Source organism: Mesorhizobium sp. Root157, from assembly GCF_001427385.1.
In the GTDB taxonomy this organism is placed as follows: Bacteria; Pseudomonadota; Alphaproteobacteria; order Rhizobiales; family Rhizobiaceae; genus Mesorhizobium.
On sequence record NZ_LMGJ01000002.1, the window covers coordinates 1 to 56912 of the forward strand.

Annotated in this window: 49 protein-coding genes and 8 pseudogenes (1 of these 57 running past the window's edge); 21 read left to right on the top strand and 36 right to left on the bottom strand. The window is 60.2% G+C overall.

Features of this window, described 5'->3' with window-relative positions; translation table 11 throughout:
• Nucleotides 1-83: 83 nt before the first annotated feature.
• From ASD64_RS20330 to ASD64_RS02545, 3 genes are read right to left on the bottom strand one after another with little or no spacing between them, the layout of a single operon-like run.
• Nucleotides 84-950 (bottom strand): TniQ family protein, encoded by an 867-nt coding sequence (locus tag ASD64_RS20330; RefSeq protein ID WP_082549825.1) that lies wholly within the window; start codon nt 948-950, stop codon nt 84-86.
• Nucleotides 947-1828 carry a TniB family NTP-binding protein gene (locus tag ASD64_RS02540; RefSeq protein ID WP_056100262.1) on the bottom strand — a complete coding sequence of 294 codons (882 nt, stop codon included), beginning with the start codon at nt 1826-1828 and terminating at the stop codon, nt 947-949. Before ASD64_RS02540 ends, ASD64_RS20330 begins: the two co-directional genes overlap by 4 nt.
• Nucleotides 1829-1840: 12 nt before the next feature.
• Complete coding sequence (locus ASD64_RS02545) at nt 1841-3457, bottom strand: Mu transposase C-terminal domain-containing protein (RefSeq protein WP_056100265.1); 1617 nt, start codon at nt 3455-3457, stop codon at nt 1841-1843.
• Between the two features lie 513 nt (nt 3458-3970).
• On the opposite strand from ASD64_RS02545, the gene ASD64_RS02550 reads away from it, so the two are divergent.
• Nucleotides 3971-4417: a universal stress protein gene (locus tag ASD64_RS02550; protein WP_056100268.1), complete on the top strand. Its 447-nt coding sequence runs from the start codon at nt 3971-3973 to the stop codon at nt 4415-4417.
• A gap of 7 nt (nt 4418-4424) precedes the next feature.
• On the opposite strand, the gene ASD64_RS02555 is transcribed toward ASD64_RS02550, so the two are convergent.
• Both ASD64_RS02555 and ASD64_RS02560 read right to left on the bottom strand, forming a co-directional pair.
• Nucleotides 4425-5165, bottom strand: a complete 741-nt coding sequence (locus ASD64_RS02555) for a terminase TerL endonuclease subunit (protein ID WP_056100270.1) — start codon at nt 5163-5165, stop codon at nt 4425-4427.
• Between the two features lie 6 nt (nt 5166-5171).
• Nucleotides 5172-5357 (bottom strand): hypothetical protein, encoded by a 186-nt coding sequence (locus ASD64_RS02560; RefSeq protein ID WP_056100273.1) that lies wholly within the window; start codon nt 5355-5357, stop codon nt 5172-5174.
• Nucleotides 5358-6041: 684 nt separating this feature from the next.
• On the opposite strand from ASD64_RS02560, the gene ASD64_RS02565 reads away from it, so the two are divergent.
• Complete coding sequence (locus ASD64_RS02565) at nt 6042-7256, top strand: M24 family metallopeptidase (protein WP_056100277.1); 1215 nt, start codon at nt 6042-6044, stop codon at nt 7254-7256.
• 290 nt (nt 7257-7546) lie between these two features.
• Here ASD64_RS02565 and ASD64_RS02570 read toward each other — a convergent pair whose 3' ends face one another.
• On the bottom strand, nt 7547-8326 hold the full coding sequence (locus tag ASD64_RS02570) for a creatininase (RefSeq protein ID WP_056100620.1): 780 nt from the start codon (nt 8324-8326) through the stop codon (nt 7547-7549).
• Nucleotides 8327-8424: 98 nt separating this feature from the next.
• Here ASD64_RS02570 and ASD64_RS02575 point away from each other — a divergent pair, with 98 nt between their 5' ends.
• From ASD64_RS02575 to ASD64_RS02595, 5 genes are all read left to right on the top strand, one after another.
• Nucleotides 8425-9339: a LysR substrate-binding domain-containing protein gene (locus tag ASD64_RS02575; RefSeq protein ID WP_056100623.1), complete on the top strand. Its 915-nt coding sequence runs from the start codon at nt 8425-8427 to the stop codon at nt 9337-9339.
• A 92-nt stretch (nt 9340-9431) separates the two neighbouring features.
• Nucleotides 9432-10571, top strand: a complete 1140-nt coding sequence (locus ASD64_RS02580; protein WP_056100280.1) for an extracellular solute-binding protein — start codon at nt 9432-9434, stop codon at nt 10569-10571.
• Between the two features lie 195 nt (nt 10572-10766).
• Entirely contained in the window at nt 10767-11612 is an 846-nt protein-coding gene (locus ASD64_RS02585; RefSeq protein WP_056100284.1) for an ABC transporter permease, read from the top strand.
• Complete coding sequence (locus tag ASD64_RS02590; RefSeq protein WP_056100288.1) at nt 11609-12442, top strand: ABC transporter permease; 834 nt, start codon at nt 11609-11611, stop codon at nt 12440-12442. The genes ASD64_RS02585 and ASD64_RS02590 overlap by 4 nt, the downstream gene beginning before the upstream one ends.
• On the top strand, nt 12439-13533 hold the full coding sequence (locus tag ASD64_RS02595) for an ABC transporter ATP-binding protein (protein ID WP_056100290.1): 1095 nt from the start codon (nt 12439-12441) through the stop codon (nt 13531-13533). The genes ASD64_RS02590 and ASD64_RS02595 overlap by 4 nt, the downstream gene beginning before the upstream one ends.
• Nucleotides 13534-13679: 146 nt before the next feature.
• On the opposite strand, the gene ASD64_RS02600 is transcribed toward ASD64_RS02595, so the two are convergent.
• Nucleotides 13680-14663 (bottom strand): GlxA family transcriptional regulator, encoded by a 984-nt coding sequence (locus tag ASD64_RS02600; protein WP_056100293.1) that lies wholly within the window; start codon nt 14661-14663, stop codon nt 13680-13682.
• A gap of 130 nt (nt 14664-14793) precedes the next feature.
• Here ASD64_RS02600 and ASD64_RS02605 point away from each other — a divergent pair, with 130 nt between their 5' ends.
• The 5 genes and pseudogenes from ASD64_RS02605 to ASD64_RS02625 all read left to right on the top strand — a co-directional run.
• Nucleotides 14794-16047: a sarcosine oxidase subunit beta family protein gene (locus ASD64_RS02605; protein ID WP_056100296.1), complete on the top strand. Its 1254-nt coding sequence runs from the start codon at nt 14794-14796 to the stop codon at nt 16045-16047.
• A 115-nt stretch (nt 16048-16162) separates the two neighbouring features.
• Complete coding sequence (locus ASD64_RS02610; protein ID WP_056100300.1) at nt 16163-16465, top strand: sarcosine oxidase subunit delta; 303 nt, start codon at nt 16163-16165, stop codon at nt 16463-16465.
• The gene (locus ASD64_RS02615) at nt 16462-19461 is read left to right on the top strand and encodes a sarcosine oxidase subunit alpha (RefSeq protein WP_056100303.1); all 3000 of its coding nucleotides are present in this window, start codon (nt 16462-16464) and stop codon (nt 19459-19461) included. Before ASD64_RS02610 ends, ASD64_RS02615 begins: the two co-directional genes overlap by 4 nt.
• Before the next feature lie 11 nt (nt 19462-19472).
• Nucleotides 19473-20030 (top strand): sarcosine oxidase subunit gamma, encoded by a 558-nt coding sequence (locus ASD64_RS02620; RefSeq protein WP_056100305.1) that lies wholly within the window; start codon nt 19473-19475, stop codon nt 20028-20030.
• Nucleotides 20031-20060: 30 nt separating this feature from the next.
• Nucleotides 20061-20351: pseudogene (locus ASD64_RS02625) on the top strand (transposase); the annotation flags it as partial.
• Nucleotides 20352-20379: 28 nt separating this feature from the next.
• On the opposite strand, the pseudogene ASD64_RS21530 reads toward ASD64_RS02625, so the two are convergent.
• The 5 genes and pseudogenes from ASD64_RS21530 to ASD64_RS02645 all read right to left on the bottom strand — a co-directional run bounded on the left by ASD64_RS21530 (nt 20380) and on the right by ASD64_RS02645 (nt 25288).
• Nucleotides 20380-20878 (bottom strand): annotated as a pseudogene (locus ASD64_RS21530) (GNAT family N-acetyltransferase).
• A gap of 348 nt (nt 20879-21226) precedes the next feature.
• Nucleotides 21227-22642 (bottom strand): c-type cytochrome, encoded by a 1416-nt coding sequence (locus ASD64_RS02630; RefSeq protein WP_056100312.1) that lies wholly within the window; start codon nt 22640-22642, stop codon nt 21227-21229.
• Nucleotides 22639-24270 (bottom strand): GMC family oxidoreductase, encoded by a 1632-nt coding sequence (locus ASD64_RS02635; protein WP_056100314.1) that lies wholly within the window; start codon nt 24268-24270, stop codon nt 22639-22641. Before ASD64_RS02635 ends, ASD64_RS02630 begins: the two co-directional genes overlap by 4 nt.
• A 10-nt stretch (nt 24271-24280) precedes the next feature.
• Nucleotides 24281-24790, bottom strand: a complete 510-nt coding sequence (locus tag ASD64_RS02640) for a sugar dehydrogenase complex small subunit (protein ID WP_056100317.1) — start codon at nt 24788-24790, stop codon at nt 24281-24283.
• 84 nt (nt 24791-24874) lie between these two features.
• Nucleotides 24875-25288 carry a DoxX family protein gene (locus tag ASD64_RS02645; protein WP_056100320.1) on the bottom strand — a complete coding sequence of 138 codons (414 nt, stop codon included), beginning with the start codon at nt 25286-25288 and terminating at the stop codon, nt 24875-24877.
• 281 nt (nt 25289-25569) lie between these two features.
• Between ASD64_RS02645 and ASD64_RS02650 the strand changes: the two genes are divergently transcribed.
• On the top strand, nt 25570-25935 hold the full coding sequence (locus tag ASD64_RS02650; protein ID WP_156459978.1) for a winged helix-turn-helix transcriptional regulator: 366 nt from the start codon (nt 25570-25572) through the stop codon (nt 25933-25935).
• Nucleotides 25936-26029: 94 nt separating this feature from the next.
• On the opposite strand, the gene ASD64_RS02655 is transcribed toward ASD64_RS02650, so the two are convergent.
• From ASD64_RS02655 to ASD64_RS02690, 8 genes are all read right to left on the bottom strand, one after another.
• Nucleotides 26030-26668 (bottom strand): alpha/beta hydrolase, encoded by a 639-nt coding sequence (locus ASD64_RS02655; RefSeq protein ID WP_056100323.1) that lies wholly within the window; start codon nt 26666-26668, stop codon nt 26030-26032.
• Between the two features lie 36 nt (nt 26669-26704).
• The gene (locus ASD64_RS02660) at nt 26705-27661 is read right to left on the bottom strand and encodes a glutathione S-transferase family protein (RefSeq protein WP_056100326.1); all 957 of its coding nucleotides are present in this window, start codon (nt 27659-27661) and stop codon (nt 26705-26707) included.
• Between the two features lie 174 nt (nt 27662-27835).
• Nucleotides 27836-28681 carry an SDR family oxidoreductase gene (locus ASD64_RS02665; RefSeq protein WP_056100327.1) on the bottom strand — a complete coding sequence of 282 codons (846 nt, stop codon included), beginning with the start codon at nt 28679-28681 and terminating at the stop codon, nt 27836-27838.
• A 74-nt stretch (nt 28682-28755) separates the two neighbouring features.
• Nucleotides 28756-29157: a DoxX family protein gene (locus ASD64_RS02670; protein ID WP_056100330.1), complete on the bottom strand. Its 402-nt coding sequence runs from the start codon at nt 29155-29157 to the stop codon at nt 28756-28758.
• 32 nt (nt 29158-29189) lie between these two features.
• The gene (locus ASD64_RS02675) at nt 29190-29822 is read right to left on the bottom strand and encodes an NADPH-dependent F420 reductase (RefSeq protein WP_056100333.1); all 633 of its coding nucleotides are present in this window, start codon (nt 29820-29822) and stop codon (nt 29190-29192) included.
• A gap of 124 nt (nt 29823-29946) precedes the next feature.
• Complete coding sequence (locus ASD64_RS02680) at nt 29947-30858, bottom strand: LysR family transcriptional regulator (protein WP_056100335.1); 912 nt, start codon at nt 30856-30858, stop codon at nt 29947-29949.
• A gap of 578 nt (nt 30859-31436) precedes the next feature.
• Complete coding sequence (locus tag ASD64_RS02685) at nt 31437-32129, bottom strand: RES family NAD+ phosphorylase (RefSeq protein ID WP_056100338.1); 693 nt, start codon at nt 32127-32129, stop codon at nt 31437-31439.
• A complete protein-coding gene (locus ASD64_RS02690; RefSeq protein ID WP_056100342.1) occupies nt 32130-32558 on the bottom strand; it encodes an antitoxin Xre-like helix-turn-helix domain-containing protein in 429 nt (142 codons plus the stop codon). It lies immediately after the preceding gene.
• Nucleotides 32559-32736: 178 nt separating this feature from the next.
• On the opposite strand from ASD64_RS02690, the pseudogene ASD64_RS20345 reads away from it, so the two are divergent.
• Nucleotides 32737-32952 (top strand): annotated as a pseudogene (locus tag ASD64_RS20345) (IS5/IS1182 family transposase); the annotation flags it as partial.
• A 199-nt stretch (nt 32953-33151) separates the two neighbouring features.
• Here the strand turns inward: ASD64_RS20345 and ASD64_RS02695 are convergent.
• The 6 genes from ASD64_RS02695 to uxaC all read right to left on the bottom strand — a co-directional run bounded on the left by ASD64_RS02695 (nt 33152) and on the right by uxaC (nt 40287).
• A complete protein-coding gene (locus ASD64_RS02695; protein ID WP_056100344.1) occupies nt 33152-33997 on the bottom strand; it encodes an ABC transporter permease in 846 nt (281 codons plus the stop codon).
• Nucleotide 33998: 1 nt separating this feature from the next.
• On the bottom strand, nt 33999-34895 hold the full coding sequence (locus ASD64_RS02700; RefSeq protein WP_056100348.1) for an ABC transporter permease: 897 nt from the start codon (nt 34893-34895) through the stop codon (nt 33999-34001).
• Between the two features lie 8 nt (nt 34896-34903).
• Nucleotides 34904-35971, bottom strand: a complete 1068-nt coding sequence (locus ASD64_RS02705) for an ABC transporter ATP-binding protein (protein ID WP_056100351.1) — start codon at nt 35969-35971, stop codon at nt 34904-34906.
• 147 nt (nt 35972-36118) lie between these two features.
• The gene (locus ASD64_RS02710) at nt 36119-37294 is read right to left on the bottom strand and encodes an extracellular solute-binding protein (RefSeq protein ID WP_056100630.1); all 1176 of its coding nucleotides are present in this window, start codon (nt 37292-37294) and stop codon (nt 36119-36121) included.
• Nucleotides 37295-37405: 111 nt separating this feature from the next.
• Entirely contained in the window at nt 37406-38890 is a 1485-nt protein-coding gene (locus ASD64_RS02715) for a mannitol dehydrogenase family protein (RefSeq protein ID WP_056100352.1), read from the bottom strand.
• Nucleotides 38887-40287 carry a glucuronate isomerase gene (uxaC, locus tag ASD64_RS02720; protein ID WP_056100355.1) on the bottom strand — a complete coding sequence of 467 codons (1401 nt, stop codon included), beginning with the start codon at nt 40285-40287 and terminating at the stop codon, nt 38887-38889. Before uxaC ends, ASD64_RS02715 begins: the two co-directional genes overlap by 4 nt.
• A gap of 149 nt (nt 40288-40436) precedes the next feature.
• Here uxaC and ASD64_RS02725 point away from each other — a divergent pair, with 149 nt between their 5' ends.
• Both ASD64_RS02725 and uxuA read left to right on the top strand, forming a co-directional pair.
• Nucleotides 40437-41189, top strand: coding sequence for a GntR family transcriptional regulator (locus ASD64_RS02725; protein WP_082549826.1), 753 nt, complete (start codon nt 40437-40439; stop codon nt 41187-41189).
• A 131-nt stretch (nt 41190-41320) separates the two neighbouring features.
• Complete coding sequence (gene uxuA, locus ASD64_RS02730; RefSeq protein ID WP_056100358.1) at nt 41321-42505, top strand: mannonate dehydratase; 1185 nt, start codon at nt 41321-41323, stop codon at nt 42503-42505.
• Between the two features lie 29 nt (nt 42506-42534).
• On the opposite strand, the gene ASD64_RS02735 is transcribed toward uxuA, so the two are convergent.
• Nucleotides 42535-44064: a UxaA family hydrolase gene (locus tag ASD64_RS02735; RefSeq protein WP_056100360.1), complete on the bottom strand. Its 1530-nt coding sequence runs from the start codon at nt 44062-44064 to the stop codon at nt 42535-42537.
• Between the two features lie 250 nt (nt 44065-44314).
• Here ASD64_RS02735 and ASD64_RS02740 point away from each other — a divergent pair, with 250 nt between their 5' ends.
• A complete protein-coding gene (locus ASD64_RS02740; RefSeq protein WP_056100363.1) occupies nt 44315-45232 on the top strand; it encodes a sugar kinase in 918 nt (305 codons plus the stop codon).
• A gap of 111 nt (nt 45233-45343) precedes the next feature.
• Here ASD64_RS02740 and ASD64_RS02745 read toward each other — a convergent pair whose 3' ends face one another.
• A complete protein-coding gene (locus ASD64_RS02745) occupies nt 45344-45925 on the bottom strand; it encodes an MFS transporter (protein WP_320410170.1) in 582 nt (193 codons plus the stop codon).
• Nucleotides 45926-46225: 300 nt separating this feature from the next.
• Between ASD64_RS02745 and ASD64_RS02750 the strand changes: the two genes are divergently transcribed.
• Both ASD64_RS02750 and ASD64_RS02755 read left to right on the top strand, forming a co-directional pair.
• A complete protein-coding gene (locus ASD64_RS02750; RefSeq protein ID WP_056100369.1) occupies nt 46226-46504 on the top strand; it encodes a type II toxin-antitoxin system RelE/ParE family toxin in 279 nt (92 codons plus the stop codon).
• 17 nt (nt 46505-46521) lie between these two features.
• Nucleotides 46522-46806: a HigA family addiction module antitoxin gene (locus tag ASD64_RS02755; RefSeq protein WP_274533348.1), complete on the top strand. Its 285-nt coding sequence runs from the start codon at nt 46522-46524 to the stop codon at nt 46804-46806.
• On the opposite strand, the pseudogene ASD64_RS21925 reads toward ASD64_RS02755, so the two are convergent.
• The 6 genes and pseudogenes from ASD64_RS21925 to ASD64_RS21935 all read right to left on the bottom strand — a co-directional run.
• A pseudogene (locus ASD64_RS21925) lies at nt 46806-48630 on the bottom strand (acetate--CoA ligase family protein); the annotation flags it as partial. The gene ASD64_RS02755 and the pseudogene ASD64_RS21925 overlap by 1 nt on opposite strands.
• A gap of 9 nt (nt 48631-48639) precedes the next feature.
• Nucleotides 48640-49992, bottom strand: a pseudogene (locus ASD64_RS21930) (acetate--CoA ligase family protein); the annotation flags it as partial.
• 269 nt (nt 49993-50261) lie between these two features.
• Entirely contained in the window at nt 50262-50645 is a 384-nt protein-coding gene (locus ASD64_RS02770; RefSeq protein WP_244480694.1) for an ATP-binding protein, read from the bottom strand.
• A gap of 299 nt (nt 50646-50944) precedes the next feature.
• The gene (locus ASD64_RS02775; protein WP_056100379.1) at nt 50945-51352 is read right to left on the bottom strand and encodes a host attachment protein; all 408 of its coding nucleotides are present in this window, start codon (nt 51350-51352) and stop codon (nt 50945-50947) included.
• Nucleotides 51353-51499: 147 nt separating this feature from the next.
• Nucleotides 51500-52186 (bottom strand): LysR substrate-binding domain-containing protein, encoded by a 687-nt coding sequence (locus ASD64_RS02780; RefSeq protein WP_056100382.1) that lies wholly within the window; start codon nt 52184-52186, stop codon nt 51500-51502.
• Nucleotides 52187-52208: 22 nt separating this feature from the next.
• Nucleotides 52209-52421 (bottom strand): annotated as a pseudogene (locus tag ASD64_RS21935) (helix-turn-helix domain-containing protein); the annotation flags it as partial.
• Between the two features lie 358 nt (nt 52422-52779).
• Here ASD64_RS21935 and ASD64_RS02785 point away from each other — a divergent pair.
• Nucleotides 52780-53365 (top strand): annotated as a pseudogene (locus ASD64_RS02785) (trimethylamine methyltransferase family protein); the annotation flags it as partial.
• A gap of 181 nt (nt 53366-53546) precedes the next feature.
• On the opposite strand, the pseudogene ASD64_RS02790 reads toward ASD64_RS02785, so the two are convergent.
• A pseudogene (locus ASD64_RS02790) lies at nt 53547-53936 on the bottom strand (pseudoazurin).
• A gap of 287 nt (nt 53937-54223) precedes the next feature.
• Nucleotides 54224-55030: a ferritin-like domain-containing protein gene (locus ASD64_RS02795; protein WP_162249049.1), complete on the bottom strand. Its 807-nt coding sequence runs from the start codon at nt 55028-55030 to the stop codon at nt 54224-54226.
• A 267-nt stretch (nt 55031-55297) separates the two neighbouring features.
• Here ASD64_RS02795 and ASD64_RS02800 point away from each other — a divergent pair, with 267 nt between their 5' ends.
• On the top strand, nt 55298-56912 hold the 5' portion of the coding sequence (locus ASD64_RS02800) for a NosR/NirI family protein (RefSeq protein WP_156459984.1). It continues 632 nt past the right edge of the window; only the first 1615 of its 2247 coding nucleotides appear in the window; the start codon lies at nt 55298-55300; its stop codon lies off the right edge, out of view.

Consider the following 56912-nt stretch of genomic DNA (forward strand, 5'->3'; position numbering starts at 1 on the left):
TGTCGTTTGGCACTTAAATGTGAGAATGCGCCGATTTGGTGCAGGTTTGGCACTTAATTGTGAGAATCTTGGCGATCTGATTCTCAAATTAACTGCATTTGAGACGAGGCTCTCGACCAGCGAGCTCGGGCTATCATGTTCTCGGCGGCGTCAGTAAATCTCACCCTGTTGTCACCCATCATGTGACCACGCAGCATTCGGAGCATCTCCGGTCCGGCACGCTCGACGATGGCTACCCCGGCCAGCAGAGCCGGCCGTAAGGGAAGCGCCAGGATCGGCTTTGCTGGTGTGGGTAGATTCTCCTGTTGTTCGGCAACGACATGGTCGAGATCGGGGATGATTGCGCCGAGTACCCGGAAGCGCCAAAGGTCGTGCTCGCGGGGTATAGGTGTTGGAATGCGTCGCATCAGGAGAAGCCGAGCAATGTCGGCTGGCGATGTCCAAGTTCCGATACCACGTTCGGCTTCATCATCGAGCAGCTTTTCGCCACGAAGAGCCGCACCTCGATATGGCCGGAAAGGGGAGGGGAGTTCGCGCCCGCCGGCATCCCGGAGTTGGTTTCCACACAGAGGGCACGTGATGCGCCAGCCCAGCAACTGGCTTCGCAGGATTGGCGCCGGTTCCGCATCACCAGGGCTGCATTCGGTGCAGTACTGCGCTGGCCTCGTGGCAAGGAGCCGATGCGATGATTGCACGACATTGCCGAAGTTCATTCGGCGCATAACAGCCGGATCCGTGGATAACATGCTCGCAAGGCGGATTTCCTGATCACTGCTCAGATGGAGATCTGCTGCTCGCAATGAGGAGGCCTCCGGCAAGCAATGTCGAAGCATGACGAGTGGCGGAACAGCGTAGAAGCAGGCATGCCGACCAATCCAGGACGACAGGAGCTCATCAAGATGCGGCGGCAATATCACCGGTAGTCGCCGCGGAATTGGGTCCTCGATCATGCGAACGCTGCCTCAGCATCGAATTCCGGCTCCCAATTCTCAACCATCTCATCGGTGATGTGCTCACGCCCGCTTTCGATGGCGTCCGCCGCCAGGCTGTTGATCATTTGGAAAATGTTGGCGGTGATGCCCTCGGTAATCTGCAGGATCCGACGCAGCGATTTCGGCGTGAGCATCGAGGGCCGACGCAGCGGTGTGTTGCGCAGGATCGACGCCACAAGTGTCTCGAACTGCTCGTTGGCGGCCCATCGGCCCAAGGTCAACTGCTCGAACCGACGCGCAAGCTGAACGTCGCCGCCGATCGCTTCACGGGCCTCGTTAACACCGAAGCAGACCAGCGAGATCTGGAGACGGTTGCTAAGGAAGCGCAGCGTGTTCAGGACAATGCGCTGCTCACGGTAGGATCCAGCGAGGATGTTGTGCACCTCGTCGATCACCAGCACCTGCACGCCGATCGCTTCCATGATCCGCAATGCGGCTTGCTCCATCTGGGCGATGTCGGCGCGCGGGCGCTGCGGAGCACCGAGGAGGGTGAGCAGTTCGGCGTAGAACCGCCGCTCGCCCGGCCGGCTGGTCATCTCCATGGCAAGGACCGGTGTCTTCAGCGTACCCGTCACCGGATTGAAGCTTGGCGGATGTTCGTCCCTGAAGCGTTTCATGATCATCGTCTTGCCCATGCCACTGTCGCCGTAGATCGCGACTGACGGCATGCGCGTGCCCCGTGGATGGTCGAGGAGCCGGCGCAGCCGATCGAGGGCCTGCTTGGCGCGCGGGTAGAGCACCCAGCGGCGTGATCGTATGGCGCGGATACGGCGTTCGTCGGTTTCGGCAAGCAGCGCTGCGGCGCCGGCGGTCAAGTGGGAGATCTCATCGCTCATATTTGCTCCAGCTCAGTTCGTATCCTCGACAAAGGGTACGGGTTTGCTGGAATCCACGCCTCGAAGCGATCCCCACCCACCGTCATCCACTTTCGATTTAGAACTGCGGATCTTTCCGCGCCTCGCCGCCGCCGTCTTTCTGGCCGCCGCGTCGACGAGTTCGCGCTGCGTGATCGCGGTGCGGACGATGGCGCGGGTGTCGACTTCACGGCGACCTTTCGCGAGCAGCGTGCGTCGGGCGGTCAGCGCCTCATGGAGTGTGATCGAAGGCAAGGTGACATCGGCATAGCGGGCTTCCACGAAGTTTCCCGATGGCCGCCGGACGAAGATGCGTGCCATATCGCGCGGATCGTATTTTACGAGTAGGCGCCGATCCGAACTCCCGACATCGGCGCTCAGCGCAGGCGACCAGTAGCGCAGTTTGAACAGATGAATCCCGTCTGGCCTCAACGTCCGCTCTTGCTCTGGCAGGAAAGTCAGCCAGAAGCGTAGCCGGTCCTGAGGCAGACGGAGCGGAATCTCGCCTTCGTGTTCGCGCCACACCGCGATCGGCGGGCGGCCAAGACTGCTGTGGATCGATTGATGGTAGGCGCCGACGATGTCGAGCGCGATGTAGCGCTCGAGCTCCCTCAGGGTCAGTGCCGCATGCCTCTTCGAGTCGTAATCGCCGAGCTCCTGTTCGTTGCTGAACGTGGTTCCGGGTAGAAGATGCAGCCTCCCCATCTGTGTGCCGATCAGCCGCTCGATGTGACCGCCGAAACGCGGCTTGCCCGGCGGCCGCCAGTCAATCGCGATGCCGGCGTCATGGCATCCGCGCTGGAACGCCCGGCTGCGGAAGTCGGCGCCGTTGTCGACGTGAACCATATCTGGCAGGCCGGCGACAGGCCACGGCTCCGTGATCTCGCGCTCCCTCAACCACGCTGACTTGTCGAAGACGGAGTGCAACAGGCACAGGCTGGTCGATAGTCGGGACGGCGCATCCATCGTAAGGTAGAACCCGGTGACCATGCGGCTGCAAACATCCATCGCCAGTGTCAGCCACGGCCGTCCGATTGGCTGCCGGGTTTCCTCGTCGACGACGAAGATATCGGCCTTGGTATGGTCGATCTGCACCACTGCCAGGGGACGCGAGACTTCGAACGATCCAGGAACGGACGTCGTCGCCTTCACGATCTTCTTCTCGCCACGCCGTTTGGCTCGCCGCTGCAGGTCGATATCCTCGAGGCGAGCGATAATCGTTCGGCGATGCGGCGGCTTCAGCCCGACCGAGATGCAGTTTGTCTGCACGTCCCGGACCAACTGCGAGACGGTCGGCCGGGTCCGCTTCAAGTAGAACGTTTTGATCGTAGAGCGAACGACATCCTCCCGCCTCTCATCTAGGGTACGATGGCCCTCCGGCCGCCCGCGCTTGCGATCGACCAGAGACAGGATGGAGCCGCCGGCGCGGAGCAACTTGATCAGCCTATACGCCGTCGCTTGGCTAACACCCATCTCGGCGGCGAGTTCAGCAACCTCTGCCGTGGTCGAACTGCCGGTTCGTTCGCTCAGGAATCTACGGATCGCATCTGCCCGTCGGCACGCTTCATCCCAAAGCGCCTCGTCAATCTCGTCAGGGAAAGGAACATTCATGGCAGGCTCGCTAGGAAAAACGCCGCGAACTCAATTCTCACATTAAGTGGCAAAATCCAAGCTGGATTATCAAATTACGTGCCAGTTATCAAATTAAGTGCCGGAGCAACCCTCTGAAATGATTGGATGGGCATTCTCATTATTAAGTGCCAAGTGACANATTCATGGCAGGCTCGCTAGGAAAAACGCCGCGAACTCAATTCTCACATTAAGTGGCAATCCAAGCTGGATTATCAAATTACGTGCCAGTTATCAAATTAAGTGCCGGAGCAACCCTCTGAAATGATTGGATGGGCATTCTCATTATTAAGTGCCAAGTGACACCAGTTCGATCAGAATGCCATATTGCTTCTTTCGTCAGCTGCGAAATTTACCAACCACGTGGCCATTGAACGTGATTGGCTGCGGTTCGCAGCATCACGATGCCGTCGCTTTGTCTGATGGGTTTTCGAACGCTTGTTTTTGGATCAGTGTCGTGCACGATATCAAAGTAGTTCCTACCGGAGAGGGTAAATGTACAAACACATTCTAATCGCTACCGATGGCTCCGAACTTGCCCGCAAGGGCCTTGAACATGGTCTGGCACTTGCCAAGCCGCTCCAGGCGAATGTTACGGTTTTGGCCGTTTCGCACCCTCTGCGCCCCGAAATGGAGAATGCTGCCCGTCTGGGCGGTATCGATGATCCCGTCGCTCGCTACGACCAGCAGATAGATGCAAACATGAAGGACCGGTTTGCATATATCGAGCAACGCGGATCTGAGCATGGCGTCACCATAGATCTAGTGCACGAAATCGACGATTCTCCTGCCGAAGCAATCGTCAGGTTTGCCAAGCTCAAAGACTGTGATCTCATAGTAATGTCCTCGCATGGGCGGCGTGGCATACGGAAGGTCATTCTTGGTAGCCAGACGTCCGAGGTGCTGGCACATACAACCATCCCCGTACTGGTAGTCCGATAGTCTATCCTCACAGCATCAGGAGGCCGCGGGTCTCATAGGCCGAGCTGCCGGCGTTGACGTCTCGGGCTGATGCTCGACCGGGCGCATTGCAGATGGCGACAATGCCGTCGAGGCGCTCGCTCGAGCGCTCCTTGTCCCGCTTGATGTTGCCAGCCGGATCATGACGAACGGCAACGTTTGAGGCATTCCAACGCGGCACAGAGTGACCGCCATGCCAGAGTGAGCGCGAGACCGACAGCCGTTCCAGTTCCGCCGTGGGGTCGGCCACGCTTAGAAAAACCCTGACCGACGGGGACCAGCGTCGAGCCCTCTTTTTGTAGGTGCTGGACGATCTCGCCGGGGAAGGTGCGGTCATAGGAAGCACGCGCAGATCGTAGCGTGACGCCAACTCGATGACTTCTTTTTCGACGAAGGCGAAGTCAGTGGCGTTGCCGAGCGTCGCGGTCAAAAATCCCTGGTCGCACCAGATGTCGTAGGGCACGCGGTCGCGCCGCACTCGACGCAGGATATCGTGCTCGGGAATGAAAAAGCGGCAGAGCACAATCCATTTGCCGGCGAGCGCCCCGAGATCCTCATCCAACGTCGGCGGAAATAACAACACGAAGGCCGACAGATCGTTGACGCGGGCAAGGTCAAGCCCGCCATAGCATTCGCGACCCAGCAGTTTCTGTTCGAGTTCGTCGAGATCATGTTTGACGATGCGCCAGTCGGTGTTGGCAGGAAGGCCGCCTTCTTCCCACACCGCCATGTCGAGTCAGCGCGTGACCTGCTCAGGCCGTTCATTCAAGCGCAACCGCCGGATTGCGTTCGGCTGCGCTGGCATTTCTTTGGCCTCGTCGATCTGGCGCTTGAGATCGACGACCTTGACGGTGACGTCAAGGCTCAAACTGGCCTTCAGCCAGACTTCCTGGTCGGTCCAGTCGTCGCCCTCGTCGATCACCCCGCTATGCGCGTCATCGCGTAGCCTCCAATGGTTCCGACCGAAACGGTGAAGGAGAGTTTTTAGCGAATGCGTTACGCTCATACGCACGCCACAGTGGTATCTTAAAAAATCGGTCCCTTTTTGGAATCCAATTTAGGATTTTACTGCGCTCGATCAAAGCGTTAGAGCGCGCGTTGTGCGTCCGGAAGGACGCTCGCCGCCCGAACATGCAATTCGCCGTCTTGCTCCGCGATTGGCTCGAAACAAGGCTTCGTAACGCTTCTTTCAGCGCTCGAAACAAGACACGAGGCCCTCCCTTCAAGGCTGGCATTCGAGTTTGCGGCTGAACGCACGCATGTGCGCGCTTGCCCGCATAGGGAGGTTCATCGAAATCGATAAAAAGAGCCCAAACTGGATCCATGAGAATCTCTCTCTTCGAAACGCGAGTGCTCCTTCTTGCCATTGTACATCTTGCCTTTGCTCACAATGACGGAACCCGCCGACCGTAGGGATCTCGGAATCGGATGAGAAATAAATAATGATTATAGCGCGATTTGCAGCGCTAATTGCCGGTGAATCTTAGTCGGAGAAACCAGAAAGGTATAACTGTTTAAAATGCGACCATCAGACGAATAAATTATCCTGATGCTTTTGCCGTAGGTAACCTGTGCTCCATCCAACCCCGCAAATGGAGCAGCGTAAATGACCGACGACATGTTACATGTGATGAAATGGCACAATGGCGAGAAGGAATATTCGCCGTTCTCGGATGCCGAGATGAAACGTCGTCAGGACGACGTGCGCGGCTGGATGGCGAAGAACAGCGTCGATGCGGCATTGTTCACTTCCTACCATTGCATCAATTACTACTCGGGCTGGCTCTACTGCTATTTTGGCCGCAAATACGGCATGGTTATCGACCACGATAAGGCCACCACCCTCTCGGCCGGAATCGACGGCGGCCAGCCCTCGCGGCGTTCCGCCAGCGACAACATCACTTATACCGACTGGCGACGAGACAATTTCTATCGTGCTGTGCGTCAGCTCATGTCCGGCGCCAAGCGCGTCGGCATCGAGTTCGACCACGTGTCGCTCGACTTCCGCCGCCAGCTCGAGGAAGCCCTGCCGGGCGTCGAGTTTGTCGACATCAGCCAGCCGTCGATGTGGATGCGCACGGTCAAGTCGGTCGAGGAACAGAAACTGATCCGCGAGGGCGCTCGGGTCTGCGACGTCGGCGGCGCGGCCTGCGTGGCGGCCGTGAAGGCGGGCGTGCCCGAGCACGAAGTCGCCATCGCCACTACAAACGCCATGATCCGCGAAATTGCCAAGTCGTTTCCGTTCGTAGAACTGATGGACACCTGGACCTGGTTCCAGTCGGGTATCAACACCGATGGCGCACACAACCCGGTCACCAACCGTGTCGTGCAGTCGGGTGACATCCTGTCCCTCAACACCTTCCCGATGATTTTCGGCTACTACACCGCACTGGAGCGCACACTGTTCTGCGAACATGTCGACGACGCCAGCCTCGATATCTGGGAGAAGAACGTCGCCGTACATCGCCGCGGGCTGGAATTGATCAAGCCTGGCGCGCGCTGCAAGGACATCGCCATCGAGCTCAACGAGATGTACCGCGAGTGGGACCTTTTGAAGTATCGTTCCTTTGGCTATGGCCACTCCTTCGGCGTACTTTGCCACTATTACGGCCGCGAGGCGGGCGTGGAACTGCGCGAGGACATCGACACCGAACTGAAGCCTGGCATGGTGGTGTCCATGGAGCCGATGGTGATGCTGCCGGAAGGCACGCCTGGAGCAGGCGGCTATCGCGAGCACGATATCCTGATCGTCAAGGACGATGGTGCCGAAAACATCACCGGCTTCCCGTTCGGGCCGCAGCACAACGTCATAAGCAACTAAAGCGAGGCGATCGTGGCTCCCCATATTCCACACGACTTGCCTTACCGATGGGCCGACGCGGAATCCACATCGACCCGATCCTGCCTGGCACGGTCACGTGAACTTTCCATTCTGTTGGAAGTCGTGCGGCGTTTGATCCCAGGGATGAGGAAGCGCGGCGCCGAGCCTCCTCCTGAAAGGTACGGGCATGAGGATACCGACAATCGATTGACGCCACCTTCAAGACCCTTCTGATTGAATGCTGAAAGCCGCGATGTCATCGCGGCTTTCCTCTTTTTCATCCCGATCTTTCAACTAGTGAATTCGTTTTCCAGCGCTTGGACGATGCCGTCTACGCAGACATGGAGCAACAGTTCGCCCTTTTCGGCGGATGCGTCCTTGGGAGAGGACAACGTGCCACTCACGGGCGTCCATTCCGGCTTGGGAGGATAGACGTCATAGGGCGGAAAGCTTGCGGGCGCATGATCGACGGCCCGTTCCAGGCTGACTTGGTGGGGGTAGAGCGCCAGCATAAGCGAAGTTTCGAGTACCCCACCGTGTTCAATGTCCCAGCCGGCAAAGCCGTTCGGATAAAGACGACCGATCGTGGCCTTGTCCACGAAATCCCAATAAGAGAGGACAACGATCTTCATGTCGTCAATGCCGCCCCATTTGAGTTCACGCAGCGCAAGATCGATGGCTTCGACGATGAACCACGCATTCTCGAAATGCCCATTGACCAGGCAGATGCGGCGCACGCCATGACGGGCGAATTCCTTGATGACGTCGCGGAGCGCCGCAATCAGGGTCGCGCCGTCGAGGCTTGTGGTTCCCGGCAGATGATTACCGCCGCCCGATTTCTGGTGTGATTTGTAGCCATAGGTGAAAGGCGGGGCGACCAGAGCGCCGACGCGCTCGGCGACGCGCCGGGCAAACTCCACGGGAAGCAGGACGTCTACATTCATCGGCATGTGATGGCCGTGCTGTTCCATCGAGCCAATCGGCAACAGGATTGGAACATTTCCTTCGCGTACGCGAGCGTCATAGTCCGGCCAAGCCATCTCGGCGGCGAATACAGTTTTTTGAGACATGGTCATCTCCCATTTTGGCTCATGCGCCAATGATTTGGGGTCATCCTTGCGATTTGGGAAATTTATAATCATCATCCGTGTATGAGGAATCCAAATCCATGCGGAACATAACCAACTTCCAGACTGATCTGCTCCGAACCTTTGTGTCGGTCATCGATCTCGGTGCCTATACAAAAGCAGGCGATGCCCTGGGGCGCACTCAACCGGCTATCTCTCTGCAGATGCGGCGGCTGGAGCAACTGATCGGCGCTCCTCTCATAAAGCAGGCCGGACGTTCTCTGTTGCTGACCAAGGAAGGCGAGATGTTGCTGAGCTACGCACGCGAGATATTGAGGCTCAACGATGAAGCTGCCTCCTATTTCAATCGCGGCAAGCTCTCCGGCGTCCTTCGTGTTGGCCTGCCGAACGACTATGCTGTGGCCTTCCTGCAGGGCGTCATCACCGAATACACACGCCAGCATTCCGAGATATCCTTGGAAATTTATTGCGGCTGGAGCGCGGACGTTCTCGATCGGCTGCGGGCTGACGAGCTCGATCTGGCGATAGCCATGGTCAATGGTGAACGCGCCCAATATCTGTCGCGATCGTGGATCGAGCGTCCGGTCTGGGCAGCATCAGACCGCATGCATTTCGATCCAACGGTCGGCGTGCCGCTCGCCGCGCATCCCCAGGGCTGCGCCTACCGTGCGCGTATGATCCAGGCGCTGGACGCCGCACAATTACGCTGGCGCGTCGCCTATACGGGACCCGGTATCTCGGGCTTGCAGAATGCGGTCATCAACGGCCTTGGGGTCAGCGCGATGACCCGCTACACCATGCTTTCAGGCATGCGGGTGCTGGACGAAAATGACGGCCTTCCCGCACTTGCCGAAATTCGCGTTGGTCTTTTTTACAAGCATCCGCGCCTATCGGATGCCGGCATCCGGCTTGTCAACCACATCATTGCCCGGCTGGATGAGGCGGGCGTCTCTGGAGATCCGGTTAAACGCAACGTCGAACTCGATCGAAGATAAGCACTGCAAATGACAAGATTATGAGAATTAATTTTTCAAATGCACCCGCGCTACATACCGTCTCGGCAATAACAACCAAAAAGGGGAATGCAATGACCATCAAGGAGATGCTGCCGGGTTTGCGTACCCGTCGTGATATTCTGAAGGGTGCAAGTGTATTAGGGGGCGCGGCGCTGGCCACGCCCTTCCTTAGCCGGCTCGCCTTCGCCGAGCCTGTCGAACTTACCATGCTCGCGTGGTACGGCCATGCCGAGCCGGACATGGTGGCCGAATTTGAGGCCGAGAACAACGTCAAGTTCAAGCCGAAGTACTACACGGGCGGCGACAACATGCTTGGGCTGATCGCCCAATCGCCTCCCGGAACCTTCGATCTGATCCTTTCAGACGCGGAATATGTCCAGCAGCTCAATGCTGCCGGCTATATTGAGAAAATGGATCCAGCCGACTACCCGTTCGACGATTTCTTCCCCGAATTCCAGCACTTCCCGGGGCACTGGGTCGGCAACGACCTCTATTCGGTCATCACCCGCTTCGGCTTCCTGGGCGTTGCCTTCAACACCGAAGCGATCAACGAAAAGGAAGCCTCGACTTACAATGTCTACTGGGACCAGAAGCTGAAGGGTAAAGTTGGTCACTTCGACTGGCACCTGCCGAACCTAGGCCAGATCAGCCTGCTGAACGGCAACGCCTCGCCTTACGACACAGACGCTGCGGCTTGGCAGGCGTTGCAGGACAAGACGATGACCCTGCGCCCGCAAATCGGCGGGTTCTTCGACTACGGCGGCACCTTCTCTTCCCTTCAGAATGGGCAGATGCTGGCCATGGCCGGCATCGGCGACTGGATCACCGGCACGCTGGAACGCAACGGCGCCAAGGTGCGCAGCGTCATTCCCGAGGAGGGCGGCCTGCAGTTCACGGAATCGTTCTCCATCGGCAAAGGCACCACGAAGGGCGACTTGGCCAAGAAGTGGATCCAGTACATCACCTCGCCCAAGGGCCAGGTGAAATCGGCCAACATGGTGGCCTATCCGTGCCTCATCCCGAATGAGAAGGGTTGGAAACTGTTGGCCGAGGAAACACCGGCTGAAGCCAAGCGGCAAGGCATGCTGCTCGACCAAAGCAACAACGCCATGGAACTGATCCGTAAGGGACGCATCAAGTATCGCCAACTACCGGTTCAGCAGAGCTTAGAGGACTGGAACGACTTCTGGTCCGAATACAAGGCAGCCTAGCATCTGGAACTAACGGCGCGCTCATGGTCGAGTGCGCCGTCGCCTCCCGGCAGACTGTATTCCAGGTATTTATTTCGCGCATGATTGGTGCATCATGCGATAAATGTCGGAACTTTGGACGGGCTATGCGCCTGTCATTCATTCGGGGTCTCCGCGCCGCGGCACCCGGACAAGCCCATCAGCCGGGACTGTGTAATGCGGAAATCGATCACTTTCTACGGTCTGACGCTCTCGCTGCCAATGTTGGTCTGGCAGGTGCTATTCTTTCTTGCGCCATTGATCTTTCTGGTCGCGCTTTCCTTCTGGACGGTCCAGAACTTCCGCATGGTGCCGGACCTCAACCCGGATAACTGGACAAGGATGCTGGGTCGCGGTGTCTTCTGGCAAGCCTATTTCCGCACCTTCCTGCTGTCCACTTCGGCCGCGATCGTCATAAGTGTGCTGGCGTTTCCCTGCGCCTACGCCGTTGCGTTCAAGCTGTCGGAGACAGCACGGCGATGGGCGATCTTTCTGATGGTCATCCCATTCTTCACTTCCTATCTGGTCCGCGTCTATTCCTGGCAGATATTCCTTTCCGACAACGGCATCATCAACGCGCTTCTGGCAAAAGTCGGGCTGGGGCCGTTTGGCATGCTGAACTCGGTCTTCGGCGTGATGGTTGGCTATGCGACGTTGAGCCTGCCCCTGGTGGTCCTGCTGCAATTGTTCAGCCTGATCTTCGTCGACAGGACGTTGATCGAGGCGGCGCATAATCTGCGCTGCGGTCGCTTGCGCACTGTCTTCGAGGTGGTCATTCCGGCTGCAAAGGTAGGTCTCGTCATTGCGGCGCTATTCTGCTTCATCCTTACCTTTGGCGACTTCGTCAGCCCGCTCTATCTCGGTGGCGGCGACCCACCGACCTTGTCGATCCTCATCACAGACACTACCAAGTCTGGCCAGCAATGGCCGCGCGCGGCGGTCATTGCATTGACCATGATCGCAACCCTGCTTGCGGTGGCTTTCGCTACCGTCAGCTTCGCCTATCGGGAGCGCGGACGATGAACGACTTCAATCGAAACAGGGCAGTAGATTGGGCACTGAAGCTCTACGTTCTGTTGTCTTTCGGCTTCATCTTTGCACCGATTGTGGCAAGCTTCGCCTTTTCGTTTAACGTCGATCGATTCCCATCGCTCCCGCTCGGCGGCTTTTCAACCATCTGGTACGAGGCCGTGTGGGCCGACCCGCTGGTATGGGAGGGACTTCGCAATACGCTGGTCGCCGGAGCAGTTGTTTCGGCAATTGCCACGGTCATCGGCTTCGGCGCCGCCTACACGGACTTCCGCTACAACTTTTTCGGCAAAACGGTCTATGTCGCGCTCGCCCTGCTGCCGCCGACGATCCCGGTTGTCATCCTGGGACTTGCCATGCTTGCCTTCCTGTCCAGCATCGACCTTTCCGGCGCCATTTATTCGGTCATCATCGCCCATGTGGTCATGTGCGCGCCCTTCGCCATGGCGATCTGCCGGTTGCGCCTGTCGCAGATGGATCCTTCGCTGGAGGCGGCGGCCTGGAATCTCGGTGCGACCGAGTGGATGGCGATGCGGCACGTCATCCTGCCTTTCTGCCGGCCTGCGATACTGGCCTCGCTGTTCATCACCATGGCGGTTTCCTTCGACGAATTCGCCGTCGCCTGGTTCGTTTCGGGCCTGAACGAGACCCTTCCCGTCAAGGTACTTGGCTTCCTTCAGGGGCAGGTCAGCCCGCGTATCAACGTCATCGGCACATTCGTCTTCCTCGCCTCGATGACACTGATCATCCTCGCCCAAATCCTTCTCATTAAGCGCAGCGCCTCTCCCGCCGCCGCAACAAACACCGGAGCAGTCCCGCAATGATCGACCAGGCCCTCGTCGTCTTTGACGGCGTCGTGAAACGCTTCGGCGGTTTCGTGGCCGTCGAGAAACTTAACCTCGACATCCGCCAGGGCGAATTCCTTGCCATCATGGGATCCAGCGGCTGCGGCAAGACGACGACGCTGCGCATGCTGGCAGGGCTCGAGGCGCCGACTGAAGGCGAAATCCGCCTTCGCGGCAAGCGTATAAACGACCTGCCGACCTGGCAGCGCGATACGCCGATGGTCTGGCAAAGCCTGGCGCTCTTCCCCTTTCTGACGGTGCGTGAGAATATCGAGTTCAGCCTGCGCATGCGCGGTGTCGAGCGGTCCGAGCGCCGCAAGCGCGTCGACAAGTGGCTGGAGCGCATGCAGATCGGCGAATTCGCCGAGCGCAACGTGGCGCATCTATCCGGTGGCCAGCGCCAGCGCGTGGCGCTAGCCCGCTCGCTAGTCACGGAGCCGCAGATCCTGTTGCTGGACGAACCGCTGTCGGCGCTCGATGCACATCTGAAAATCCGCATGCAGACGGTGCTGTCGAACTTGCAGCGCGAACTGGGTATCACCTTCGTCTATGTGACGCACAGCCAGTCGGAAGCGTTCTCCATGGCCGACCGGGTCGTCATCATGAGCCGAGGTCGCATCGAGCAGATCGGCAACCCACAAGATATCTACCGCGCGCCACGCACGAGATTCGTCGCCGAATTCCTTGGGTCTTCCAACATCTTCGCCGGCAAAGTCTCCAACGTGAGCGAAGCCATTGTCAGGATATCAACCCCCGCCGGCGAGTTCGAGGTCGCGTCCAACGCGACTCGTCACCTTTCTAAGGGCGACAAGGCGACCTTTGTGGTTTCTGGCGACAGGGTGCTACTCTCCAACCAGCCACCCGCGGACGGCCTGAATCGGCTCCAAGCCTCGGTCGTCGGCGAGGAATTCGTCGGTGCCACCGCCGTCATCCATCTGGAAGGCGCGGAACACATCGAGATTAAAGCGCAGAAGAGCCATGACGAGCTTGAACGGCTCAATCTCGAACCCGGTGCCAAGGTCTGGGTCTCGTGGCGGCCGGACGCTTCTCACGTCTTGCCGGGAGAATGAAGCTCCCAGACCATGGGTAGGTGGGGGTGCGCCTAAGATATTGGTCAACGGCCACACAAGCGCGAGTGGCCAAATTTGACGCCGAGCGCGAGGTTAGGTCTTTGCCAGGCCCAGGCCATCCACATCGTGCACGCGCTTCAAAACGTCTATCCGCGATAGGCAACCGGCGTCACCCCATGCCGCTCCCGGAATGCGCGAATGAAATGGGATGAGTCGCAGAAGCCCGCTTCGACGGCTATCGCTGCGATTGAACGGTTCGAATGCGCCAGCAAATATTGGGCATGTTCCAGCCTAATCATCTTGAAGGCCGAGGTCGGTGACGTGCCTATCTGCGCCCGGAACCGACGCTCGACCTGACGCCTGTTGGCACCAAGCCGCCTGGCGATCTCGTCTATCGAAACCGGCGTATCGATGTTCTGCTGCATCAAGATAAGCGCCCTTTTCACCAGCGGATCATTGCTGCGGAGATCAAGCGGGATGCCCGGTTGCGGCGTTTCAGCCCCCTCAGCCTCGTCGATAATCATGATGTGCAGGCTCTTGGTCGCTTCGGCGGGGCCGACATGCCGATCCACCAGGAAGGCGGCGAGATGAGCCGAGCTCACGCCGCCTGAACAGGTCAGCCTTGCGCGGTCAACCACGAAGATCTGGTCGGAAACCGGCTTCAATCCATCGAACTGTTCAAGGAAATCGTGATGGTGGAACCAGCTGACGCAGCAGCGGTAACCATCCATCAGCCCGATCCGGTGCAAAATGAAAGCGCCCGTACAGACGCCGATCAATGGCACGCCCGCCTGTGCCGCGTGACGGAGAAAACTTACATAATCGGGATGCAGGTTGGCGACTTCGTCGATCAGCCCTCCCACCACCACGATATAATCGAAGCGCGACGGATCGCCCAGGCGCTCCTCCGGCTGGACCGATATGCCCGAACTGGAGATGATCGGCTCCATCGTCGTGGACAATACCCGCCAGCCGCAACGGATCGGCCGGCTTCTGTCGCCTTCGTCGGCGGCAAGTCGCAACACATCGACGAAATTGGCGAAGGCCGACAGGGTGAAGCGGCGCGCCAGAATGAGGCCAACCGAGAGCCGCGGCTTGTCGGCTGGTTTTTGTCTCAGCGATCGCGACATTATTCTCTACTCCCGCGACGAGGCGGCAGAATCCGTTTGTCGTAAGGATAACATTAGGCTGACGCATCTGTTCTGTTCAAGCCTGTTCGATACGTGCTCAATGGCTCGAGATGACATTCAGGTTCCAGCCATGACCCATTTTTCCTTCTCCTCCCTGCTGCGCAATGCCGCTTCGGGTAACAAGAACTGGCAGCCGCAATGGCCGGATGCCGAGCCGAAGGCCGAATACGACGTCATCATTATCGGCGCCGGCGGTCACGGCCTTGGCGCCGCCTATTATCTGGCCAAGGAACACGGTATCACCAACGTCGCGGTCATCGAGAAGGGCTGGCTTGGCGGCGGCAATACCGGCCGCAACACCACCATCATCCGCTCCAATTATCTCTATGACGAAAGCGCCAGGCTCTACGACCACGCGCTCGACCTTTGGGAGGGGTTGAGCCAGGAACTGAACTACAACGTGATGTTCTCGCAGCGCGGCGTGATGATGCTGGCGCATTCCGTGCACGACGTACAGAGCTTCAAGCGCCACCTTCACTCAAACCGGTTGAACGGCGTCGACAATGAATGGTTGACGCCTGAGCAGGCGAAGGAATATTGCCCGCCGCTCAATATCGGCAAGGATGCCCGTTTCCCGGTCATGGGTGCAACGCTGCAACGGCGGGGCGGCGTGGCTCGCCATGATGCGGTCGCCTGGGGCTATGCCCGCGGCGCGGCGGCCCGCGGCGTCGATATCATCCAGAACTGCCCGGTAACGGCAATACGCCGCGATGCATCCGGCCGGGTTACCGGTGTCGATACGCCGCGCGGTTTCATCAAGGCCAGGAAAATCGGCGTGTCTGCGTCTGGCAGCACCTCTGTGGTGATGGATACGGCCGGCGTGCGCCTGCCGCTGGAAAGCTATCCGTTGCAGGCGCTGGTGTCGGAACCGGTCAAGCCGATTTTCCCATGTGTCGTCATGTCGAACACCGTCCACGCCTATATTAGCCAGTCCGACAAGGGCGAACTGGTCATTGGGTCGGGCACCGACCAATATGTGTCCTACAGCCAGCGCGGCGGCATGCACCTGATCGAGCACACCGTGTCGGCGATCTGCGAGGTGTTCCCGATCTTCACCCGGATGCGCATGTTGCGCAAATGGGCAGGCATCGTCGATGTCACGCCCGACCGTTCGCCGATCATCGGCAAGACGCCGGTCGAAGGTCTCTACGTCAATTGCGGCTGGGGTACCGGCGGCTTCAAGGCCACACCGGGGGCAGCGCATGTCTTTGCTCACACGATTGCGAAGGGCGAGCCGCATCGCATCAACGCGCCCTATACGCTGGAGCGCTTCACCACGGGGCGGTTGATCGACGAAGCAGCGGCCGCTGCCGTTGCGCACTAGAGCATCGGACCGAAAAGTGATTACCGGTTTTCGGATTATTCGGATGCTCAATCAAAATGTAGAGCGTCCTTTGTGCGTCCGATTGGACGCACGGCGCTCCCAGGGAGTCTGACGAATGCTTTTGATCCGTTGCCCCCATTGTGCCGCCGAACGGCCCGAGGTGGAATTCGTCTATGCCGGCGAGGCACATATTTCCCGCCCGCGGGATCCGGCGGTGCTGACAGACGAGCAGTGGAAGAACCATCTATTCATCCGCTCCAACCCACGCGGCACCCATTTCGAACGCTGGCGCCACATCCATGGTTGCGGCCGTTTCTTCAATGCGGTGCGCGACACCGTCACCGACAAATTCGCCATGACCTACAAGGCCGGCTTGCCGCGCCCGAGCGAAGCCGAGATCAGGGAAGCACGCTCATGAGCACCTACCGTGTTGCCGCAAAGGGCCGCATCGATCAAAGCCGGCCGGTTCACTTTACCTTCAATGGCGAGCGCTTCGAAGGCCGCAAAGGGGACACGCTTGCATCAGCACTGCTGGCCAACGGCGTCCATCTTGTCGGCCGCTCGTTTAAGTATCATCGGCCGCGCGGCATCCTGTCGGCGGGCTCGGAGGAACCAAACGCGCTGGTCGGCGTCAGCCGCGGTGTCGGCCGCTCGGAGCCCAATACCCGCGCCACGGTGCTGGAAGTCTTCGAAGGCCTAAACACGGTTAGCCAGAACCACTGGCCGTCCCTGAAGCGGGATGTAGGCACAATCAACGACGCGTTCTACATGCTGTTTTCGGCAGGCTTCTACTACAAGACCTTCATGTGGCCGAAGAGTTTCTGGAACAAGGTTTACGAGCCTTTCATCCGCGGTGCTGCGGGCCTCGGCAAGTCGCCCTCGGTGCCGGACCCCGACACCTATGCCAGCCGCTACGCCCATTGCGACGTGCTGGTTGTAGGTTCCGGCCCGGCCGGACTTGCGGCGGCGCTTGAAGCCGGCCGCAGCGGCGCCAAGATCATTCTTGTCGACGAGCAGGCCGAGCTTGGCGGCTCGCTGTTGTCGGAGCCTGCAGCCGGCATCAACGGGCAACCTGCCTGGCAATGGCTGGAGACTGCGGCCGATGAACTTGCCGCTTCGAAGAATGTCACCGTGCTCACCCGCACCACTGCAATCGGCTATTATCACGAGAATTTCCTCGGCCTGTGTCAGCGCGTCACCGACCACCTCGAAACACTGCCGGAAGGCGCGCCGCGCGAGCGCATGTGGCGAGTGCGCGCCAGACAGGTGGTGCTGGCGCAAGGCTCCATCGAAAAGCCGCTGGTCTTCGACGGCAATGACCGTCCGGGCGTCATGCTGGCCGGCTCAGCGCGGACTTTCCTCAACCGCTACGGCGTGAAGGTAGGGAACCGGGCGGTGGTCGTCACCTCGCACGACTCCGCCTGGCTTGCTGCGATCAACCTTGCTGAGGCAGGCGTCAAGGTTTCGGCAATCATCGACATCCGCGCATCCGTTCCCTACCATCTCGTGGACCTGGCCAAGGCGCATGGCATCGAGGTGCTGACCGGCTGGACCGTAACCGGCACCAGCGGCCGGCTGCGGGTTTCGTCGGTTCGGGTCAATCCCGTGACTGCCGGCGGAAAGGTCGGCCGCGCGCGCAACATTGCCTGCGATACGCTGTTGATGTGCGGCGGCTGGACGCCGAGCGTGCATCTGTTCTCGCATACCAAGGGCAAGCTCGACTGGAACGAAGAGCGCCAGATGTTCCTGCCCGGAGCGCCGACCGAGGAAACGCGCTGCGCTGGTGCCGGCAATGGCGTCTTCGGGCTGTTGGATGCGCTGAAGGAGGGCGCCTTCGCCGGAGCGTCGGCCGCAACGGACGCCGGCTTCAAAGCGAAAGCGGGTGACTATCAGATCGAAGGCGAAATCGCTTGCACCGGCATCAGCGTCAAGGAATTGCCGACGGACCGAAATTCCTCAAGCGCCAAGGCCTTTGTCGACTTCCAGAACGATGTGACCGCCAAGGATATTCGCCTTGCGGTACGCGAGGGCTTTCAGTCCATCGAGCATATCAAACGCTACACCACGACGGGCATGGCGACTGATCAGGGCAAGACGTCCAATATCAACGGGCTCGCCATCGCATCCGATGCCGTGCGCCGGCCAACACCTGCGGTCGGGCTGACCACCTTCCGACCGCCCTATACGCCGACCACCTTCGGTGCCTTCGCCGGTTACACTCGCGGCTCGCTGTTCGAGGTGACGCGCAAGACGGCCATCGACGGCTGGGCAGAGCAGAATGGCGCGGTATTCGAGCCGGTGTCGCTGTGGCGGCGTGCATGGTATTTCCCGGAGCGCGGCGAGGACATGCACCAGTCCGTGGCGCGCGAATGCAAGGCGACACGTCAGTCGCTCGGCATCTTCGACGCCTCGACGCTGGGAAAGATCGAGATCGTTGGGCCGGACGCGGCCGAATTCATAAACCGCATGTACACCAATGCCTGGTCGAAGCTGGCGCCAGGGCGGCTGCGCTACGGCCTGCTGCTGGGTGAGGACGGCTTCATTCGCGACGACGGCGTCATCGGCCGGCTGAGCACGGATCGCTTTCATGTAACGACGACGACCGGCGGTGCTGCCCGCGTACTGGCTACGATGGAAGACTATCTTCAGACTGAGTGGCCGGATTTGAAAGTCTGGCTGACCTCAACCACCGAACAATGGGCGGTCATCGCGCTCAACGGGCCGAACGCGCGCCAGCTTATTGAACCGCTGGTGGAAGGCATCGACCTGTCGAATCAAGCCTTCCCGCATATGTCCGTTGCAGAAGGCAATATCTGCGGTGTTCCAACGCGACTGTTCCGGGTCTCCTTTACCGGCGAACTCGGCTTTGAGATCAATGTGCCGTCGCGCTATGGCCGCGCGGTGTGGGAAGCGCTTTACGAGGCGGGACGGCAATACGACATCACCCCCTACGGAACCGAGGCCATGCACGTGATGCGGGCCGAGAAGGGTTACATCATCGTTGGCCAGGACACTGACGGCACACTGACCCCGGACGATGCCGGGCTCGGTTGGGCCATCGGCAAGGCCAAGCCCGATTTCGTCGGCAAGCGCTCATTGACCCGGTCCGACATGCTGAAGGCCGACCGCAAGCAACTGGTCGGTCTGATGACGCGCGACCCGAAGACAGTCCTGGAGGAAGGCGCCCACATCGTCGCCGACCCCAACCAACCGGTTCCGATGAAGATGATCGGCCACGTCACCTCATCCTACTGGAGCGAGGCGCTGGGACGCTCGATTGCGCTGGCCGTCATCGAAGGCGGGCGAGCGCGGGAGGGCCAGACCGTCCACGTGCCGATGCCGGGCAAGACCCATCAGGCCGAGATCACGGGAATGGTGTTCTTCGACCCCGAAAACGAGCGGCTCAACGCCTAAGGAGCACCGTCATGCTGCAGCAATATCGCCCCCTCGACGGCAGCCGGATCGCGGTGCCCGACAGTGTTCTCGGCATTGAAATGGCCGATGACTGTACCCGCTTCAACCTGCGCATCGCCGGGACTGGCATCGCCCCGGCTGGTAAGGTTTTTGGGGTGACCTTGCCAAAAGTGATCGGTCAAACCGCAGCTTCGGGCGACAAGCTGGCGCTTTGCCTCGGGCCGGACGAATGGCAACTTATGGCGCCGCTCGATGAACGTGACCGGATCGAAGCGGCTTTCGCCGCGCTCTATGCCAAGGTGCCGCATAGCTTGGTCGATATCAGCCATCGCGAGGTCGGCATTGTCGTGGAGGGGAGTGCGGCGGCCGTGGCACTGTGTTCGGCCTGTCCTCTGGATCTAGACGAAATGCCCGTCGGTGCCGCCACCCGCACCATTTTCGACAAAGCCCAGATCGTCCTGATCCGGCAAGGCAGGGACAGCTTCCGCATCGAGGTCTGGCAGTCCTTTGCCGACCACGTCTGGGGCATACTGCAGGCGGCAGGCCGCGAGATCACGCTTGAAATCTGAATTAGAGGTAATGATGAGCGCAATCAGGACATGCTGGAGGCTTGGCGCAGCATGCGCATCCATGCCGCCGAGCTCGGGCGTCAGCTTGTTGCTGCTGCGCGCCAAAGCCAGGCTTGGCGCAATCTCATGTCGACCCCCGGTGTCGGCACGGTCACCGCGACCTTTTTCGTCACCGCCATTGAGGAGCCTCCAACTTCAAGAAATCCCGCTCTGTTGACGCCTGGCTTGGTTTAACGACCCGCCGCTACCAATGCGGAGAAGTCTATTATGACGGCCATATATCCCGACGCGGCGGCCACCTTTTGCGAGGGCTTCTCACCGGATTGCTTCTTATTTGTTCCGATCGGTTTCAACGCCGGAGAGATGCCGCGATAGCCTCGATCGAACGGAACAGCACAAGCGGATCATCACGCGATGAAAGGAACCCACGTCGCTGCCAGAACGCGGCTGCTTCTGTATCCACGGCGTTGACCATGAGCGCGCGGCTGCCCAATAAGCGTGGCCGCCTGCACGCAGCGCTCTAGCGCGTGTTTCAGCAAGCCTGTTCCGATACCAAGGCCGGCCCAGGCGCTATCGGTGGCGAGTTGTCCGAGGAGAAGGCATGGCATGGGATCGGGGGGCTGGCCCGTGCGGATTGATGGGGACAATATGTTCGGCACTACAGCCGTCGGTGCGAGGCCGTAGTAGCCGACGACGCGGCCTGCCTCATGTGCGACGGGGACAGCAGTGAAGCCCTTCTCCTGATTGGAGAGCGCCCGCGTCTTCAGCCAATGATCGAGTGTCGGTTTACCGCAGGAGAACTGCGACAGGTGATGCGCCGCGGTCAGCAGTTCAGGAGACGAGACGATCTCGTGGCTCCAGTCGAATTGATAGGCCTCGCCCGGCGCGAAGAACAGAAGATGCCGATCAGTGTCCGCCGTTCGCGCTCCGGCTTCACCCGGTTGCCACTCAGGAATCCATCGATTTGCTCACGCCAGGGATCAATCCGCGCCTTCGGTTGCCGTACCCGCTCATAGCCAAAGGCCGTCTCATCCGAGCGAAGGATGTTGCGTACCGTGTTACGCGACACATGCAACTCGCGGCTGATCCGCTTTACGACCATCTGAACATGAGAGGCGCGCCTTACTTTGGCTATCGTATCCACTGATTTCATCCTCTGGCTTCCGTTCAAAAGCTTTCCGATGGACTGATTTCAATTAAGGCGCTCTCGCAGCCTCATTTTGTCCGGCCCTGCGACGGGTCCGCGCAAACAGAAACAGCAGGATTACAACGACGACCAGCGCGCCAACGGCAAGACCGATTCTCGCAGCCCAGATCAGCCAGGTCGAAGAGGCGCCTCCGGCCCGCAATGTTGTCACCTGAGCCGCAGTGACTTTGCCAGCCGGATTGCCGAAATGCAGGACCAAATAGGTGCTCAGCGTCGCCACCTGCGCATCTGAAAGCTCGCTGGCAAAACCCGGCATCAACACTTCCGGTTGCCGATGCAGCCCGCCAAGGATCACCATCACCAGATTGTTGGTGTTTTCGCGGCCAAGCGCGGTGTTGTGCATGAGCGATGGCAGACCGCCTTCGAAACTGCCCTGACCCTGCGCCTGGTGGCAGGTCGCGCAATAGGCGTCATAAAGCTGCGGCCCACTCATGGTGTCCAGATCCTGTGGCAATGCCGTGCCGCGTATGATCGCCAGTTCGTCCGAAGGCTCACCCCAGGCAAAGACCGGCTGCGTGTCCGCCGCGTCGCGAACTGGCGGAACGGTTTTAAGGTAGACCGCCATGGCTTTCAGGTCTTCTTCCGTCAGAAAACGAAGACTGTGATCGATTGCCTCCGCCATCGGGCCAGCCGCCTGACTTTTCGCGATCTGACCGTCACGCATATAGGCGATCAACTCCTCGACGCTCCAGCCGCCGATGCCGCTATTAGCATCGGATGTGATGTTGGGCGCGTGCCAGAAGCCGATATCGCCGCCAGCCATTTCGCTGGATGTCTTTTCCGCCATTAACAGATTGCGCGGCGTGTGGCAGGTGCCGCAATGCGCTGCCCCACGCGCCAGATAGGCACCACGGTTCCACTCGGCGTCATGCGCCGGGTCGGGCTTATAGGGGCCGTTTTCAAGAAACAGCAGGTTCCACGCGGCCATCGACAGGCGGATGTCGAACGGGAACGGCAGTTTCGTTTCGGGTGGCCTTGTTTCGACCGGCTCCACACCATTCATGAAATAGGCATAGAGCGCGGCGACGTCGCCGTCCGTAAGCAGCGCATAGGCCGTGTAAGGCATCGCCGGATAGAGGTGCTTGCCGTCGGCGCGTACGCCCTTGCGCACGGCAGCATCAAACTGTTCCAGCGTATAATTGCCGATGCCGTTTTGTTTCGACGGCGTGACGTTTGTCGACATGATCGCGCCGATGGGCGTGGCGAGGGGAAGGCCGCCGGCCATAGCCGCGCCGCCAGGCGCAGTGTGGCAAGCCACGCAATCCGACGCCGTCGCCATGTATTTTCCACGGGCGATCAGATCCGCATCCGCGCTAGCGGCAGGGCTTGCGACCGCGAAGAAGGCGACCGACAGCGTGAGTGTGGCGGCGGCGTGGCGGAGCAGCCAAGACAAGGCACGGCTCATGACTTTGCTTCCCCCGTCACTCCGGTCGAGGCGCCCTGTTGCTCCAGAATGTGCGCGGCCGAACGCAGCGCCACCGCCAAGCCGTTTTCCGTCGAATTGCAGGTCGAGGAGGTCGGCAGTACTGCCGTGCCGGCGAGGAACAGGTTCTCGTGGTCGTACGTGCGTCCCCATTGATCGCAGACCGAGGCCTTGGGATTGTCGCCCATGCTGAGCGTGCCGCAGATATGCTGGTTGTTGGCGAACTCGCCCTCCTTGCTGAAGCGCAAATTGGTGCCGCCCATCAATTCGGCGATGCGTCGGAAATCCTGCTGGGACCGTTCATGCCCCTTTCGCGTATAGTCATCGATCGAGTAATGCGCCTCAGGCTTGGGAATGCCCATGGCATCCTTTTCGGAGCTCAGTGTGATCCGGCGCTCGGGATCGGGCAACACTTCCAGCACGTTTTTCACGTTCATTTCGTGCGCGGCGCTGTAACGCAGCCGCTTTACCAGTTCGCTGCCATAGACGCCGGCCGCAATCAGGCTGCGCGTGGCGCCATCGACGCGCGAGATGTTGGTGAAGTCAAGCCGGTAAGGCGAATGCTCGGACCGGAACGGCCCGTCGCGCATGAAGTTGATGGAACTCGGGCTTTGCGGCCCGCGCCCCAGCCACACCTCTTCGTCGGCGTCGAAGGTCAGCGAGGTGCTGGGGTGGTCCATCAAGTTGCGGCCGACCATGTCGGAACTGTTGGCAAGCCCGTTGGGAAACTTGCCGCTGGTCGACAGCAGAAGCAGCCGCGGGCTCTCGATGCCGTTGGCGGCGACGATGAAGGTCTTGCCGGTGACCCGGTGCGAAACCTTGTCGGGATCGTAGTAGAGCGCCGCCGTGATGTTGCCCTTCTCGTCATGTTCAAGCTTGTAGACATTGGCGTTGGCGATCAGCTTGGCCCCGGCCGCTTGGGCAGCGTCGGCGGACAACCCACCATGATACTGGGCGTCGATGGGGCAGATCGGCTGGCAGGAATTGTTGCCGCAGCAGGCCGGCCGGCCGTCATAGGAGCGGCTGTTGCGTGCGGTGGTGTTAGTGACGACCTCGTAGTCGGGCGCGAGCCGCTCGCGCAGGCGGCGCATCGCATGGGGCTCGGCTACCGGCTCCATCGGGAAGGGCTTGGTTCGCGGCGAGCCGGTATTGTCCGCACCGGAAACGCCCATGATCTCCTCTGCTTCCTGATAGAAGGGTTCGAGGTCGGCATAGGTCATCGGCCAGTCGACGCCGACGTCGTAGAGGCTCTTGATCCTGAAGTCGTTGGGCACGTTACGCCATGCATGCGCCGCCCAGTGCCATGTCGTGCCGCCGACCTGCCTTATATATTCGGCAGCGTAGGGGTATGGTCCAGCCTGCATGAGATAGTTGTTCGACTCAGGCTGGTAGACGGGGTGTGGCGCCCAAGGGGCGGGCGGATAGGGCGACATCCAGTCACTGCGGCGTGTGGAGTTGCGAAAGCGCGCCACCAGTTCTGCGCGCGTGACGCGCGGTCCGGCCTCGAGGATGATCACCGAAGCGCCAGCCAGCGCGAGTTTGCGCGCCGCCAGCGAGCCGATGATGCCCGAGCCGACCACGACGAAATCCGCTGACAAGGTGTCGGCCATGATTTTCCCCTCAGACTGGTTTTCGGGTCCAACTGCCGTAAGCGCCATAGGCATAGGTTGGCGGCTTCAGCACATCGGCAACCGCCTCGGCATTGAGCGCCGTTTCGAAGGCGAGGCAACGCGCCTTGGCGCCGTCGCCGACGATGCCCATGTACCACGCCGTCACAATGCGCCGGGGCAGGGCACTGAGGGGAGATTTTTCGGTGTCCAGAATTTTTTGCAGCTGCATGGGATCGATCTTGCGCTGTTCGATCGTGTCGAGAAGCGCCTTGGCCGAAGCAGGAAATCCGGGATCTTCAGCCACAAGCGCTGCGTAGAGACGTGCCGCCTGCGCCGCGTCGAGCGACTGGCGACCGGCCAGGATCGCCGAAAGCGCCAGGAAAGCGCCTTGGTCGGCGTCGGCGGCTTCTTGGGCGAGCGCCCAGGGTATCAGCGAGGCGGTGTATGCGCAGACAAAACCGGCCAGCAGGCCGCGCCTTACAAGATTTGGAGCGTCAACCTGTTCGGAGAGGGGTGTCATGGTGGTCTCCCGATGCCGAAGATGGCTGCTGTGTGCGCTGTGCTATCACCAGTAGGGCGATCAAGGCCGCCAAGGCTTGCCTGCTCAACGACCGAAGGGCATGGGCGAGGCAATGAGCACGGCCACACCGTCCCCAAGCAGGAACACGGCAAGCAAAGAAGCCGCCCAGAACGCCGGAAATTCCCAGCCCCCATCTGGGTTGCTGAACAGCCAGCCCTTCTTGCCGTGGACGGTGACGATAGTGCCGAGTATCAACGGAATAAGCAAAAGTGCTGCCCAACGCGGATAAATGCCCAGAATGAGGCAGGTCGCGCCGATCAGCTCAGCCGCAATCGTAGCATATGCCGCCCAGCCCGGAAGACCGAGGGACTGGAAGAAGGCAATTGTGCCCGGAATGGTGAAAACGCGGATCTTGAGCAGCGCATGGGCAATGAACAGCGCTCCCAAGCACAGCCGCAGCAACAGCACTGCATATGGTGCGGCAACCAGATCAATCATGGGTTCGCTCCGTTTCAGATAAAATCAGCCGCGTGCGTCGATCGTGCGTGTTCGCCCGGCAATTGGATTGTTAAGGCGGGAGGGTTCGCGGCGACGGAACTGCTGGGCACATCGGGAGAGCCGCTGCTGGAAGAGTTCTGGCCATCATCGTTGCCCCTGGGTTGCAACAGCTCTATGGTCTTCTTGATGGTAGATGAGACCGGAGTAGGCTTGCTTGTAAAGAGCTTACTTTGATGCCAGTTAGTTACCAGAATATACCGAAGGTTTATGGAAAGCTGGGGATGGCCGTGAAGTCTGGTGGACCATACCTGGCAAACAGTCCCTTTCGATGCATCCTCGATCGCATCGGAGACAAATGGACCGTGCTGATCATGCGGTTGCTGACCAATGGACCGATCCGCTTTAATGTATTGAACAAGTTGATCGAGGGCTTGTCAGCTAAAGTCCTGTCACGAGCGCTCAAAGATCTTGAGCGCGATGGATTGGTCACCCGAACGGCATACCCCACAGTCCCCGTTACTGTGGAATACGATCTGACGTCGCTCGGCAGGACGCTTATTGGAACCCTGGACGCCTTGTCGGATTGGGCGCAGATGAACATCGAGGCCGTCCATGCCTCACAACGGCGGTATGACGCCGACGCTTAGTCAGGCCTCGGCCCGCTACTGTTTGGTGGGGCGAGATGCCAATCGAGGGGAGGGGCCCGCCCAGGCACGCGCATAACTCGGTCTGGCACAGAGGCTAGTCGGTCGTTTCCTGCTCCCGGCCAAATACCGATACCAGGAACTCACCTCCCAGCCAGGCGCCTTCCGCGGTGATGGTGTGCCCCACGCCAGGGAGAATGCGGCTGTTGACATCGAGCCCCAGCTCGCGCAGCGCCACCGTTGCTTGGATTGAGGCCTCAGCGGGTATGACTGGGTCCGCTGCGCCATGCACGGCAAGAACTCGGGGCGATCCGGCCGGTGTGTAGGGATGCGGCGACGCAAGCCGGCCGGAATACGCGACGAGTGCACCAATTGGCCAGCGCCCTGAAGCAACGGCATCAAGTGCCATGATGGAGCCTTGCGAAAACCCGACCAAAGCGACGCGGTCGAGGTTGGCCATGAGACCATGCTGTTCGATGGCGCCGCGCAAGACGTCGTCGAGCGCGGGCCGTGCCGCTGCGATGCGCTGCGGCCGACTCGCCTCCGTCACATCGGATACGCTGAACCACTGCCGTCCGGAACCGCCGCCGTCGAAAGCGAACGGGCCGTCCGGCGCCGCGAACGCGGTGGTCGGCAATGATTGGCGCCAACCCTTTGCAAGGGGGAGGAGATCGGCCCCACGACTGCCGACTCCATGCAGGAAGATGATGAGGCTCTTGGTGGGAGGTGTGCCCATGGGAGGTAACCTTTTTCTGTTGCGATCGGGCTATGGTTAAAGACCGACCTCGCTAAGGTCGGGGCCATCCGGCACAATGCCATTGGGATTGAGCGATTTGATGGAATAGTAGCCCTTCTTGATGTGGTCGATGCTGACCGTGTCGCGAACGCCGGGAATGTCGAGCACCCGCTTCAGATAGGCCGTCAGCTTGGGATACTCGGACAAGCGCCGCAGATTGCATTTGAACAGGCCGTGATAGGCTGCATCGAAGCGTACCAGCGTTACAAACAGACGGATGTCGGCTTCGGTGAGCTCTGCGCCGAGCAGAAACGGACGGTCGGCAAGACGCGCCTCCAGTTCGTCCAGCATTGTGAATACACCACGATAGGCCTCGTCATAAGCAACTTGGGTGGTGGCAAAGCCCGCCCGGTAGACGCCGTTGTTCAGCGCCGGATAAATGCGCTCGTTGAGCGCGTCGATGTCGGCGCGCAGGGCTTGCGGATAAAGATCGACACTCTCGTCGGCAAGCGATCCGAACCCTGAATTGAACATGCGCACGATTTCGGCCGACTCGTTGTTGACAATGGTCTTACGCTTCTTGTCCCACAGAACCGGAACTGTAGCGCGGCCGGTGAAATCGTCGTCGGCCAGACTGTAGAGTTCATGCAGATAGGTAGCGCCATTGAGTTCGTCCCGGTTGGCGCCAGGATAATCACCGAAGCGCCAGCCATGGTCGGTCAATGCCGGCTCCACCACCGATACTGAAACGATTTCTTCTAGTTTCTTCAGCTTGCGGGCGATCAAGGTGCGCGAGGCCCAGGGGCAGATCAGAGCAACATAGAGGTGATAGCGCCCGGCCTCCGCGGTGAAGCCGGCTTCACCGGTCGGACCGGCGCTGCCATCAGGGGTGATCCAGTTGCGGAAACTGGAAATCTGGCGAACGAAGCCGCCCTTTTCGTCCTTGGCCTGGACCGGTTGCCAGTCTTCGGTCCACTTTCCGTTCACAAGCATGTTAAAGCTCCTTTGAACATTGGACCGAGATGTGAAGTCGGTTTCGATCCGATGCTCCATCAAAGTGAAGAGGCAAAGTATTAGAGCGCCCTATGTGCGTCCCACTGGGTGCACGGCGTTCTAATCGCGGATTTGGAGGGCGCGACATCCGCGTCGCGCCGCCATCACGAGAAATTAGCTCAGCGCCGCCGTAACGACGGATGAAAGCGGTGTGGTTGGGCGGTCGATCAGCTTCGAGAGTTGGCGCCCATCATCGAAGAGTGCGCCTTTCGAGGCATCGACATCATAGCGGGCGAATGCCTTTGCCATGGGCTCGGGCAAGCCAAAGCCTGCCAGCGCCGCAGCATAATCGCCTTCGGGTAGATTCTTGTACGGTATCGCCTTGCCCGACTGGTGCGAGATCTCGGCTGCGAGGTCGGCAAGCGTATAAGCGTCGTCGCCGGCGAGTTCATATGTCTTGCCGTCATGACCTTCGCTGGCGAGAACGGCGACCGCCGCTTCCGCGTAATCGGCGCGCGCGGCCGATGAGATCTGGCCGTCACCTGCACTGCCGATGAACGCACCGCCGGCGAGCGCGCCAGCGACCGATGCCGTGTAGTTCTCGGTGTACCAGCCATTACGCAGTATCGTGGACGGAATTCCCGAAGCCCTCAATTCGGCTTCGGTCTGCCGATGCTCTTCTGCAAGATCGAGCGGCGAGGTGTCGGCATGCAGCAGGCTGGTGTAGACGATCCGTCTCACGCCCGCTTTCCGGGCCGCTTCGATGACGTTGTGATGTTGTGAGCCACGTTGACCCACCTCACTCGACGAGATGAGGAGCAGCGTCTCCATTCCTTCAAGGGCTCGTTCGAGCGTGCCGGGCCTGGCATAATCTGCTTCGCGGACATTGACGCCCAGATCGGCGGCTTTGGCGGGGTTGCGCGCCAGTGCCACGATGTCAGCAGATGACGTCCTGGTCCTTAGTTTGTCTATTACAAAACGTCCAAGCTGCCCGGTGGCTCCTGTTATGGCGATCGTCATGATTGTATTCCTTTGGGGATGATAGGCAGGTGGCGGATGGAGCGGTCACCATCCGCGATAGATGTCGTTCAATTTTAGCCACGCGCCTTTTGCAGGGCGTAAGCGCCGTTGCCGAGCAGCGCCAGCGAGGCAAGCGCGATTGCCCAGAATGCCGGGAACTCCCAGCCGCCATTGGGATTGCTGAAAAAGAAGCCGGCAGCGCCATGCGGAGCGTAGATCGAACCAAGCAGGACCGGGATCAGCCCGATGGAAACCCAGCGGGTCCACACCCCGGCAAGCAAGGCAAGGCCCCCAAGAAGTTCAGCGGCGATAACCAGATAGGCAAGAGGGCCGGGAAAACCGAGACTTTCGAAGAACCCGACGGTACCTGCCGGCGTGAAGATGAAGATCTTCAAGCCCGCATGGGCGAGGAACAGGATGCCCATGCTGACGCGTAGGAGAAGGGCGGCGAGGTTGGCGTTGTCGGTGTTGTTCATGTTCGTAGCTCCTAATGGTTGGGCTTCAAGCTTTAGGCTGCGGTCTGCCAGGTGGGGGCGATATCGGTGCCGAAACCGCGCATGTAACCCAGTTGGATGTTGAGGCCGGCGACCGGCTCCAGATAGCGCGAGACGCTCAGTGCGCCGACCTGGACAGGAACGAAACCGGACTTGGAAGCTACAGCCTCGACCGTATCGATTGCAGTCTGGTCGTCGCCGGCAATGAAGACGGTGGTAGGCCTGTCGCCAACCTTGCCGCCGGCCTGCAGCACCGAGGCGAAGATCGTGTTGAATGCCTTGACCACCTTGGCCCTGGGAGCAAGTTTCTGGATTTCCTCGCCGGCGCTGGTCGAATGACCGATGGTCAGCCCCGAATAATCGGCGGTCAGCGGGTTGGTGATGTCAATGACGATCTTGCCTTCAAGACCACTTGCCGCAGCGATAGCATCGCCGGCTGCCTCGAACGGAACGGCGAGAACGACGATGTCAGAATTGCCGGCTGCCGACGTGATATCAGCGCCAGAAACAGTGCCACCCAGTTCGCGAGCCGCTTCGTGGGCTTTGGCCGCATCGCGCGAACCGAATGTGACGGAATAGCCGGCCTTGGAAAATACGCCGGCAAGGCCCTTGGCCATGTTGCCGGTTCCGATGATCGCAATGGTCATGATGGTCTCTCCTTTTGAGCAACGCGCTTGGTCAGCGCCGATGGCAAGGAGATAGAGGATTTCCGCCAGAGATATTATCCCGCCAAAGAGTAGTTATTTATTTCCATAATGGAATGAATTGCCTTTACCAGCCTTTGTCCCATTCCGGCCCATTGCGAAAATAGGCAACGAGGAAGTCGACGAAGACCCTGACCTTGATGGCGAGATGCCGGCCGGGCGGATAGAGGGCATAGACGGAAAGCGGCTTTGGTTCGAATTCGCGCAGCAGCGGCACGAGCCGTCCGGCACGGAACCGGGGTCCGGCGGTGAAACTTGGCGCGCGCGCTACACCGAGGCCCGCTTCGGCGGCCGTCAAGGCGACCTCGGCATTGGAAAAGCGCAACCGGCCAGTGACTTCGACAAGCGTGTCCATGCCGTCCGTTTCGCGAAACGCCCACACACCTGGTTCGCGGAAATTGGTGTCGATGATGCAGTCGTGGGATTTTAGGTCTTTCGGTACACTTGGCACGTCATGTTCGCGCAGATACGCCTCGGACGCACAGACCACAATGCGCGCCTCACATAGTTGGCGAGCAATGAGGCCGGAATCGGCAGGACTACCAATGCGGATCGCGACGTCGAATCCTTCGTCCACCAGACTGACGACCCGATCCGAGAAACTGACATCGAGTTCGATCTGCGGGAACTGCCGGGCGAACTCGACCAGGACCGGTGCCAGTTGCGTCGCACCGAAGGACACGGGCGCGGTGAGCCGCAGGCGGCCTCTCGGTGTGCCTGACGTGTTGCGCACCGAGTCCTCGACTGCGTCGAAATCAGCGAGCAGAACCCTCATGCGCTCGAAATAGGCTTGACCCGCTTCAGTTGCCGCGAGTGCGCGGGTGGTGCGATTGAGCAGCCGAACGCCGAGTTCTGATTCCAGCCGCGACACCAGCTTCGACGCCTGGCCGGGGCTGGTCCGCAAACGTTCTGCGGCGCGGGCAAAGCTGCCCGCTTCCATCACCGTAACTAACATCCTGACGCAGTCGAGCCGATCCATGCCGGACTAGTAGCCGCAGACGCCCCTCGATCCAAGTGCCGACAGACATGTGGCGCTGCGGTTCGACTTCCGTTGCTGCGGAGAAAGTGAGGGTAAGAGGGCACAGGTGCGGTGCTTCGACCAGGTCGCCGAACCAAAGAACACTCTGTCCTGACTCGCCAAACGACCCGAAGTGGATCCGGAGCGCATTGGCATCACAGGCCTCAGTTTTGGCGCGGCGGTCTCAATCTACTCAACTGGCGTCGATGATCGCGTAGCCTCCTGCTTGTCTTCGTGCGGCGGGGGCAATGGCGAGCGTAAGTTCCGAGGCCAGCATCCGACGGAGAAATCCTGGTATAAATCCATCGGCATTCTGGAGAACGGACGTAGACGCAAGCAGGAAACCGGTAAGGAGGAAAACCTTGCTCGCAGACCGGGCAGACCGCTGACGCCCAGTCGCGCCGTTCGCTCTTCGCAGGGCTAAAGAGCCCCGCTTGGCTAGCCGAGCAAGGATGCTCGGCCGCAGTTGCACCGGCCCGTCTGCTCCACGTGCCGGAGGATGTCTTCGGGAAGAAGACGGACAAGGACGCAGCAAGTGGTCACAACGGTCCTTCGATCTTTGGCGTGGGGTCGTCCTTCCATATCATACGGTAGACGGCTCCCTGCCTGACAGACTGCACCGCCGCAGGCCGCAGCGCGACAATGCAGGTGCCGTCTCGATGTCGCACCGATGGATAGATAATGCCGTTAAGACCCTCAGCACGGGCGCTGCCGGCCAGCGCTTTGCCGATCGGGTAAGCCGTGGCCTTGTCCGGACCAAGTGATGGGTGATCCGGCACTTGGCGAAGATCAAGGAACTCGCCGGCGAAGCTGCAGAACATTTCCGCATATTCGACGATGGCTTTGTAGTCGCCGGCGTCTGCCAGTGCGCTGGACAGATGATATCCGACCTCATCAAGGCAGGTCTCGACATCGAGCGCGGCATACCAGGCGCCGCGATCCGATCCGTTGAAACGGTTCGGCTGCTGCGGTTTGGCATAGGCGAACGACGCGTTGATGAAATGCGCATGCGGCACGTCGTAGACGAGTTCGTTGGCTGCCAGCCCGGAAATCCCTTTCTCCTGCGCGATCAGCCGAGTGCTTGTCGCGCCTTCAATCTCGGCGAGGAGTTCGAGTTCATCTTCGTTGTCCACCAATCGGACCAGCACCGCCGCACGAAGTCGTGCGGTCGTCACCAGCCGGACGGTTTTGGGAAACGCCTCAGTTACGACAGGGACGCCATCAATCGACAATCACAGTCCCCCACGGACTGCGTCGACATATCTGCGTACCTCGAGCATCTGGGGGATGCCGCTCTTCATCATTGAAGCAATCGGGCTCGACCGAGCGAATAGGGGGGCCTTGTTTTCGAGTTTCGGCCAGCGGTCTGCCATGTCGTCGGCAAACAACAGATGCAGCCCTTTATAGATGCCGACCATTGCCGAGATCCGAGTCAGTTGGTCCTGGCTGAGGTGTTTTTCCTTCCCGTCCCGCTTCAGCCGCTCCCAGGTGCTTGTTGAGACGTCGAGGAGTGCTGCAGCCTGCTGGCCCGTCAGGCCCCACTGTTCGACGAGACGCTTGTAGGCTTTGAACGCCACTTTCGACAGTCGCGCCCTATCGGCTTCGGCCGAGAAGTCCTGTCGTTCCGGGAGTTTCGGAAATAGGTGCGCGGTGGCAAGCATTTTTTCTCCATCATATGGTGATGAAAACTTACATCATATGATGGGTGTTTGTCCAGAATGCAATATCAGAATGTGACCGCTGCACGTTGCAAGCGACGGGGTAGAAAACAAGAAAGGGAAAGAGGTGGGATCCCCAGAGCGTGCAAATCAGATTCAAGGCTGTCTTTTGGAGGCAGCCATGGGTGTTCTGGACCGTCTGATCCTTCGGGACGATCAATGGGAGCGGATATCGCAACACATTATCGGCGACGACGCGGGGTTCTTCGGGTCGCGACAACCGAATGCTTGTTGAAGCGGTTCTGTGGATCGTACGGACCGGCTCCAAGGCATCTGGTGGCGCATCTTCGCGGCGATGTCGGACGATCCGAACTTTGAATACCTGATCGTCGATTCCTGGCCGACACGACGATCCAGTCGGCGATCCAAGTGTCGCTTGACCTGCCAGGCATCACAGCTACCTGCATGAGGATGTCAGCACTCAGGTCGAGCTAGCCAGTGCGGGATTGCTCCGCCATAGCCGGCCGATTCCAATCACGTTTGACAGGTCGTCCGTCGCAGCAAAACCCGCCAGAAACTTCCACCAGTCCGTGAGCTTATACCGTTGCCGGTTGCTGTTTGGCTCGGGCGACGATCTGCGTTGGATTGACGAAGCGTAGCGCAATCAGAAGCCAGATCAAGGTCGTGATCATATAAATCACTGCCATAGCGTCGATCGACTGGACGGCGCGTACACCGGAGGCGAATACCGAATAATAGAGCGCTACCACGAGCGTCTGGCTGGTCGGACCGGCGGTCAGGAAGGTCAGTTCGAACATGCCGATGGTCCGCACCAGTACGAGCAGCAGCGCCGCGAGGATACCCGGCACCAGCATCGGCAGCAAGACATAGCGGAAAAGCTGAAACGTGTTGGCACCGAAAACGCGCGCCGCCGCCTCGACCTTGGGGTCGATCTGCTCGATGAAGGGGATCATCACCAGGATGACGAAGGGGACGGTCGGCACGAGATTTGCCAGCACCACGCCCCAGAATGTTCCGCCGACGCCCGATTGATAAAGCACCGTCGCCAAGGGAATGCCGTAGGTGATCGGCGGCACCAGAAGCGGCAGCAGGAACAAAAGCATCACCAGCTTCTTGCCGGGAAATTCACGCCGAGCCAGCGCATAGGCGGCTGTCACCCCAAGCAGGCCGGATAGCACCACCACGGTGAAGGCGATCTGAAACGTCACGATCAAGATGTCGTAGAGCTGGAACTCTGCCCATGCTGTAAAATACCAGCGCGTGGTGTATCCAGCCGGCAACCAGGTGCCGAGCCAGCGCGTGCCGAAGGATGACAGGATCACAGTCGCAATCATCGCGATCAGATTGACGACGAAAAAGGCCACTACCACCCATATCGCGGTAATCCAGAGCTTGGCGCCGATTGTGGTATCGCGGATCATCTCAGCCTTTCCCGCCTGCGGTCGAACCGCGATAGAACAGGTTGCGCAACATCAGGACGGCGACGACGATGACCAGTTGCACAGCGGCCATGATCATGGCGATCGCCGATGCCATCGAATAATCATACTGCTCAAAGGCTGCCTGATAAGCCGCAATCGAAATCACGCGCGTGGGGCCGGCGGGCGCACCGAGCAGGATCGCCGACGGGAAGACCGCGAACGCCTGCACGAAGGAGAGGAGGAAGGCGATTGCCAGCCCCGGCACCAGAAGCGGCAGGAAGACATGGCGGAAGCGTTGCCAGGCGCGCGCGCCATGCGTCGCCGCCGCTTGTTCCAATGCCGGGTCGATGCCGGTGACGTAAGACAGCGTCAGAAGGAAGGTGAAGGGAAAGCCGGTGATGATCAGCGAAGCAAACACGCCCCAGTAATTGTTGGTGAGCTTGACCGGACTGTCGATGATCCCGAACAGCATCAGCGTGCGGCTGAACCAGCCTTGCGGCCCCAGAAAGTTGAGCAGACCTTCTGCTACCAGAACCGTGCCCAGCGTGACCGGCAGAACGAGGATCGTGGTCAGCAGGCGCTGGCGCGTCATCAGGCGAACGCGGAAGGCGACCGGCAGCGCAAGGGCAAGACTGATGATGGTCACGGGCACGGCAAGCCACAAGGTCGTGGCGATGGTGTTGTAGAGAAACGGGTCGGAGAAGAAGCGGGTGTAGTTGGCGAACATCCCGCCTTCCTTCGGCTCGAAGGACAGAAGCAGGCCATAGACAAATGGATAGACGAAGATAGCGAGTACGAACAGGACAGCCGGCAGTACCAGCAATGTGACACCGTCCATCCCTCGCAGGGCCAGGCGCTGGCGAAGGGAAGGGGGCGGCGTGTGGTCTGTCTTCTGCATCGGCGCGCTCACGCCGCATAAGCCAGGGCGTGGGCCGGGTCGACCGCCAGCGAAATGGTGCTCCCTATCGCTGCGGCCTGCGGCGCATGGAAAATCAGTTCGAGACCTCCCTCGGTGCGCGCGGTGCCGACAAATTCACGGCCGCGATATTCGATGGTCTCGACTGTGGCGGTAAGCGCGTTGTCGCCGGCGTCAATGGCGGTGACATCGTCCGGGCGCGCGGCAATAACAGCCTGCGCGCCGATGGGGATTTCGCCGCGCATATTGCCGGCGAGTTTGACGGTGCCAACCTCGACCGTCACCCGGTCACCGTCGCGGGCCGTCACCTTACCGGTGAGGCGGTTGCGGTAACCCATGAATTCGGCGACGTCGAGGTGGTCGGGGCTTTCATAAAGAATACGCGGTGAACCCACTTGCCGGATCTGGCCGTCGCGCAGCACCACGATGCGGTCGGCGAGCGAGAGCGCCTCGTCCTGATCGTGGGTGACATAGATGGTGGTGGCGCCCAACTGGTTGTGAATGCGCCTGATCTCGGCGCGCATTTCCAGGCGCAGCTTTGCATCGAGATTGGACAACGGCTCGTCCATCAGGACCAGGGGCGGTTCGATGACGATGGCGCGGGCAATGGCGACACGCTGCTGCTGGCCGCCGGACAACTGCCCGGGCAATTTGTGGCCATGCGTCTCGAGGCGCACGAGCATCAGCGCCTCGTCCACCCGCCTTGATATCTCGGCCTTGGCCGTGCCGCGCATCTTGAGGCCGAAGCCGATATTGGCGTGCACGGTCATGTGCGGAAACAGCGCATAGCTCTGGAACACCATGCCGAAACCACGGTCCTCCGGCTTCAACTGGTCGATGCGCTTGTCGTCGAGATAGATGCTGCCGCCGGTGGCTGCAAGCAGGCCGGCGATACAGTTGAGCGCCGTCGATTTTCCGCAGCCCGAAGGGCCGAGAAGCGCAATGAATTCGCCCTTTCCGATCGACAGGGAGACGTCCTGAAGCGCGTTCACCGATCCGAATGACCGCGTCAAATGGTCAAGGCGGAGCTGATTGAATTTCGACGATGCTAACAGCATCCATAAATCCCGTTGCTGTGCAGGAACCGGACAGCAGCCCGAGTCCTGACGTGAAGTGAGTATCCGACACGTCGCCGGATTTCAGGCCCGGATATGGCCGGCAGCAAGCACCCGCCGTTGCCGCGCCTGTCCGACAGGCCGATCGACCTATTTTGCTACCGCGGCGACCTGTTCGTCCCAGATGCGGAACGCTGTGACCATCGCTGCCGGCTCGAGCGGCAGTTCGATCGGGTTGTTGGCGATCAGATCGGCATATTCCTCGCGGCCGAATTCGGCGATTGAGTCCTGGCTTTCCTGCGGAGCCATGTCGAGGGTCACGCCCTTTACCGCGGGGCCGGGATAGAAATAGCCTTGGTCATAGGTGAACGCCTGTTGTTCGGGCGTCAGCAGGAAGGCCATCAGATCCTTCAGCACGGCCAGCTTTTCGTCGGAAACGCCTTTCGGCACGCACATATAGTGGGCGTCGGCGACCCAGTGGAAGCCCTTCAGCGCAGCCACCTTGGCTTCCTTCGGCACGACGCCGAGGACGCGGGGGTTGATGTCCCAACCGGTCGTGGTCACAGTCAGGTCGCGCGTGCCCTCACCGAGTTCCTTCATCAGCGCGCCGGTTCCGGTCGGGTAGTATTCGATATATTTGTGCAGTTCTTTCAGATAGGCCCAGGTCTTGTCCCAGCCCTTGACCGGGTCCTTTGGGTCGGCATCGCCGAGCAGATAGGGCAGGCCCATAAGGAAGGTGCGGCCGGGGCCGGAATTTGCCGGGCGTGCATAGAGGAAGCGGTTCGAGTTTTCTTTCGCCCAGCCAAGCAGTTCTTCCGCCGTGGTCGGAACCGTCTGGACCTTGTCTGGCATATATTCGAGCAACGGACCGGAAGGATAGTAGGTCACAACGACGCCGTGATCCTTGCCAAGCGCCAGCATGCGCGCCGCCGGCTCTTGATAGATGTCTTCCAGTTTCGGCAGGGCGCCGGATTCATCCGGCAGAAGCTTGACCCACAAATCCATCTCCAGACCCGCCGAAAGCGCGTCCGTGCCAGTCAGCACCAGGTCGATATCGACGCGGCCCGCCCCTTGCTGGGCCTTGATCTTGCCTGGCAGTTCAGGTGCGGGAGCCTTGGTGAAGGTGATGCTCGACACAAGCTCCGGCTTTGCCGCACGATAATTTTCGATCGCTTTTTGCGTGAGCGCGAGATTGCCGGCGACGTCAACCACGTTGATAGCGACCGGCGAAGTCGGCAGGGTCGCCGTTTGCGCAAAGCCACGTGTTGCCGGCAGCGTGGCCACGCTGGCCAGTGCGCCGAGTGCCTGTCTGCGAGTGATGCTGATCATTTCGTCTCCTCCCTGAATACCACGAATGTCGTCTGTCTTTATCCTATCTTTGATATATTAATCTATCAGTCTTCAAACACAACAGCTTTCTGTCGGCTTGCTCTCTGCCTATGAACTGCGAAAATGTTGCACTGTCGCGGCCGCGCCGCTGCGCAACAGCCTGCCCAATGCCATCTCGACCGATGCGCGGAATTCCGGATTGGCGGGAAGGTCGATGCCGAAAACCTGCTCAAGCTGGAGCAATGCTCCACTCAACTCGCTTGCAGTATCCATCCCTTGCGTCCGGCTTCGCATGGCCGCGGCAAGCGGGTCGCGAACGTCGATTTGCCTGCCCTTCTCATCTGTACCGCAGGCATAGCGCATCCAGGCAGCGACACCGAGCGCCAGCCGCGAAAAAGGCGCGCCGGCCCCAAGACGATCGCGGATCGTGTTGAGCAGTCGCTGGGGCAGCTTTTGCGAACCGTCCATGGCGATCTGCCAGGTGCGGTGACGCAGCGCCGAGTTGCGGAACCGGGAGAGGAGATCGGCCTTGTATGCAGTAAGGTCGATGCCCGGCAGTGGCGGAAGGGTCGGGGAAACCTCTTCGTCCATAAGTTTCTTGATCAACTCGGAGAAGCCTGGCGCGGCCATCGTTTCGGCGACGGTTTCATGGCCAGCCAGGTAGCCGAGATAGGCAAGCGTCGAATGGCTGCCGTTGAGTAGTCGAAGCTTCATCAACTCATAGGCGTCGACATCTTTCACGAATATCGCGCCGGCCTCTTCCCATTCCGGTCGCCCGGCGGAAAAATCATCCTCGATCACCCATTGCGAAAATGGCTCGGTCATCACCGGCCAGGTATCGGCAAGCCCGAGCCTTTCGGCAATCGCCGCGCGATCGGGATCCGTGGTTGCCGGCACGATACGGTCGACCATGGTCGAGGGGCAGGAGATCTCGTCGGCGACATAGCGGCTGAGATCCGGGTCACGGAGTTCCGCAAAGCGGATTGCGACGTTTTTCAGCGTCCGGCCGTTGGCCGGAAGATTGTCACAGGAGAGCAAGGTGAAGGGCGCAAGGCCGGCGGCGCGGCGGCGGGCAATAGCCTCGACGACGAAACCGATGGCGCTATGCGGCGAGCCCGGAGCGGCAAGGTCATGGCGGATGTCAGGATGCGTTTCATCAAGGGTTCCGCTTGCCGGGGCATGACAATAGCCCTTTTCGGTCACCGTCAATGAAACGAGCTTCACCTCCGGACGAGTCATCGCCGTCAGCAGGGCTTGCGGGTCTTCCGGCGCCACCACCAGGCCGGAACTGCTCCCCACCACACGCAACTGCTCGCCTTCGCCATTGCGGGCGGCAACAGTGTAAAGGCCATCCTGCGGCGCCAGCGCGTCGCGTGTTTCGGCGCTGCGCAACGAGGCGCCGACAATGCCCCAGCGCAAATCCCCGCTGCCGAGAACGGTGTCGGTATAGACTGCCTGATGCGCGCGATGGAAGGCACCGATGCCGAGATGCACGATGCCGGGGGCAATCAAGCTGCGATCATAGGCGGGACGGGTGATGGCTGGCGGCAATTCGCCAAGCGTCTTGTTGGACAGGCGCTTTGCCGTCGTCACAGCCGATAGGCCTGCTTGGCCAGCCGATAGGCGAGGTCGTGCGCCAGTTCATGCGCCTCGTCTTCTTCCAGCCGATGGTCGGCGACCAGCCCGGCCAGATAGGCGCAGTCGACTCGCCGCGCCATATCATGCCGTGCCGGGATCGAACAAAATGCACGGGTATCGTCGTTGAAGCCGACCGTATTGTAGAATCCGGCCGTCTCGGTGGTGAGTTCGCGAAAGCGGTGCATCCCCTCCGGGCTGTCGAAGAACCACCAAGGCGGCCCCAGCCGTAGTGCCGGGTAGTGGCCGGCGAGCGGCGCCAATTCGCGACCGTAAGCCGTTTCGTCCAGCGTGAACAGGATCAGCGTCAGCCGGGTGTCATTGCCGAGAGCATCGAGCAGCGGCTTGAGATTGCTCACATAATCGGTGCGGGTCGGGATGTCGGCTCCCTTGTCCAGGCCGAACTCGGCAAAAAGCTGCGGATTGTGATTGCGAAACGAGCCCGGATGGAGTTGCATCACCAACCCATCCTCAACGCTCATGCGCGCCATCTCGGTCAGCATCTGTGCACGGAAAATATCGGCATCTTCGGCCGAGACGTCAGGCTTCAGCACCCGTTCGAATAGCGCTTCCGCTTCATTTCGCGACAGGTCCACCGTGCGGGCGCTCGGATGCCCGTGGTCCGTCGAGGTGGCGCCGCGTTGCTTGAAATAGGCACGCTGCGAGCGATGCGCGTCCAGATAGCCGGCATAGGTCGCCGGTGCGCCGGCAAGCGCCAGGAAACGCTCGACCTCGCTGCGGAAATCCTTGCGGGAGGCGTCGATGACGGCGTCCGGCCGGTAGGTCGGGACGACACGGCCTTTCCAGCCCGAAGCCTTGATCCCGTCATGTGCGGCAAGCGGATCGGTGGCGGCGTCAGTGGTCGCGATCACCTCGATGTTGAAGCGTTCATAAAGTGCACGTGGCCGCATGTCCGCTTCACCGAGCCGCTCGGCAATCCGGTCATAGAGGAGGTCGGCATTGGCCGAATTCAACCGATCCTCGATGCCGAATACTTCCTGCAGCGAATGCTCGAACCACAGCCGCGACGGCGTGCCGCGAAACAGGTGATAGTTGTCGGCAAAGATGCGCCAGATCTTGCGGCCGTCGGTTTCCACCGGCATGCCGTCCAGCCGTGGCACGCCCAGCGCTTCCAGCTTCACACCCTGTGAATAAAGCATGCGGAAAATATAATGATCGGGTTTGACGAACAGTGTTGCCGGGTCGGGAAAAGCAGCGTTTTCGGCATACCAGCTCGGATCGGTATGACCATGCGGCGAGATGATCGGCAGCGCTCGCACACTCTGATACAAGCGCTTTGCAATCGCCCCGGTGGTGGATTCGGACGGCAACAGCCTATCGGGATGGAGCGGCATTTCTGGTCCTTGTGATAGCTGTGACGGAAAGACAGCCTCGCCGAAAATCTCGGCGCTCATAGTTGTGACGAACCGGCGTTCCTAGCTTGGCGAAGACTACGGAATAATATATTAATATGTCAACTAACCACGCGGTGGAGAATTGGTGAATGAGTTCAGCGAAATCCAAGAAGGAGATTTCACGCTTCGAGGCAGCCGCTCGGCCGACGCCCATGCGGGCTGCAAAGCCGCGCCAAGCGGGCATCGTGCGGACCACAGCTGCGACCGCGGTTTACCGTGAGCTCCATACGGCGATCGTCTCCATGCAACTCAAGCCCGGCAATGCGTTGAACGAAAAGGCGCTGGCCGAAAAGTTCGGCATCAGCCGCACGCCGGTGCGTGAAGCCCTGATCCGGCTGGTCGAAGATGGCCTGGTCAACATCTATCCGCAATCCGGCACCTTCGTAGCGCCGATCCCGACTTCACTCATTCCTGAGGCCGTGGTTATCCGCCAGGCGCTGGAGGGGGCGACGGTAGAGACGGCGGCGCGCTGTGCCACGGCCGAAGATGTGGCCAAGCTTGATGACATCCTGGCACGGCAGCGCTTCCTTGCCGACCGGCAGGATCTGAACGGTTTCCACGAGGCTGACGAGGCGTTCCACGAGGCCATTGCCAATATTGCCGGCTATCCTGGCATCTGGAGCTATCTGAGGCCAGTTAAAGTGCAGATCGATCGTGCGCGCCGCATGACCTTGCCGGCTCTTGGCCGTATGGAGCATGTCATTAGCGAGCACATCATCATCCGCGACGCGATTGCGGCGCACAAGGTGAAGGCGGCTTGCGATGCCATGAAGATCCATCTCAGCGCGGTCATTCCAGACGTGGAGCAGCTTCGCGACAGCTATCCGGACTGCTTCGTCTAAGAGCTTCTCCGGCAAAGCAGGGGGCCGGATAGGCTCAGAGCCATACGGCCATGAGATCGGCGCGGTTCTCCGGTTCAGCCAAAATCGGAGCCGCCTCGCAGACAAACGACTATTTTTCGGAGACGTGATTTATGCGACAGGCGTGGAGATGGTTTGGGCCCGAATCCGGTGTTCCGCTTGACGCGGTCCGCCAGGCCGGCGCTACCGATGTCGTAACGGCGTTGCATGAAGTGCCGATCGGGCGGGCTTGGACCGAAAGCGAGGTTGCGGCGCGCAAGAGCCTGATCGAGGATACGCCGCAAGGGCGCTCGCCACTTGTCTGGTCTGTCGTCGAGAGCATTCCCGTTCCCGATGCGGTCAAGCGCAAAGGTGTTGCCGCCAAGGCAGAGATCGAGGCCTGGATCGCCAGCCTCGAGGCCGTTGCCGCCAACGAAATTGGCGTCATCTGTTTCAACTTCATGCCGGTGGTGGATTGGACGCGCACCGACCTCGACTATGAACTGCCGAGCGGTGCGACCGCCATGCGATTCGACCAGGACCGATTTGCAGCTTTTGACCTTCACATCTTGCAGCGCAAGGGCGCGGCAGCAGAATATTCCACCGAAGATCGTGCGCGCGCCAAGGCGGTGTTCGAGGCGATGAGTGACGAGGATGTCGCCGATCTCACCACCAATATCGCCAGCGCTCTTCCGGGCTCGACCACCGAGCCCCTGACTATCCCGGCTTTTCGCGATCGTTTGGAAAGCTATGCCGGCATCGATGCTGCGCGCTTGCGACATCATTTGATCGAGTTCCTCGCCGCCGTTGCTCCCGCTGCCGAAAGCTGTGGTGTGCGGCTCACCCTGCATCCGGATGACCCGCCGCGGTCGCTTTTCGGCCTGCCGCGGATTGCCTCGACAGCCGACGACTATGCCGCAGTTTTCGATGCGGTCCCGTCCCCTGGGGTGGGTATGTGTTACTGTACGGGCAGTCTTGGCGTGCGCGCGGACAATGATCTTCCCGCAATGGCGCACCGCTTTGCCGCCCGCATCCACTTCGCCCATCTCCGGGCTACCAAACGTGAGGGAGACGGCCGCAGCTTCCATGAATCCGCCCATCTTGAGGGCGATGTCGACATGGTGGCGATCTTGCGCGAACTTCTGGCCGAAGACCGCAGGCGTACACTGGATCAGACGATCATCTTCCGCCCCGATCATGGCCACCGTATTCTTGACGACCTGACCAAGAAGGTCACTCCGGGATATCCGGCAATCGGCCGCCTGCGCGGCCTGGCTGAATTGCGCGGCATCGTTCACGCGCTGGAAACGGGAGCTTAGTCGGGCAAGCCGCATTCTTGGCAGGTCGGCTACATCACCGCGCCGATCTGCCAAGGAACGAACTCATTGTCGCCGTAGCCAAGCTCTTCGGACTTGGTGCGCTTGCCGGACGCGACCGCAAGAATCTCCTCGAAGATTTCGTGTCCTTTTTCTTCGATCGTGACGCCATCGAGGATTTCGCCGCAATTGATATCCATATCCTCCGACAAGCGCTGGTACATCGCTGTATTCGTTGCAAGCTTGATGGATGGCGTCGGCTTGCAGCCATAGGCCGAGCCGCGACCGGTGGTAAAGCAGATGACATTGGCGCCGCCCGCCACCTGGCCGGTGGCCGAGACGGGATCGTAACCTGGCGTGTCCATGAACACGAGACCCTTTTCGGTTACCCGTTCGGCATATTCATAGACGGCGTTGAGCGGCGTGGAGCCACCCTTTGCCGCAGCCCCGAGAGATTTTTCCAATATGGTCGTCAGCCCGCCCAGCTTGTTGCCGGGCGAGGGGTTGTTGTTCATCTCCCCACCATTGCGGGCGGTGTAATCCTCCCACCATTTGATGCGTTCGATCAGCTTTTCCCCGACCTCGCGGTTGCGCGCCCTGCGCGTCAGCAGATGTTCGGCGCCATAAATTTCGGGCGTTTCCGAAAGGATTGCGGTGCCGCCGTTGCGCACGAGAATGTCAGCGGCGGACCCCAGCGCCGGATTGGCGGTGATCCCCGAATAGCCGTCGGAGCCGCCGCATTGCAGCGCCAGGGTCAGTTCGCTGGCGGGTGCTGGTTCGCGCCGTGCGGCATTGACCAGCGGCAGCATGTCCTTGATCCGCTCCAGGCCCTGTTCGATCGTCCGGCGCGTGCCGCCGCTGTCCTGGATGGTCATCGTGCGGAAAGTTTCGCTTTCTTCGACGTTTTGGACGGATTTCATCCGACCGATCTGGAAAACTTCGCACCCTAACCCGACCAGCAACACGGCGCCGAGATTGGGGTGGCCAGCATAGCCCCATTGCGTGCGCTGCAGCAGATCATAACCCTCGCCGGACGCCGCCATCCCGCAACCCGTCCCGTGGGTGAAGGAGACAACGCCGTCGATGTTCGGATAGGCATCGAGCATGCCCGAGCGAGTGGCAGCCTCGGCGATGAAACGGGCTACCGATGCCGAGCAGTTCACACTTGTGAGGATGCCGATATAGTTGCGGGTGCCGACACGTCCGTTGTTGCGGCGGAAGCCTTGGAAAGTGGCCTGCTCATCGGTGGGAAGGATGGTTTCCGGACGATAATCTTCTCCGATCCGATGTTCGCGCTCGAAGCCATGCAGGAAGACGTTGTGCTCGTGCACCCAGTCGCCGGTCTCGATCGGCTGGCTGGCGAAGCCGATGATCTGCCCGAACTTGCGGATTGGTTCCTCCGCAGCGATGGGCTTTACAGCCACCTTGTGACCGAACGGGATGGGTTGACGGGCCATGACCGCGTTGCCAAGGTCCGCGCCCCTTTCAATGCGCGCTGCCGCCACCAGAACGTTGTCCTCGATACTGAGGCGGAGCACCTTTACCTTGGGTGGGGTCAACATGGTCGCGCTTTTTCTTCTGGAGGTTCGTAGCTGGATGAACGTACCTAGCCTGTGCATAATTAATATATTAGAATGGCAGTGGCTTGTCACTGTAGCTTTTTGAGCCGACTGACATGTATGGCGGAGTTGCTCCTTCCGCGGACCCCTGTCGTTCGCCTCATCAAGGATGTCACTCCTGTCGGAGCCGTATCACGGGAAGCGGCGATGGTTTAATTCTCTTTTTGGATTCACCCTGGATTGGCGGCACGGCATGGTGGGACGAATTCTCTCTATCGGCGAATGTATGGTTGAGTTGAGGCAGGCCGAAGGCGGCCTGATGCGGAAAGGTTTTGCCGGCGATACTTTCAATACCGCTTACTATCTACGCGCTTTCCTGCCGGCGGCGTACGCGGTCGACTATTTCACTGCAATTGGCACCGATCCGGTTTCCGACGAGATGCTGGCGTTCATGCAAAGCGCCGGGATAGGCACCAGTCTCATTCGCCGCGTGCCCCATCGAACGCCCGGCCTCTACATGATTCACCTCAAGGGCGGCGAACGCAGCTTTACCTACTGGCGCTCGAATTCTGCGGCGCGGCTTCTTGCCGACGACAGCGATGCTTTGCGCGCAGCGATCGATGCGTCCGAAATGATCTTCTTTTCCGGCATAACACTGGCAATCCTGGCGCCGGCGGCGGTCGAAACACTTCTGGCCGAACTCGGACGGGCCAGGGCTGTGGGCAAGCTGATAGCTTTCGACCCCAATATTCGCCCCGGGCTTTGGGACAACCCCGACACCATGCGCAGGATGATCGCCGCTGGCGCGCGCCTGGCGACTATTGTCATGCCGGGTTTCGAGGATGAGGCGACCCATTTCGGCGATGCCTCGGTCTCCGCCACCATTGACCGCTATCGCTCGCTCGGCGTCGAAAAGCTGGTTGTCAAGAACGGTGCGAGTGGCATCACATTGAGCTTTGGTGAGGAGCGGACTTTCCTCGCAGCAGTGCCGGCTGCAAAGGTGGTCGATACGACAGGTGCCGGCGATAGTTTCAACGGCGCTTTTCTTGCGTCTTGGATGCAGGGTGACGACCCGCCCCACGCAGCCGAATTTGCCGCTAGCGTCGCCGCACAAGTGGTCGGTCAACATGGGGCCTTGGTGAAGACAGGCATCTCGTCCAAGCTCAAGTGAGTTCCAGCCACGGGCCCAGGCCAATCGGCAGTCCTGTCGCAACCACCGGTACAAAACAAACAACAAAAAAGGGCCGCAGCAATGCGGCCCTTTTCAAAACAGTACCCGGATTCAGTGTGATGCCGTCTCCCATTTATCCTTGAAGGTTTCTCGCGCAAGGAGCGTGCATCCGGTGCTGACGATGCCAAGGATTAAAAAATAGATGATGATGCCGGTCGGCTCACCGCCATAGGCTGCCAGCAGCGCTGTCGCGATCAACGGCGCCAGTCCGCCCGAAAGCACGGCACCGATCTGGTAGCCGATGGAAGCATCGCTCAATCGGACCTTAGTGTCGTACAACTCGGAAAAATAGACCGCCTGCGGGCCATAGAGTGAATCGTGCAGTACGTTCAGGCCGATGACAATGGCTATCGTGAGCACGACGATCGATCCGCTTTGTACCATGGAGAAAAACGGGATGATAAACAACGTCGAGGCGATGCTGCCGAAGAGATAGACCGGCTTACGGCCGATCTTGTCAGACAGCCAAGACCAAAGCGGCAGCATGATGAAGCCGACGAGCGACGAGATGACAACCGCGTTCAGACCCACCTGACGATCAAGACCCAGTGATTTGACGATATAGGAGAGCATGAAGACAATGTAGAGATAGAAGACTAAAACCTCACTAACATTTCTTCCATACTCGATTATTGCTTGCGCAAATCACAAATAGTCTTCGGCGTTCAGCACAAACGCGCAACCGCTTTCTAAAATCTGCAATTTCCTTGAGTCTTCTGTATGCCACCCGCTCACGCACCGCCTCGATCTGATCGAATCACCCAGCGTGACAGCCTGACACGCCCATACCGGCATCCATTTTACGACTACCGACTTTCCTGTGTACGCGTTTCGATCCATCATCGGGCCGCCCCCACTGGATCAGGCCGGCCAGAGGGCCGGGCCGCCTGGTCGTATTTGACAACGCGTTACGTGTTACGTTACAATACTCATATGATCGCCAGTTTTCGCCACAAAGGCCTCAAAAAACTTTACGAGCAGGGCGACCGCAGCAAGATCGCCGCCGACTATGCCGACAAGATCGAACGCATCCTGGCCCGGCTCGACCAGGCCGCCGATCCCGCCGACATGGATTTGCCCGGCTACCGGCTGCACGGCCTCAAAGGCGACCTGAAAGGCTTCTGGTCCGTCACCGTTTCGGGAAACTGGCGTATCATTTTCCGTTTCGATGACGGCCACGCCGACGACGTGGATTTGATCGACTACCATTAGGAGGTACGACGATGACGATGAAAAGCCCGCCCCATCCGGGCCTGTCCATAAAGTTCGATTGCCTTGAGCCTTTGGACTTGAGCATCACCGATGCGGCCGACGCGCTCGGCATTTCCCGCAAGGTTCTGTCGCAGATCATCAACGGCCATGCCGGTATCAGCGCCGAAATGGCCATCCGGCTCGCCAAGGCCTTCGGCGGCTCGCCGGACGTGTGGGTCAGGATGCAGGCCGCCTATGAGCTGGCGCAGGCGCAGCAGTACGCCGACCAGATCCAGGTCAAACGCTTCGCACCCGCCGCCTGACCGGCACCGGAGCCGGGACGGCACCCGTGCGCCAGGCGCTTCAGGTTGAAGTCAAGCATCAGATGCGCTTCGGTAAGCCAAGCCACGCCATCACCCTGAACGCCCAGTCCAAGGCGGTTCTCATCCTTCATGGTGGTGAATGTTGACCGCGGCATTAGATGCTCATCGGTCGGCCGGAAGGATCGGCTGCCATCGACCCAAATGTCTGCAGATCGCAGCCGGTCTCGCAAGGCCGCGAGCGTCGCAATCTCGTAGAGACGGCGATCAGGCCCTCCTTGTTCGAAGATGAGCCGACGATCAGCTTGGCTGAGGTGGGTGATCGGGACGCGATCCGGGAGTGTCCGCCGCTTCTCGGCATAAAGCCGTTTCAGCAGCGAAATTGCTGCGAGAAGCAGATCGTGTCGCCGCGCGGATTGGAACGAGAACGCCTGTAGGAACGCACCGGCATATTTGTTGACGGTCGCATATTGCTCGGCCGCCAGGGCCAAAGGCGACGCCTCGTTGTCCTCGACCATCGACTCAAGCTCAGGCTTCAATCCGCAGCAACCGGTGCCATCCGACTTCCTGATCGAGAACCTCCAATGCATTCCGGCCATAGTCGTTCGCAGACTGCAGAGCGGTAATCGTGTCGAGGAACATGCGCAGCGCCTTGGCGGTATCCGGTCTGCAGTCCATGTGTCGCTGTTTCTTGCGGCTATTGGCTTGCGAGAATTGTCGACCCATCAGTTTGATGAACATCGCGACAGCATTGTCGGTTAGCTTCTGGCCGAGCTTGATGACCTGCGCCACGATCAGAGCGTGCCGGCGCTCGCATTGAAATCGTTGGCCAACCATGCCGGCGTAGCGTTCCCCTCTCGGATCATCTGGTCCCACCGTCCGGACGATATGCGCATCTGCAGTTTCGGATCGATTTCCAGCGTGCGCAGGAAGGCAATTCGTTCGGTCAGACCAACCAGGACGCACCCGGCGCTTCTGGTGCCGAGCGCAGCCAATGAAAGCGCGTTTGGCCGATCGACAGATCAACCTCCAACAGTCTGTCCAATGATTGGAGTATATCGAGCGGTATGTCTTCGATCAGCGTCTTTCCGCCCGACGGCGGGCTATAGCACGGCCGGCAAGGCCGATGCGTTCGATGTCGGCGGCGGCGATGCACGGGAAATCGACGATTAATTGCGACAGCGCTTTAAGGGCATGGATGAGCGAAGCGCGATCCGCCGGCTTGCGATCCCGGAATCCAGCAAGCAGACGGCCGATCCGCGTTCGGTCGATCAGGCCGCCGGCCAGGACGTCGTCCAGCGGCGGCAGCGCAATTGCTGTGTCATCGATAACCTCCACGGCGACGCCGCCCGTCCCGAACAGGATGATCGGGCCGAATGTGGCATCGTGGCCGATCCCCAGGATGAGTTCCTCCGCCTGTTTGCGCTCGATCATCGGCTGGACGGCAAATCCGTCGATGGAAGCATCCGGCGCGTGCTGGCGCAGGTTTCCTTCGATGCGGCGTGCGGCATCGCACGCGCTCTTGGCGGTTTCGATGTTCAGGACCACGCCACCGACGTCGGATTTGTGCGAAACTGATTTTGAGAGCAGCTTGATGACGATCTTCCGCGAACCCCGCAGAAGACGTTCCGCCGCTTTCCCGACGTCGGCTACAGACCTGGCGATGACGGTCTCCGGCACGGGAATGCCATAGGCTTTCACTACGGCCTTGGCCTCTGGCTCGGTCAGCACGCGGCGCTTTTCCGACGCCGCCTGCCGGAAGACGGCAAGAGCGGCGGCACGGTCGGTCGACGCCTCCGCGGCAGCCGCCGGAACGCGTTGCAGCACTTTCTGGGTACGTGACCATCTGGTCAGGTAGTCGACCGCAGCGGCTGCCGCGGCGGGCGTTTCGTAGCTTGGAATACCTGATGACTGGAGCAGTTGGCGACCTTCGCGCGCGGTGATTCCGCCCAGCCAGCAGGACAGGACGGGCTTGCCGCCGATGGTACCGTCTTTCGCCAGCGAGGCGACGGCGGCGGCAGCGTCTGCCGAGGACGCGATGCCGGTGGGGCAGTTCATGACTAGGATCACGTCGACCGAAGGATCAGCGGCGACAACAGCGATGGCCGTTCGATAGCGATCGGGCGTGGCGTCTCCGATGATGTCGACCGGATTTGCATGCGACCAGTTCGCCGGCAGCGTCCCGTCGAGCGTCGCCAATGTATTGGCCGAAAGCTCGGCCAGCCTGGCGCCGAAATCTGCCAATTGATCGACGGCCAACACGCCTGCTCCACCGCCATTGGTGACGATGCCGACCTGCGCCCGCTCCAGCGGGGCAAAACGAGCGATCGTCTCGGTGGCGTCGAAGAATTCGGAAAGCTCGTTGATCCGCAGGATTCCGGCGCGCCGCAGCGCGGCGTCCACCACGCGGTCGGTGCCTGAGAGCGCTCCCGTATGCGTGGCTACCGCCTTCGCCGCCTCGACGTGACGTCCCGGCTTGATGGTGATGACGGGTTTGGCCTGTGCGGCGGCGCGCGCCGCCGACATGAACTTCCGAGGGCTGGGAATGGATTCGAGGTACAGGACGATGGCGCGGGTCTTGGCGTCGCCGGCCAGCAAGTCCAGGCAGTCGGCAACGTCGACGTCGGCCATGTCGCCGAGCGAGACGATCTGCGAGAAGCCCACTCCATTGTCGGCGGCCCAGTCGATCAGAGCGGCCGCGATCGCACCCGACTGGGACAGAAGCGCGATGTCGCCGGGGACCGCTGCCATGTGGAAGAAGCCGGCGTTGAGCCTGGCGTGCGGCAGCATGAGGCCGATGCCGTTCGGCCCGATGATGCGCAGCAGATGCGGCCGGGCTGCATCGAGCATCTTCTGCCTCAAGCCGTTCCGTTCGGTCAGGCCGGCGGAGAGGACCACCGCGGCGCGAGTACCCTTGGCTCCAAGGTCGCCGATGAGGTCTGGCACCGTATTGGCTGGTGTCATGATCACGGCTAGGTCTGGTACCGCGGGAAGGTCCTTTACGGCCGCGTAGCAGGGGCGGCCATTCAATTCGGTGTATTTCGGATTTACGGCCCAGATGTCGCCCACGAACCCACCCTGGAGGATGTTGTCGAGCACGACCGATCCGACCGGTCCCGGCCGGCAGGATGCCCCGATGACGGCTATCGATCCCGGGGCGAAAGCGTGGTGCAGGTTTCGAATCGTCACCTTCGTTTCTCCGGAAGACAAATTCCCATCAATCGGTTCGATCTGAGCACAACTAATTCCTAGCGCATACTACCGCTAGTGTCTGCTTGCCGTGATGCGACAGGTTATGACGGCAGAAATGTTGTGTCGTGTTGTCACCTGTGCGCCGACCACCGGGCAAGTGATCACCACGACCATGATGAAAAGATCGATGGCGACGACATTCTCCCTCAGCGCGTTCAACGCCCCAATGCGGTCGGCAGCCCTCCGTCTCGAGGTAGATCGCACCTTTATGTCCCGATGGACAACCGGGCTTCGAAGCCGTCCCACCGACCGTCAGGCGGCGACAGCAGCTCGATCCGACCGTCGGAGCGGGCGGCGATGGCCGGTCCATGACCCGCGCCGTCCGCCTGTGCCTGTCCGCGCTCGAACAGTTCGGATAGGCGGGCCAGCGAATCCGGCGCTACAATCGGACCGGCCTTGGCAACGCTCAGAATGCCATCCGAAGACAGTGTCACGCGCACCGGTTCCTGCGGCGAGCCGTGTTTCAGTGCGTTCTCGATCAGGTTGCGCGCTAGGATTGCGAAGGCATCGGGATCGATCCGCGACAGCGCCGGGGCATCGGGCAGCGCTAGCCTGATGCGGTCTGATCGCGGACGGGAATTGGGCGGCATCACAGCCATCTACGCCGGAGCTTCGTCAGCATTCCTTATTCTTCGGTCGGACTTGAGCCAACTTGTCGTTGCCCGCGCCGGCGCCGTGTCATTATATGAAGGCATTGATTGTCGACAATGCAGGCCAGCCCGAACTCATCCGTTGCGCACTTTAATTGTTGCGCGGGCGGCCATACTTGTCGGCAGCGCTTCTTCTCGAAGTGCTATGGTTCGGGATGGTTCTGGCTTCGGCAAACAGCCGGCCAAGTGGTTAACCGGCCCAGCGCGATGGCTCTCCTTTCACCCACACCATTGCGAGGTCACGCTCTGGTAAGCGCAGCTTCGATCGACCCGACACTGCTGCTCGTAAAGTCTCTGCCCAACAGCTCACCGATCAGGGTTTCTCTGGTCGCATCGTGGAACTGACGTTGCAATTCTCCTAGTGTCCATGGATCGGTGACGACAAATAGTGAGATAATCTTTCGGTCCAATATCAGCCTATCCAGATAGGCTGCCGCCCTGGCTACGAAGTCGTCCTCCTTCCGCCGCAAGCCGTTCGCTTTGACCGGATCGTTGCGGCTGCGTGGGCCCGAATGTCGGTTGGCAGGCGGTATCGCGACTATTGTTTCCTCGACCAGTTGGATGCGGGATTCTGTGCCGTCATTGCGGAACAGCCGCAGCTTTTTGCCATCGACGACGGCGACGGTAGTGCCATTCGGCAACATCATTGTCTCGCCCTGCGACTTCGCGGTTCTTAAACTGTTCTCCTTACGGCTCGCCGGGAAATGTGTCGTTGATCCTGGTCAAGGAACAGGCCGAGAGGAGAGCTGCAGGATGCATCTGGTCGCAGAGTGAGCGCCTCTTCTGTGTGGAACTCATGCCTCCGGCGTAGTCGCGCTTTGCGCAAGCCAATGGGCCAACCGGGAAACTACGCTGTCTTGGGCAGTGCCTGTCGGAAACGTGGCGAAATAGCCGCGATCGGAAGTGACGGCCTCGTTCGAAACCCGAACCAGGGCGCCCGTCTTGAGGTGCTGGTCGAGTAGCCCTGACCAGCATAAAGCGATGCCTTCGCCGGCCAGCGCCGCGCTGACTAGCAGGCTGTAATCGTCGAAGACGATGGCGTTCAGTTTCCGGGGTATATCGATACCCACTGCCCGGAACCAGTGCTGCCAATCGTAGTTCCGGTCGAGACGGTCCGACAGTTGTAATAGGCGTAATGTGGTCAACCGGGAAAGGTCCGGCTTCGTACCTTGCCGCGCCAGAAACAGCGGGCTGCAAACCGCGAACACCTCTTCCCCCAGTATCTTGACGGCCGTCACCCCGGGCCAGTCTCCGTCACCGAAGCGGACATGAATGTCGGCTTCCGGCAGGTCCTGCCGCTGATCGCCGGTGAGCAACCGCAATTCCTGGTCCGGGAAGCCCGCCGTCAGTGCGGACAGTCGCGGCAAAAGCCAATAGGTCAGGAAACCGGGCGCCGCCGCGATCGTCAGTTTCCGTTCCTCCTGAACCCTGCGGATCTCTGCGATTTGTCTCCAGCCGGCTAGGGCTCGAGCGCAGGACATCGAACAGGGTATGGCCGGTGGGGGTCAGGTGGAGAGGTTTCGTCTCCCGCCCGAACAGCGTGACGCCAAGATCGACCTCGAGAGCAGCCACGCGACGGCTGATGGCAGGTTGCGAGACATTCAGGTCGCGAGCGGCACGCGTGAATGATCCATGTCGCGCCGCCGCGTCGAAGGCAAGCAGGTCACCGAACGATGGCAGGACGGTCTGCATCATAACACTCACGCATGGTTCCATTCGCTTTTCCGACGTGTCGGATCAAGCCTGTTATCTGCTAACCATATAGAAAACTAGCATGATTTTACGAGAGCACGAACAGTGCTTATGCCGGCGGACATGAACAGGCTCATGCGCTGGCAGCGCCATCCTCCCGCAGAATCCAGGAGCCCTTTGACCACGGGTGACAAACATGAACGCTGTCGATGAACTATGCGCTCCCGAGATAGCTCGGCGCTCAGCCCGCTCCGGGGGCCGCGCGGCACGGGTGGCAGCACGCGCCGCACCGTTGGCGGATAATTTGCGGCCGGTGCGGGCAGGCCTTCCCGGGGGCCAGTACAAACCTCTGACTCAAGCGGGTGTGGAAAAGATTCATGCTTCGGCGTTGCGCACGGGCGCCATGTGGGGTGGCAGTGCCGAACAGGCGCTGCTGTCAGCGGGATGTGCGCAGATGCACCGCATTTACGACCTGCCGGGCGGAGCGGCGTCGGGAATATCGGATTCGAAGCTTCCCGACATGCAGGCGGGTTGGGAGCAGGGCATCACGAATACGCTCGCAAGCCTGTCCGGCCTCAACCTCTGCTATGAATCGGTCGGCATGCACGCCTCGCTGCTCGGCTTTTGTATGGAGAGCATGGTTCTTGGCGACGACATTCTCGGCCAGGTGATGCGCCTCGTTCGTGGCATCGACGTAACGGAGGATACGACCAGCATCGAGGTAATGAAGGAAATATGTCTGGGAGGAGCCGGCCACTATCTCGGCTCGAACCAGACCCTCCAGTTGATGCAAACGGAATATGTCTACCCTGTCGTCGGCAATCGCATGAGCCCCAAGGAGTGGGTCGAGGCCGGCAAGCCCATGCTGATCGACTCGGAAAAATGAAATTCTTTCACGGGCAGGCTCGGTCATCGAGCCGGAAATCGATGCTGCGTTGCGTGCGAGATTCAATATCTATTTCAGGTAAAAATCACCGGAGCCCCTGGTTCGGAAGGATCAGAAGTCCGACAGGGTAAGTACCGGCTACGCTTCGCGCGCTGCTAGGTCGCGCTCCCTTCGCGCCATTCCTTAAGGACGAGTTACCCGTACAAAAAAGTCGCCCCCGGACGAACCGGAGACGGCGAGGAAATCGGGCTTCAATCCCTTGTTCAGTTGCCAGCGGGCACCTTGGCGAATAGCTCTTCGAAAACTTTCTTCGCCTTGCCCGGTTGCTTGACCTTCCTGGCCTGGTCCAGATTCGTCGGCTTGCCGGCGACGATCAGCGCCACCATACCCATGCCATAGTGAGGCACGCATTTGACGCCGTAGACGCCTTTCTTGTCGGTGGTGACGGTGATCGGTTTGCTGATTTCGCCCTTGAAGGGCTGAAGCATGCTGTCGATGCTTGCCGCGTCATGGCCCTAGTCGGTCGGCACGAAGGTCACCGTATCGCCAGGGGCGGCCTCGATGTAGTTGGGCTCGAAGACCATGACGCCCTGAGTGCCCTTATTGAGCATCTGCACCTGATGGTCTGCCGCATAGGCGGCGCCTGCCATCATTATGGCAGCGAAAGCCGCGTAGCGAAGCTTATGTATTTCATTTTCTTTCCTTTCTGCCGTTTCTGCGTTGCAGCAAAACAATGTTGCAGGGCCGTTACTGCGAACATTGGAAACCGACGTTGATGCAGCACAAACTGGCGAACGCGAGTTGCCCCGATACGGGTGCGCCGGTCAGCAAACCGGTTGGCTTCGGACTCGCGTTGTATCGGCAGGGCGGTAGCTGCAACCCCAATACCACAGGAGTGATCCGATGAGGGCGGCAGCCTGTCAAAGTCGCCGGTATCCGTCTACGTTCTTCCCAGGTTTCTGATGAGGGCCAGGCGCTTGACGGCGATAGTGGCGAGAGCCTGGGCCCGATCCCGGGCGGCCTGCGAAAGCAGGTGTTCGCCAGCGTCGATATAATAGTCTGCCAGCCACTCACAAAGTGCCTCGAGAGATCGTGGTGGAGCTGGACCGACTGGAGCGGGCTCTTGCAGGGCATCCGATGCAAGATTAAGAGAGAGCGTGCGCGCCTCGTGAGCGAGATCGCGATATTCCTTTTTGTTTCCGCTCATCTCGGCATATTCTTCGAGACGTGTGCAGACTTCCATTTCCAGAGCGGACAAATCGTAGGTTTCCTGGACTGACGGTCTCAGGTGCCGGTTCTTGAAAAAGGCCTTCCGGCGTTCACGGCGCAGCGTTTTGGCATGCTCCAGTTCCTCACTGGCCATCCGCTCGGCGGCCTTGCGGATTTCCGCCGTTGCGCCATAGGCGGCGACATAGGACCAGAAGGCGAAGGCGCGCTCCTCGTTCCGCACCGCTACTGCCAACGAACGGTAGGCGTCCACCAGTTCTGGTGAAACGAGGTGAATGCCCTCATCATCGAAAACGCCTCGGGGAACCGCTTCAGGCGGCCGCACCTCCGGTGCGCGATCCTGAATCTGCCGTGACCAGTTGGCGACGAGGTCGATATGGCCGTTCTCTTCGCGGACCAGGCGATCGAATACTTCAGCCAGATCTTGGTGGCCGACCGTGCGCATATGTTCTGCGAGACCGGCGTACCGCTCTGCCGTCTCCTTTTCCATCGCCATGGCGACAGCCAGCAACTCGTCCATCGAACGGATCGACGCAGTCGGCTCGGAGGTAAGGCGAGTCATAGGAAGGCCCTCTGGTTTGCGAGGCAGCATAGGCGCGCAATCTGCCGTTGCTTTGCTTTGAATCAAAGAAACATTCCGCGAAACCGCCGAGATGTGCGCTCCGAAGTCGGCTTCGCCCAAGCAGCCGCAAGAAGGGGACGCATGTCAGGACCAATGGCTACGACCAGGCCCAAAACGGCACCGCGGCTCGTCACAGCCCTCGTCTCTCGTGCGGTGGTTGTGACCATGCTGATGCTGCTGGCCCTGTTGGTCAGTCCGGGACGGGCCGACGAAAGCTTGCAGCACTTTCTGTCCGGTACCGCGCCCGGCGAACTGATCCAGGGTGCCGATGCCTATGGCAATGCAGAAGGTAATCCATCAATAGTGCCTGTCTTGTCCGGCGGAAAGGCGGTCGGCTACGCGTATCTCAACACCGATTTCACCAGCGCGGTCGGCTATTCGGGCAAACCGATCCGTTTCCTTGTGGGAATTGGCCTGAAAGGCGTCATCCGCGGCATCAAACTGGTCGAGCACAAGGAGCCGATCGTCCTCATCGGTATCCCGCAGGAAAAGGTCGTTGCCGCGCTGAACGCGCTGATCGGCAAGGACCTTGGCCGGGTTGCTGCGGGGCAGGAGCAGATACCGCAGGTGGATATCGTCAGCGGGGCCACCGTCACTGTGCTGGTGATGAGCGACAGCGTCGTGCGCTCGGCGGTGAAGCTGATCCGAAGCGGGCGCTTGGGTCAGAGGGGGGCAGGCGCTCCTGGAGCCTCCGCCGCGCCGGCCATGGTCGTGGACCCCGCTGTATCGGGAATAAGCGACTGGAGCACGCTCGTCGGCGATGGCTCGGTGCGCAGCGTGAGGCTGACGGTAGGCGAGGTGACTAAGGCCTTCGCTGATGCCGGCCAGCAACAGGCTGCGCAGCGGCCCGAAACCGACAACCCGGATGACCGCTTCATCGATCTCTACGTCGCGCCGGTCAGCGTGCCCGTTATCGGCCGCAGCCTGCTGGGTGACGCCGGCTATGACAGGTTGAGGAAGAAACTGAAGCACGGCCAGCAAGCGATCATCGTTGCTGGCGAGGGTGCCTATTCCTTCAAGGGGTCGGGCTATGTGCGCGGCGGTATCTTCGACCGCATCGAACTAATGCAGGACGGGCAAGGCGTGCGCTTTCGCGACCGCAACCACACACGGCTTGGCGATCTTGCCGCGGAAGGGGCACCGCACCTGCGTGAAATTGCGCTGTTCACGGTGCCGGAGGAGTTTTCGCTTGACCTTTCCGAGCCGTGGGAATTGCAGTTGCTCGTACAGCGCAGCTTTGGTGCCCGGGACAAGGCGACCTTGCCTTTCAACCTCGGCTATACCTTGCCCGCGCGCTATCTGAAGGCTGCTCCGGTCGAGGCGGTGCAGCCCGCGTTGCCCACGGTCACGCTTGCGCAAGAGCCGGCCCAGCCGGCAACGCCCGGACTGTCGGAGCAGGGCTCTCCAGACCAGGAACCCCTCTGGGTGAAGATCTGGAAGATGAACACCCTCAAGATCGGCGTCACGGTCATCGCTCTCCTGGTGCTGACCGCTATCTTCTTCTTTCAAAGCTGGCTGGTCAGCCGCCCTCGGCTGTTCGCCTGGATCAGGCGTGGTTATCTGCTGTTCACGCTGGTCTGGCTCGGCTGGTATGCAAACGCCCAGCTTTCCGTGGTCAATGTTCTGACCTTCGTCAATTCTCTGGTCACCGGCTTCAACTGGGAGTTCTTCCTTGCGGCGCCGCTAATTTTCATCCTGTGGGCGGCGGTGGCGGCGGGGCTGCTGTTCTGGGGCAGGGGTCCCTTCTGTGGTTGGCTGTGCCCGTTCGGTGCCTTGCAGG

What these genes read in the sequence shown, in the direction of transcription:
- ASD64_RS20330 (WP_082549825.1), bottom strand. Translation starts at nt 950, where the DNA reads ATGATCGAGGACCCAATTCCGCGGCGACTACCGGTGATATTGCCGCCG.
- ASD64_RS02540 (WP_056100262.1), bottom strand. Translation starts at nt 1,828, where the DNA reads ATGAGCGATGAGATCTCCCACTTGACCGCCGGCGCCGCAGCGCTGCTT.
- ASD64_RS02545 (WP_056100265.1), bottom strand. Translation starts at nt 3,457, where the DNA reads ATGAATGTTCCTTTCCCTGACGAGATTGACGAGGCGCTTTGGGATGAA.
- ASD64_RS02550 (WP_056100268.1), top strand. Translation starts at nt 3,971, where the DNA reads ATGTACAAACACATTCTAATCGCTACCGATGGCTCCGAACTTGCCCGC.
- ASD64_RS02555 (WP_056100270.1), bottom strand. Translation starts at nt 5,165, where the DNA reads ATGGCGGTGTGGGAAGAAGGCGGCCTTCCTGCCAACACCGACTGGCGC.
- ASD64_RS02565 (WP_056100277.1), top strand. Translation starts at nt 6,042, where the DNA reads ATGACCGACGACATGTTACATGTGATGAAATGGCACAATGGCGAGAAG.
- ASD64_RS02570 (WP_056100620.1), bottom strand. Translation starts at nt 8,326, where the DNA reads ATGTCTCAAAAAACTGTATTCGCCGCCGAGATGGCTTGGCCGGACTAT.
- ASD64_RS02575 (WP_056100623.1), top strand. Translation starts at nt 8,425, where the DNA reads ATGCGGAACATAACCAACTTCCAGACTGATCTGCTCCGAACCTTTGTG.
- ASD64_RS02580 (WP_056100280.1), top strand. Translation starts at nt 9,432, where the DNA reads ATGACCATCAAGGAGATGCTGCCGGGTTTGCGTACCCGTCGTGATATT.
- ASD64_RS02585 (WP_056100284.1), top strand. Translation starts at nt 10,767, where the DNA reads ATGCGGAAATCGATCACTTTCTACGGTCTGACGCTCTCGCTGCCAATG.
- ASD64_RS02590 (WP_056100288.1), top strand. Translation starts at nt 11,609, where the DNA reads ATGAACGACTTCAATCGAAACAGGGCAGTAGATTGGGCACTGAAGCTC.
- ASD64_RS02595 (WP_056100290.1), top strand. Translation starts at nt 12,439, where the DNA reads ATGATCGACCAGGCCCTCGTCGTCTTTGACGGCGTCGTGAAACGCTTC.
- ASD64_RS02600 (WP_056100293.1), bottom strand. Translation starts at nt 14,663, where the DNA reads ATGTCGCGATCGCTGAGACAAAAACCAGCCGACAAGCCGCGGCTCTCG.
- ASD64_RS02605 (WP_056100296.1), top strand. Translation starts at nt 14,794, where the DNA reads ATGACCCATTTTTCCTTCTCCTCCCTGCTGCGCAATGCCGCTTCGGGT.
- ASD64_RS02610 (WP_056100300.1), top strand. Translation starts at nt 16,163, where the DNA reads ATGCTTTTGATCCGTTGCCCCCATTGTGCCGCCGAACGGCCCGAGGTG.
- ASD64_RS02615 (WP_056100303.1), top strand. Translation starts at nt 16,462, where the DNA reads ATGAGCACCTACCGTGTTGCCGCAAAGGGCCGCATCGATCAAAGCCGG.
- ASD64_RS02620 (WP_056100305.1), top strand. Translation starts at nt 19,473, where the DNA reads ATGCTGCAGCAATATCGCCCCCTCGACGGCAGCCGGATCGCGGTGCCC.
- ASD64_RS02630 (WP_056100312.1), bottom strand. Translation starts at nt 22,642, where the DNA reads ATGAGCCGTGCCTTGTCTTGGCTGCTCCGCCACGCCGCCGCCACACTC.
- ASD64_RS02635 (WP_056100314.1), bottom strand. Translation starts at nt 24,270, where the DNA reads ATGGCCGACACCTTGTCAGCGGATTTCGTCGTGGTCGGCTCGGGCATC.
- ASD64_RS02640 (WP_056100317.1), bottom strand. Translation starts at nt 24,790, where the DNA reads ATGACACCCCTCTCCGAACAGGTTGACGCTCCAAATCTTGTAAGGCGC.
- ASD64_RS02645 (WP_056100320.1), bottom strand. Translation starts at nt 25,288, where the DNA reads ATGATTGATCTGGTTGCCGCACCATATGCAGTGCTGTTGCTGCGGCTG.
- ASD64_RS02650 (WP_156459978.1), top strand. Translation starts at nt 25,570, where the DNA reads ATGGCCGTGAAGTCTGGTGGACCATACCTGGCAAACAGTCCCTTTCGA.
- ASD64_RS02655 (WP_056100323.1), bottom strand. Translation starts at nt 26,668, where the DNA reads ATGGGCACACCTCCCACCAAGAGCCTCATCATCTTCCTGCATGGAGTC.
- ASD64_RS02660 (WP_056100326.1), bottom strand. Translation starts at nt 27,661, where the DNA reads ATGCTTGTGAACGGAAAGTGGACCGAAGACTGGCAACCGGTCCAGGCC.
- ASD64_RS02665 (WP_056100327.1), bottom strand. Translation starts at nt 28,681, where the DNA reads ATGACGATCGCCATAACAGGAGCCACCGGGCAGCTTGGACGTTTTGTA.
- ASD64_RS02670 (WP_056100330.1), bottom strand. Translation starts at nt 29,157, where the DNA reads ATGAACAACACCGACAACGCCAACCTCGCCGCCCTTCTCCTACGCGTC.
- ASD64_RS02675 (WP_056100333.1), bottom strand. Translation starts at nt 29,822, where the DNA reads ATGACCATTGCGATCATCGGAACCGGCAACATGGCCAAGGGCCTTGCC.
- ASD64_RS02680 (WP_056100335.1), bottom strand. Translation starts at nt 30,858, where the DNA reads ATGGATCGGCTCGACTGCGTCAGGATGTTAGTTACGGTGATGGAAGCG.
- ASD64_RS02690 (WP_056100342.1), bottom strand. Translation starts at nt 32,558, where the DNA reads ATGCTTGCCACCGCGCACCTATTTCCGAAACTCCCGGAACGACAGGAC.
- ASD64_RS02695 (WP_056100344.1), bottom strand. Translation starts at nt 33,997, where the DNA reads ATGATCCGCGATACCACAATCGGCGCCAAGCTCTGGATTACCGCGATA.
- ASD64_RS02700 (WP_056100348.1), bottom strand. Translation starts at nt 34,895, where the DNA reads ATGCAGAAGACAGACCACACGCCGCCCCCTTCCCTTCGCCAGCGCCTG.
- ASD64_RS02705 (WP_056100351.1), bottom strand. Translation starts at nt 35,971, where the DNA reads ATGCTGTTAGCATCGTCGAAATTCAATCAGCTCCGCCTTGACCATTTG.
- uxaC (WP_056100355.1), bottom strand. Translation starts at nt 40,287, where the DNA reads ATGCCGCTCCATCCCGATAGGCTGTTGCCGTCCGAATCCACCACCGGG.
- ASD64_RS02725 (WP_082549826.1), top strand. Translation starts at nt 40,437, where the DNA reads ATGAGTTCAGCGAAATCCAAGAAGGAGATTTCACGCTTCGAGGCAGCC.
- uxuA (WP_056100358.1), top strand. Translation starts at nt 41,321, where the DNA reads ATGCGACAGGCGTGGAGATGGTTTGGGCCCGAATCCGGTGTTCCGCTT.
- ASD64_RS02735 (WP_056100360.1), bottom strand. Translation starts at nt 44,064, where the DNA reads ATGTTGACCCCACCCAAGGTAAAGGTGCTCCGCCTCAGTATCGAGGAC.
- ASD64_RS02740 (WP_056100363.1), top strand. Translation starts at nt 44,315, where the DNA reads ATGGTGGGACGAATTCTCTCTATCGGCGAATGTATGGTTGAGTTGAGG.
- ASD64_RS02750 (WP_056100369.1), top strand. Translation starts at nt 46,226, where the DNA reads ATGATCGCCAGTTTTCGCCACAAAGGCCTCAAAAAACTTTACGAGCAG.
- ASD64_RS02755 (WP_274533348.1), top strand. Translation starts at nt 46,522, where the DNA reads ATGAAAAGCCCGCCCCATCCGGGCCTGTCCATAAAGTTCGATTGCCTT.
- ASD64_RS02770 (WP_244480694.1), bottom strand. Translation starts at nt 50,645, where the DNA reads ATGCCGCCCAATTCCCGTCCGCGATCAGACCGCATCAGGCTAGCGCTG.
- ASD64_RS02775 (WP_056100379.1), bottom strand. Translation starts at nt 51,352, where the DNA reads ATGATGTTGCCGAATGGCACTACCGTCGCCGTCGTCGATGGCAAAAAG.
- ASD64_RS02780 (WP_056100382.1), bottom strand. Translation starts at nt 52,186, where the DNA reads ATGTCCTGCGCTCGAGCCCTAGCCGGCTGGAGACAAATCGCAGAGATC.
- ASD64_RS02795 (WP_162249049.1), bottom strand. Translation starts at nt 55,030, where the DNA reads ATGGACGAGTTGCTGGCTGTCGCCATGGCGATGGAAAAGGAGACGGCA.